This is a genomic window from Lysobacter sp. A421 (assembly GCF_054052145.1).
This window is the reverse complement of sequence record NZ_JBSVRL010000004.1, coordinates 229,807-280,246: the sequence shown is the minus strand read 5'-3', so window position 1 is coordinate 280,246 and position 50,440 is coordinate 229,807. Positions and strand designations below refer to the sequence as shown.

Annotated in this window: 39 protein-coding genes and 1 riboswitch (1 of these 40 cut by a window edge); of the genes, 23 read left to right on the top strand and 16 right to left on the bottom strand. The window is 65.7% G+C overall.

Going from position 1 to position 50,440, the window contains the following annotated elements; translation table 11 throughout:
- The first annotated feature begins 258 nt into the window (after positions 1-258).
- On the top strand, positions 259-717 hold the full coding sequence (locus ACW7G6_RS12630) for a DUF192 domain-containing protein (RefSeq protein ID WP_456979913.1): 459 nt from the start codon (positions 259-261) through the stop codon (positions 715-717).
- A gap of 103 nt (positions 718-820) precedes the next feature.
- On the opposite strand, the gene ACW7G6_RS12625 is transcribed toward ACW7G6_RS12630, so the two are convergent.
- Positions 821-1,012, bottom strand: coding sequence for a rubredoxin (locus ACW7G6_RS12625; protein WP_456963401.1), 192 nt, complete (start codon positions 1,010-1,012; stop codon positions 821-823).
- A 71-nt stretch (positions 1,013-1,083) separates the two neighbouring features.
- On the opposite strand from ACW7G6_RS12625, the gene thiE reads away from it, so the two are divergent.
- On the top strand, positions 1,084-1,728 hold the full coding sequence (gene thiE, locus ACW7G6_RS12620) for a thiamine phosphate synthase (protein WP_456979914.1): 645 nt from the start codon (positions 1,084-1,086) through the stop codon (positions 1,726-1,728).
- A complete protein-coding gene (hemL, locus tag ACW7G6_RS12615) occupies positions 1,725-3,014 on the top strand; it encodes a glutamate-1-semialdehyde 2,1-aminomutase (protein ID WP_456979915.1) in 1,290 nt (429 codons plus the stop codon). The genes thiE and hemL overlap by 4 nt, the downstream gene beginning before the upstream one ends.
- 83 nt (positions 3,015-3,097) lie before the next feature.
- On the opposite strand, the gene ACW7G6_RS12610 is transcribed toward hemL, so the two are convergent.
- The 3 genes from ACW7G6_RS12610 to ACW7G6_RS12600 form a co-directional block, all read right to left on the bottom strand.
- A complete protein-coding gene (locus tag ACW7G6_RS12610) occupies positions 3,098-3,520 on the bottom strand; it encodes a VOC family protein (RefSeq protein ID WP_456979916.1) in 423 nt (140 codons plus the stop codon).
- Positions 3,521-3,535: 15 nt separating this feature from the next.
- Entirely contained in the window at positions 3,536-4,351 is an 816-nt protein-coding gene (locus ACW7G6_RS12605; protein WP_456979917.1) for an SDR family oxidoreductase, read from the bottom strand.
- Between the two features lie 61 nt (positions 4,352-4,412).
- Entirely contained in the window at positions 4,413-5,084 is a 672-nt protein-coding gene (locus tag ACW7G6_RS12600) for a serine/threonine protein kinase (protein WP_456979918.1), read from the bottom strand.
- A gap of 145 nt (positions 5,085-5,229) precedes the next feature.
- Between ACW7G6_RS12600 and ACW7G6_RS12595 the strand changes: the two genes are divergently transcribed.
- Positions 5,230-7,221: a bifunctional DedA family/phosphatase PAP2 family protein gene (locus tag ACW7G6_RS12595; protein ID WP_456979919.1), complete on the top strand. Its 1,992-nt coding sequence runs from the start codon at positions 5,230-5,232 to the stop codon at positions 7,219-7,221.
- 2 nt (positions 7,222-7,223) lie between these two features.
- Here the strand turns inward: ACW7G6_RS12595 and ACW7G6_RS12590 are convergent, their stop codons facing one another.
- From ACW7G6_RS12590 to ACW7G6_RS12580, 3 genes are read right to left on the bottom strand one after another with little or no spacing between them, the layout of a single operon-like run.
- The gene (locus tag ACW7G6_RS12590) at positions 7,224-7,817 is read right to left on the bottom strand and encodes an LON peptidase substrate-binding domain-containing protein (protein WP_456980139.1); all 594 of its coding nucleotides are present in this window, start codon (positions 7,815-7,817) and stop codon (positions 7,224-7,226) included.
- Position 7,818: 1 nt separating this feature from the next.
- Positions 7,819-9,249, bottom strand: coding sequence for a UDP-N-acetylmuramate:L-alanyl-gamma-D-glutamyl-meso-diaminopimelate ligase (mpl, locus tag ACW7G6_RS12585; protein WP_456979920.1), 1,431 nt, complete (start codon positions 9,247-9,249; stop codon positions 7,819-7,821).
- A 21-nt stretch (positions 9,250-9,270) separates the two neighbouring features.
- Positions 9,271-9,849: an adenylate kinase gene (locus ACW7G6_RS12580; RefSeq protein ID WP_456979921.1), complete on the bottom strand. Its 579-nt coding sequence runs from the start codon at positions 9,847-9,849 to the stop codon at positions 9,271-9,273.
- A gap of 129 nt (positions 9,850-9,978) precedes the next feature.
- Here ACW7G6_RS12580 and ACW7G6_RS12575 point away from each other — a divergent pair, with 129 nt between their 5' ends.
- Entirely contained in the window at positions 9,979-11,244 is a 1,266-nt protein-coding gene (locus ACW7G6_RS12575; RefSeq protein WP_456979922.1) for a 6-phosphofructokinase, read from the top strand.
- A 21-nt stretch (positions 11,245-11,265) separates the two neighbouring features.
- On the opposite strand, the gene ACW7G6_RS12570 is transcribed toward ACW7G6_RS12575, so the two are convergent.
- Positions 11,266-11,772: a hypothetical protein gene (locus tag ACW7G6_RS12570; protein ID WP_456979923.1), complete on the bottom strand. Its 507-nt coding sequence runs from the start codon at positions 11,770-11,772 to the stop codon at positions 11,266-11,268.
- 145 nt (positions 11,773-11,917) lie between these two features.
- Between ACW7G6_RS12570 and ACW7G6_RS12565 the strand changes: the two genes are divergently transcribed.
- Complete coding sequence (locus tag ACW7G6_RS12565; RefSeq protein WP_456979924.1) at positions 11,918-13,993, top strand: sodium-translocating pyrophosphatase; 2,076 nt, start codon at positions 11,918-11,920, stop codon at positions 13,991-13,993.
- A 107-nt stretch (positions 13,994-14,100) separates the two neighbouring features.
- Here ACW7G6_RS12565 and ACW7G6_RS12560 read toward each other — a convergent pair whose 3' ends face one another.
- Positions 14,101-15,960, bottom strand: a complete 1,860-nt coding sequence (locus ACW7G6_RS12560; RefSeq protein WP_456979925.1) for a tetratricopeptide repeat protein — start codon at positions 15,958-15,960, stop codon at positions 14,101-14,103.
- A gap of 267 nt (positions 15,961-16,227) precedes the next feature.
- Between ACW7G6_RS12560 and ppa the strand changes: the two genes are divergently transcribed.
- Complete coding sequence (gene ppa / locus ACW7G6_RS12555) at positions 16,228-16,776, top strand: inorganic diphosphatase (protein WP_456979926.1); 549 nt, start codon at positions 16,228-16,230, stop codon at positions 16,774-16,776.
- A gap of 173 nt (positions 16,777-16,949) precedes the next feature.
- On the opposite strand, the gene ACW7G6_RS12550 is transcribed toward ppa, so the two are convergent.
- From ACW7G6_RS12550 to thiC, 5 genes are all read right to left on the bottom strand, one after another.
- The gene (locus tag ACW7G6_RS12550) at positions 16,950-19,814 is read right to left on the bottom strand and encodes a TonB-dependent receptor domain-containing protein (RefSeq protein ID WP_456979927.1); all 2,865 of its coding nucleotides are present in this window, start codon (positions 19,812-19,814) and stop codon (positions 16,950-16,952) included.
- Between the two features lie 114 nt (positions 19,815-19,928).
- Positions 19,929-20,804, bottom strand: coding sequence for a helix-turn-helix domain-containing protein (locus ACW7G6_RS12545; protein ID WP_456979928.1), 876 nt, complete (start codon positions 20,802-20,804; stop codon positions 19,929-19,931).
- Positions 20,805-20,933: 129 nt separating this feature from the next.
- A complete protein-coding gene (locus ACW7G6_RS12540) occupies positions 20,934-23,255 on the bottom strand; it encodes a winged helix-turn-helix domain-containing protein (RefSeq protein WP_456979929.1) in 2,322 nt (773 codons plus the stop codon).
- A 232-nt stretch (positions 23,256-23,487) separates the two neighbouring features.
- Positions 23,488-24,228 carry an ion channel gene (locus ACW7G6_RS12535; RefSeq protein WP_456998384.1) on the bottom strand — a complete coding sequence of 247 codons (741 nt, stop codon included), beginning with the start codon at positions 24,226-24,228 and terminating at the stop codon, positions 23,488-23,490.
- 79 nt (positions 24,229-24,307) lie between these two features.
- A complete protein-coding gene (thiC, locus tag ACW7G6_RS12530; protein WP_456979931.1) occupies positions 24,308-26,233 on the bottom strand; it encodes a phosphomethylpyrimidine synthase ThiC in 1,926 nt (641 codons plus the stop codon).
- 89 nt (positions 26,234-26,322) lie between these two features.
- Positions 26,323-26,429: riboswitch (TPP riboswitch) on the bottom strand.
- 479 nt (positions 26,430-26,908) lie between these two features.
- Between thiC and ilvD the strand changes: the two genes are divergently transcribed.
- The 13 genes from ilvD (at position 26,909) to ACW7G6_RS12465 (ending at position 43,178) form a co-directional block, all read left to right on the top strand.
- Positions 26,909-28,636, top strand: a complete 1,728-nt coding sequence (gene ilvD / locus ACW7G6_RS12525) for a dihydroxy-acid dehydratase (RefSeq protein ID WP_456979932.1) — start codon at positions 26,909-26,911, stop codon at positions 28,634-28,636.
- 120 nt (positions 28,637-28,756) lie between these two features.
- Positions 28,757-29,800: a ketol-acid reductoisomerase gene (gene ilvC, locus ACW7G6_RS12520; RefSeq protein ID WP_456998383.1), complete on the top strand. Its 1,044-nt coding sequence runs from the start codon at positions 28,757-28,759 to the stop codon at positions 29,798-29,800.
- Entirely contained in the window at positions 29,797-31,476 is a 1,680-nt protein-coding gene (gene ilvG / locus ACW7G6_RS12515) for an acetolactate synthase 2 catalytic subunit (protein ID WP_456979934.1), read from the top strand. Before ilvC ends, ilvG begins: the two co-directional genes overlap by 4 nt.
- Positions 31,455-31,694: an ACT domain-containing protein gene (locus ACW7G6_RS12510; RefSeq protein ID WP_456979935.1), complete on the top strand. Its 240-nt coding sequence runs from the start codon at positions 31,455-31,457 to the stop codon at positions 31,692-31,694. The genes ilvG and ACW7G6_RS12510 overlap by 22 nt, the downstream gene beginning before the upstream one ends.
- 45 nt (positions 31,695-31,739) lie before the next feature.
- Complete coding sequence (locus tag ACW7G6_RS12505) at positions 31,740-32,852, top strand: threonine dehydratase (protein WP_456979936.1); 1,113 nt, start codon at positions 31,740-31,742, stop codon at positions 32,850-32,852.
- Positions 32,849-34,474 (top strand): 2-isopropylmalate synthase, encoded by a 1,626-nt coding sequence (locus ACW7G6_RS12500; RefSeq protein WP_456979937.1) that lies wholly within the window; start codon positions 32,849-32,851, stop codon positions 34,472-34,474. Before ACW7G6_RS12505 ends, ACW7G6_RS12500 begins: the two co-directional genes overlap by 4 nt.
- A 76-nt stretch (positions 34,475-34,550) precedes the next feature.
- Positions 34,551-35,999 (top strand): 3-isopropylmalate dehydratase large subunit, encoded by a 1,449-nt coding sequence (leuC, locus tag ACW7G6_RS12495; RefSeq protein WP_456979938.1) that lies wholly within the window; start codon positions 34,551-34,553, stop codon positions 35,997-35,999.
- Complete coding sequence (gene leuD, locus ACW7G6_RS12490; RefSeq protein ID WP_456998382.1) at positions 35,999-36,580, top strand: 3-isopropylmalate dehydratase small subunit; 582 nt, start codon at positions 35,999-36,001, stop codon at positions 36,578-36,580. Before leuC ends, leuD begins: the two co-directional genes overlap by 1 nt.
- On the top strand, positions 36,570-37,658 hold the full coding sequence (gene leuB, locus ACW7G6_RS12485) for a 3-isopropylmalate dehydrogenase (RefSeq protein WP_456979940.1): 1,089 nt from the start codon (positions 36,570-36,572) through the stop codon (positions 37,656-37,658). Before leuD ends, leuB begins: the two co-directional genes overlap by 11 nt.
- Positions 37,659-37,661: 3 nt before the next feature.
- Positions 37,662-40,217: a bifunctional aspartate kinase/homoserine dehydrogenase I gene (gene thrA, locus ACW7G6_RS12480; RefSeq protein WP_456979941.1), complete on the top strand. Its 2,556-nt coding sequence runs from the start codon at positions 37,662-37,664 to the stop codon at positions 40,215-40,217.
- Positions 40,214-41,164, top strand: coding sequence for a homoserine kinase (locus ACW7G6_RS12475; RefSeq protein WP_456979942.1), 951 nt, complete (start codon positions 40,214-40,216; stop codon positions 41,162-41,164). The genes thrA and ACW7G6_RS12475 overlap by 4 nt, the downstream gene beginning before the upstream one ends.
- Positions 41,161-42,447 (top strand): threonine synthase, encoded by a 1,287-nt coding sequence (gene thrC / locus ACW7G6_RS12470; RefSeq protein ID WP_456979943.1) that lies wholly within the window; start codon positions 41,161-41,163, stop codon positions 42,445-42,447. The genes ACW7G6_RS12475 and thrC overlap by 4 nt, the downstream gene beginning before the upstream one ends.
- Before the next feature lie 83 nt (positions 42,448-42,530).
- Positions 42,531-43,178, top strand: a complete 648-nt coding sequence (locus ACW7G6_RS12465; protein WP_456979944.1) for a hypothetical protein — start codon at positions 42,531-42,533, stop codon at positions 43,176-43,178.
- Between the two features lie 120 nt (positions 43,179-43,298).
- On the opposite strand, the gene ACW7G6_RS12460 is transcribed toward ACW7G6_RS12465, so the two are convergent.
- Positions 43,299-46,484 (bottom strand): efflux RND transporter permease subunit, encoded by a 3,186-nt coding sequence (locus ACW7G6_RS12460; RefSeq protein WP_456998381.1) that lies wholly within the window; start codon positions 46,482-46,484, stop codon positions 43,299-43,301.
- A 35-nt stretch (positions 46,485-46,519) separates the two neighbouring features.
- Positions 46,520-47,650: an efflux RND transporter periplasmic adaptor subunit gene (locus ACW7G6_RS12455; RefSeq protein ID WP_456998380.1), complete on the bottom strand. Its 1,131-nt coding sequence runs from the start codon at positions 47,648-47,650 to the stop codon at positions 46,520-46,522.
- A 78-nt stretch (positions 47,651-47,728) separates the two neighbouring features.
- Here ACW7G6_RS12455 and ACW7G6_RS12450 point away from each other — a divergent pair, with 78 nt between their 5' ends.
- From ACW7G6_RS12450 to ACW7G6_RS12440, 3 genes are all read left to right on the top strand, one after another.
- Positions 47,729-48,448: a TetR/AcrR family transcriptional regulator gene (locus tag ACW7G6_RS12450; RefSeq protein ID WP_456979947.1), complete on the top strand. Its 720-nt coding sequence runs from the start codon at positions 47,729-47,731 to the stop codon at positions 48,446-48,448.
- Between the two features lie 154 nt (positions 48,449-48,602).
- Positions 48,603-49,253 (top strand): protein-L-isoaspartate O-methyltransferase family protein, encoded by a 651-nt coding sequence (locus ACW7G6_RS12445; protein ID WP_456980140.1) that lies wholly within the window; start codon positions 48,603-48,605, stop codon positions 49,251-49,253.
- Between the two features lie 15 nt (positions 49,254-49,268).
- On the top strand, positions 49,269-50,440 hold the 5' portion of the coding sequence (locus ACW7G6_RS12440; RefSeq protein ID WP_456979948.1) for a TolC family outer membrane protein. 256 nt of this gene lie beyond the right edge of the window; only the first 1,172 of its 1,428 coding nucleotides appear in the window; it begins with the start codon at positions 49,269-49,271; its stop codon lies beyond the right edge, outside the window.

Here is a 50,440-nt window from a genome sequence, read left to right as displayed (position 1 = left end):
TTTTCCCGCTGCCCCGACCCGGTGTTGCTGCGTCGAGCCGACCATCTTAACCGGTTTTCAGGGCACGTCAACACCTCGTGAACCCCGAAACCCATCAACCCGCTCCGCCGTCCTGCTCATCCGGGTCGGCGCGGCCGCGTAGTCTGCACCAGTGGGGATGAACAGGGAAGACCCGGCGCAGCATTTCGGCAACTTCCGGCTTGACGCATCTCCGGTGGTGCAGGAAGGTTTGCCGGGTAGGAATCAAAAGGACTGGCAATGACCCCGATACGAGACATTTCCGCCGGCGCGCTGCTGCTTTGTGCGCTGTTTTTGTCCGGAAGCGCCTTGGGCAATGGCTTGTGGGTTGAAGTGGGCGACGCCCGCTACGCGGTGGAGATTGCCGACGACGACGCCGAACGCGCCCGCGGACTGATGTTCCGGGACCATATGGCCGATGACCGCGGCATGCTGTTCATCCATGAGCGGCAGGGACCGCAAGCGTACTGGATGAAGAACACCAGGATCGCGTTGGACATCCTGTACTTCGACGACGACCGTCGCCTGGTGTCACAGCAACGTGATGTCCCGCCGTGTTCGGCGGGCAACGCCTGTCCGCCCTACCCCAGTGATGCTCCGGCGCGATACGTGCTGGAACTCAATGCTGGCCAGGCTGCTCGACTGGGACTGCAGAACGGTGCCGAACTCCGACTAGGCCCGGATATCCCGACACTCTGACGAAAAGCCGGCCTGTCGGTTGTGGGCGCGCCGTTCCCCAATGGAGCGGGCCTGCGACATCAACCAGTACAACTTCGATCGCGACGATCACCGGGCCTCGGTGTCACAGCTCCATCATCTCGAAGTCATCCTTGGTGACACCGCAATCAGGACAGGTCCAGGTCTCTGGAACGTCGTCCCAGCGGGTGCCCGGCGCGATGCCCTCTTCCGGAAGACCGGATGCTTCGTCGTAGATGAAGCCGCACACCACACACATCCAGGTGCGGAACTCCACAATGGAGGCGATCTCGGACATGGTCGGATAATGCTCAATTGAAGGGTGACGACCTCATTATCCCATCCCCCTACCTCAGGTGAAAGCTTCCCATGAACCCAGCTTGGCCGCGCAAGGGCCTTTACGCGATCACGCCCGACGAACCGGACACCGCACGACTGCTTGCCCGGATCGAACCGGTCCTGCGCGCCGGCGCGGGTTGGCTGCAATACCGCAACAAGTCCGCCGACGCCGTCTTGCGGAAGCAACAAGTGCTTGCACTGAAGCCGCTGTGCCGGCAATACGGTGTGCCACTGATCATCAACGACGATTGGCAGCTTGCGGTCGCGCTGGGGGCGGACGGCGCGCACCTGGGCCAAGGCGACGGCGACCTCGCGGCTGCTCGTGCGGCGCTGGGAGCGCATGCCATCCTGGGCGCCACCTGTCAGGACAGCCTGGAATGGGCCGTTGACGCCATAGCGCAGGGCGCCAGTTACGTCGCCTTTGGCGCCTTCTTCGTCTCGACCACCAAGCCGTTGGCTCGCCGTGCCCCGCCGGAACTGCTGCGTCGCGCGGCCCGGCTGGGAGTGCCCGTGGTGGCCATCGGCGGGATCACGCCGGACAATGGACGGGTACTGGTCGAGTCCGGCGCCGACCTGCTGGCGGTCGTGGGCGGGATATTCGATGCCCCCGACCCGGTCGCCGCGACCCGCGCCTACCTTTCCTGTTTCACTGTTGCTGGAGCACTTCCCGAATGAACCACGACCACTCGCATGCCTTGTTCGCCCGCGCGAGCCAATTGCTGCCCGGCGGCGTCAATTCACCGGTACGCGCGTTCAAGTCGGTGGGCGGGGAGCCGTTCTTCGCCCAGCGCGCGCAAGGACCCTATCTGTTCGATGTCGACGGTAACCGCTACATCGACTACGTCGGCTCCTGGGGGCCGATGATCGCCGGCCATGCGCATCCACAGGTGCTCGACGCGGTTGCGCGAACCATGCGCGACGGCCTCAGCTTCGGGGTACCCAACGAGCTGGAAGTGACGATGGCCGAGACCATCACCCGGCTCATGCCCAGCTGCGAGATGGTGCGGATGGTCAACTCCGGTACCGAGGCGACGCTGTCCGCCATCCGGGTTGCGCGCGGCGCTACCGGACGGTCGCGGATCGTCAAGTTCGAAGGCTGCTACCACGGCCACGGTGACAGCTTCCTGGTCAAGGCCGGCAGCGGCGCGCTGACCCTGGGCCTGCCGAACTCGCCCGGTGTGCCCAAGGCGCTCGCGGACCTGACCTCGACCTTGCCATACAACGACTTCGACGCCGCGACCGCGATGTTCGAGGAGATCGGCGACGAGATCGCCGGCCTGATCATCGAGCCGATCGTCGGCAACGCCAATTGCATCCTGCCGCGCGCTGGCTACCTGCAGCACCTGCGCGACCTGTGCACCCAGCACGGTGCGCTGTTGATCTTTGACGAGGTGATGACCGGCTTCCGGGTCGCACTGGGCGGCGCGCAACAGCGCTATCAGGTCAGTCCGGACCTGAGCACGTTCGGCAAGATCATCGGCGGCGGCATGCCGGTTGGGGCTTTTGGCGGCCGGCGCGAGCTGATGAGCCAGGTCGCGCCAAGCGGACCGATTTACCAGGCCGGCACACTGAGCGGCAACCCGGTCGCGATGGCCGCGGGACTGGCAACGCTAGGCCTGATCCAGGCGCCTGGTTTCCATGATGCGCTGGAAGCCAGCACCAACACGTTGTGCGATGGGCTGGAATCGGCCGCCCGTGACGCTGGCGTACCGTTCCACACCACCCGCGCGCCGGGGATGTTCGGCTTGTATTTCCGCGAAGGCCCGGTGGAATCGTTCGCGGATGCCACCGCATCCGATGCCGCCCGGTTTGGCCGGTTCTTCCATGCGATGCTCGAACGAGGCGTGTATTTCGCCCCGTCGGCCTTCGAAGCCGGTTTCATGTCCAGTGCACACGAGCAAGCCGATATCGCCGTCACCGTGAGCGCCGCGCGCGAGGCGTTTGCGGCATGCAAGGATTGAAACCGGCTGCCTGACGGCGCTGGCACCGAACTGCCAGAACGGTTCGAGTAAACGACCACTTGCATGCGGGCGGCCGCCGTCGGTCACCACTGCCCGGTGTTTGGCATCGAGGCCCACGGCTCGGCCACGGGCAGCGCCTCGCCCTTTTGCAGCAACTCGATCGAGATCAGGTCCGGAGAGAGCACGAAAGCCATCCGGCCGTCGCGCGGCGGCCGGTTGATCGCAATACCCCGCGATTGCAGGTGGGCACAGGTCGCGTAGATATCGTCGACCTGGAACGCAAGGTGGCCAAAGTTGCGCGCGTTCCCGTAGTCCTCCTGCGAACCCCAGTTGTGGGTCAGCTCGATCTCGGCTTCGGGGTTTTCCGGGGCGCCGAAATAGACCAGGGAGAACTTGCCTTCGGCATTATCCATCCGGCGTGTCTGCACCAGCCCCAACCCTTCGGTGAAGAATCGGCTGGTGGCGTCCAGGTCATGGACCCGAATCATGGCGTGCAGGTATTTCATCAAGCGCTCCTCAAATCACAAAAAAAGGTCCGGCAGCAACGGTTGCGCCGGATCCATCGCGTAGACGGAAAAGTCCTCGACGCCCGCCTCGACCAGCACCTGCTCATCGATCAGGAACTGGCCGTGGAAGCCGGCGGCCGGCCGCACCAGCACCGCGTGCGCGGCATCGGCGACGATCTCCGGCTTGCGACAGCCGGCTACATCGATACCCGGGATCATGTTGAGCGCATCGGTGGCAATGATCGTGCGTGGCCATAGCGCGTTGACCGCGACCCCTTGCGGCCCGAACTCCGCCGCAACTCCAAGCGTCACGAAGCTCATCCCCATCTTGGCCAGGGTGTAGCCGGTATGCGGTCCCCACCACTTTGGATCCAGGCTGGGCGGCGGCGCCAAGGTGAGGATATGCGGGTTGGATGCCTTCTGCAGGTGCGGCAGGCAAGCTTGCGCGCACAGGAAGCTACCGCGTGCATTCACCTGGTGCATCAGGTCGAATCGCTTCATCGGCGTATCCAACACCCCCTGTAGCCAGATCGCGCTGGCATTGTTGACCAGGATATCGATCCCGCCGAACGTCTCGACCGCGGCGGCGACGGCCGCATCGACCTGCGCCTCATCACGGATATCGCATTGGACCGCCAACGCTTTTCCACCTGACTCCTCGACTTCCGCGGCGACCGTGTGGATGGTGCCAGGCAACTTGGAATGGGCAGACGACGAGCGGGCCGCGATGACGATATTGGCGCCGTCGCGCGCCGCCCGCAATGCGATGGCACGACCGATGCCACGCGAAGCACCGGTGATGAACAAGGTCTTGCCTGACAAGGTGGGCATGAATGCTCCAGTCGTGGGGTCGGCCCATTGTAGGCAGTGACTCCGTGCCTGCACCGCGATCTCAGGGCTTCGGACCCATGCCCTCGTTATCCTCCCAATGCAGCAGCCGGCGGGTGATGAAGCGATATACCGGCTTTCCGGTGGCGAACCACGCTTGGCGCACCCAGGAATGGCGCTTCAACACGCGCAGCTCGACCGGGGTCAGCATTTCCGGGCAATAAGTGCGCTTGTGCTTGAGCAGATGGCGCAGGTCTTCGCGTGCAAGCAGGCGCATCCAGCGCGAGCGCGGATGGCCACGAACGGCCAGCTGGAAATCAATGATCGCCGGGCTCCCATCGACCAGCACCAACCAGTTGGCCTCCTTGGCCAGGTCGTTGTGGACCAGCCCGTGCCGGTGGAGCTGCTGCAACAAATGGCGGGCACCCTGGAAATACGCCAGGTCACCATGCGGCGGAGCCTGGTACATCGCCGCGCCCTCCATGTAGCTGCGCTCCAGGCGTCGGCCGTCCCAGCGTAACAAGCGCGGCGTGGCCGGCATTCCATCAATACATTGCAAGGCACGCGCTTCGCGTCGGGCCAGCCACCATGCCGGTAGCCGCAGGCATGCCGGCACATGGGCGAGGTCACGACGTATGAATAACCCGCTGTGGTCGCGCATCAGCGAAATCCGGCCAAAGCTGTCGGCTTTCAGCGCGGTGACTTCCAATGCGACAGCGGAATGCGAAGTGCTCATCACGCCACTTTACCGGCAGCCGCCTGGTTCGGCAGCTCCCGCCCGCCGTTGTTGGCACACAGGCGGGCGGTTGGTTCCTGAATCCCGTAGCCGCAGGCTTGCCCAACAGGCATCAAAACCAGCATGACACTGACATAATGAGCCGATGAATCCGGCTTGGATCGACAGCGTCACCGCGTGGATTGGCACGCACCCCGTAGCGGCCGGCGCCTTGATCTTCCTGATCGCCTTCTGCGACGCGCTGGTGGTGATCGGTATCGTGGTCCCGGCATTGCCGTTGCTGTTTGCCGCCGGCGCGCTGGTCGGTCTGGGGCATGTCAACGGTCCCTATGCAGTGATGTGCGCGGCCAGCGGTGCATTCCTCGGCGACGCACTCAGCTACTGGTTTGGACGCCACCTCGGGCCGCGCCGGCTGCGCCAGCACTGGCCATTCGTTCGCTACCCGCAATGGCTGGATCGCGGCGAGACCCTGTTTCGTCGCCACGGAATCAAAAGCATCCTGATTGCCCGATTCGTGGGCGCGGTGCGGCCGTTCGTACCGGTGATCGCGGGCATGCTGCAGATGCCGCTGCGGCGATACGCCCTACCCAGCGCATTCGCCAGTCTGGCCTGGGCGGCAGTATTCCTGGCCCCGGGTTGGGTGTTGGGAGCCTCTTACGATGCCGCAGCGGCGGTTGCTGATCGACTCGCATTGGCACTGGGTGGTCTGGCGGTAGCCATTGCCCTGGTCTGGGCCGCGGTGCTCTACACCTGGCGCTGGTTTGCCAACAACGCCGACCATCTGTTGGCGCGCTTGTTGCGCTGGATCCATGCCCATCCCCTGCTCGGTCGTTACGCCGGCGCGTTGGTCGATCCGAACCGGCCCGGTTCTGCGTCGTTGCTGATGCTCGCGGCGTGTTTGCTGGCGATCAGCTGGATCTGCTTCACCTTGTTGGCGTTGCTGCTGGCCAGCGGCGGTCCACTGGCGGTGGACCATCACCTGCAGGACCTGATGTGGCGCTTGCGCAACCCGTTGGCCGATCACCTGATGGCGGGCCTGGCAAGCCTGGGCGACATCCAGGTGTTGGGTGTGGCGGCAAGCGTGGCGCTGGCCTACCTGTTGTGGCGACGGCGCTGGATGGCGGCCGCCCACTGGATCGCGGCGCTCGCGTTTGGCCTGGCACTGACCAGTCTGCTTGAGGCGGTGATCGACATGCCGCGGCCGCCAACCGCCCCCCCGGGGTTTGGCTTCCCGTCCGTGGCGGTGACCATGACCACGATCATCTTCGGTTTTTTCGCGGTGTTGATTGCGCGCGAGCTGCCTGGGCGTAAACGTGTCTGGCCATACCTGCTGGCCGGCGTCATCACCACCGTGGTCGGGTTCGCCCGGCTCTACCTGGGCGCGCACTGGTTGAGCGACCTGGTCGGCGGCACATTGTTCGGCCTGATCTGGCTGTTGATCCTGGGCATTTCCTACCGCAGCCACGTGGCACGCTCGTTCTGGATGCATCCGCTGTCGGCGCTGTTTTACGGCAGCTTCGCGATCGCCGCGGCATGGCACGCCCCGCACGCGGCCGACGCGCTGCTGAGCCGCTTCCCAACCGCACCACCCAGCGTGCAGGTCAGCAACGACGACTGGTGGCACGACGGCTGGGCCGGACTGCCCGCGCAACGCAACGAGCATGATGCACGCCGACGCTGGCCGCTGGACATGCAGGTAGCCGGCCCACTGGCACCGCTGCAGACGGCGATGGAAGCCGCCGGGTGGCGGGTGCAACCGCAGGCCGACTGGACCGGCACGATTACACTGCTCGATGACGACACGCCGATAACGGACCAGGTCGTGCTCCCGGCAACGCTGGATGCGCACGCCGAGACCCTGTTGATGCTGCACCCCGGAGCCGAGCCGGGCGAGCAGTACGCGTTGCGCTTGTGGCCGGCGCCAGCCGCGCTGGACGACGCCACCCCCTTGTGGATCGGCACCACCCAGACCTTGCAGGCCAGCAAGCCACTCGGAGCGGCGGTGCTGTGGCTGCCCGCCCCCCACAACGGTGAGGCGCATGGGCGAGTAGCCGATGCACTGAAAGGGTTCGACTCGATCCAGGCGCAACACCCGCACAATGGCGTACCGGTGCTCCGGGTACGCATCAACCCTTAGGCTCAGCTGTCCGGAAGCAACGAGAGCATTTGGTCCAGTCGCTCGTGTGGATCATCGGTCTGGAGCAGTTGCTGGCGCTGCGGGTCGGACAACGGCAACATCTCGGCCAGTCGCCAACCGACCCACGCCGCGTCGTCCAGGTGCGCATCAGCCAGCTTCGCGTACTCGCCGCCGACCTGCTCGACCACCCCTTTCAGCAAGGTCGACAGCAAGCCGTGTTGCGGACGCAACGGCTCGACCGGATCGGGATCGCACCAGTCCACCTGGGCCACCTGCAGGCCGTTGGCACGGACGGCGACCTGACGCACGTGGAAACGCCGCGCGCCGCGTACCTGCAAGGTCAACAACCCATCGTCACCGGTGTCGAAATCCTCGATCAGCGCCTCGGTGCCGTAAGCCGCCGCGGAACCCATGGCGTCCTCTTCCAGGATCAGGCAAATACCAAAGCCGCAGCTGTTGCGGCCGCACTCCCGTACCAGGTCCAGGTAACGCGGCTCGAATACCCGCAGTCCCAGCGTGCCGCCCGGGAACAGGACAGCCGGCAACGGAAACAATGACAACGATGGGGGATCGGTCTGGTTCGACATTGTCACCAGCCTAGCGCAGTCCAGGTTGGCCCTGCAGCATCGCCATGAAACGCCGCGGCGCTCCGTCAAAACCACCGTTGGACATGAATACCACGTGGTCGCCGGACCGCGTCTGCTGGCCCAGTAACGCGAGCAAGGCGTCTGTATCGGCCGCGGCAATGCCCTCGCCGCGCAGGGCGGCAATCACCTTGCCGGCATCCCACGCCAACTCCGGCCGGTGCAGGAATACCACCACGTCGGCCTCGTCCAGCGACGGTGCCAGCGCGTCGGCGTGTGCACCCAGCCGCATCGAATTGCTGCGCGGCTCCATCGCCACGATGACACGCGCCTTGCCGACCTTGGCCCGCAACCCGGCCAGGGTGGTGGCGATCGCGGTGGGATGGTGGGCGAAGTCGTCGTAAACGGTGATGTCGGCGTCCTGGCCAATCAACTCCATTCGCCGCTTGACGCTGTGGAAGCTGGTCAATGCCGGCAACACGGCGGCGACATCGCCGCCGACCGCGTCCACGGCAGCGAGCGCCGCCAATGCGTTCATCACGTTATGCCGGCCCAACAGCGACCAATGCACTTCGCCCAGCTCGACGCCGTCGTGGATGACCATGAAAGCGCTGCCGTCCTGCGCCAGCAAACGGGCGGTCCAGTGGAATGGCTGGTCCGGGGTGACCGGACTCACGGCCAGCGAAGCATCCAGGCCGAAGCTCACCACCGGCGTCCAGCAGCCCATTGCAAGCATCTCCGCCAGATGCCGGTCCTCACCATTGACGACCAACCGGCCGCGGCGTGGCACCGTGCGCACCAAGTGGTGGAACTGGCGCTGGATCGCGGCCACGTCCGGAAAGATGTCGGCGTGGTCGAATTCCAGGTTGTTGAGGATCGCCACCAGCGGCCGGTAATGCACGAACTTGCTGCGCTTGTCGAAGAACGCGGTGTCGTACTCGTCGGCCTCGACCACGAACAAGGAGCCCGGCGCCGTGGATGAGGGCGCGCCGCCACCCACCCGCGCCGAGACCCCGAAATCCTCGGCCACGCCGCCGATCAGGAAGCCCGGCGCGCGGCCGGCCGCCTCCAGCAACCAGGCCAATATCGAGGTCGTGGTGGTCTTGCCGTGGGTACCGGCGACGGCAAGCACGTCGCGACCCGGCAATACATTCTCGGCCAACCACTGGGCACCGGAGATGTACTTCTGGTTATCGTCCAGCACCTGCTCCACGGCCGGGTTGCCACGCGAGAGCGCATTGCCGATCACGATCTGGTCGCAGTCGGCGGAGATGTTGGCCGGGTCGTAGCCTTGGCGCAGCTCGATGCCCAGTTCCTCCAGCAAGGTCGACATCGGCGGATATACCGCCTGGTCGCTGCCCTCCACCTGGTGGCCAAGCTCGCGCGCCAGCGCCGCGACGCCGCCCATGAAGGTGCCGGCGATGCCGAGGATATGGAGTTTCATGCGTTTACCGGTTCTGCCGGGCTAGCCGACCTGCGGGACCGGTGCCAGCGCCTCGATCAGCCGCGCGAACACCTCGTCCAGCGAGCCCACCCCATCCACCACGCTGAGCTTGCCGCGCTGACGGAAGAAATTGACCACCGGCGCGGTCTGGTCGACGTAGACCTGCAGACGGGTACGGACCGATTCGGGTGTGTCGTCGGCGCGACCTTCAGCCTGGGCCCGGCCGGCGATCCGTTCGACCAGCAACTCGGTCGGCACCTCCAGTTGCACCGCCGCATCCATCGGCTGGCCGATGCGCTCGAGCAACGTGTTCAGTGCGTCGGCCTGGGCCAGATTGCGCGGATAGCCATCGAGGATGAAACCGCCACGGGTGTCGGCCCGCGAGAAGCGATCCTCGAGCATGCCCAGCAGGATCGCGTCGCTCACCAGCTCACCACGAGCCATCACCTCTTTTGCCTCAAGGCCAAGCGGGGTGCCGGCGGCAACTTCCGCACGCAGCAAATCGCCGGTGGAGATGTGCGGTACCTGCAAATGATCCTTGAGGCGGGTGGCCTGTGTGCCCTTGCCGGAACCGGGCGGGCCGAGAAGTACCAATCGCATCACTGTCTCCTGAATCTGGGCCTCACGGGGCCGGCGCTACAATTGCAGCGACCTGTCAACCTGCCGGGGCAAACGGCGCCCAGCTTACCGCATCCTGGGGCTATCCCGGCACCTACCTCTGGAAGCCCCATGCCCTCGGGAACCCTGCTCTATGCCCAGTCCGGCGGTGTCACCGCCGTTATCAACGCCACCGCTTCGGCGGTGATCCAGACCGCTCGCGCCCACAAGGTCAAGGTACTGGCCGCGCGCAACGGGATCCTGGGTGCATTGCGCGAGGAGCTGATCGACACCTCGAAAGAGTCGATCGCCGCGATTCGCGCCCTCGCCCACACGCCCGGCGGCGCGTTCGGATCATGCCGGTTCAAGCTCAAGTCACTGGACGAGGACCGAGCCAGGTACGAGCGCCTGCTGGACGTGCTGCGTGCCCATGACGTGCGCTGGTTCCTCTACAACGGCGGCAATGATTCGGCCGACACCGCATTGAAGATGTCGAAGCTGGCGGCCGAGTTCGACTACCCGCTGACGTGCATCGGCGTGCCCAAGACCATCGACAATGACCTCGCGCTGACCGATTGCAGCCCCGGCTTCGGCTCGGCGGCGAAGTACACCGCGGTATCCGTGCGCGAAGCGGCGCTGGATGTGGCTGCCATGGCCGAGACGTCGACCAAGGTGTTCGTGTACGAGGCGATGGGCCGGCATGCCGGTTGGTTGGCTGCGTCGGCCGGACTGGCGGGCAACGGACCCGACGAGGCACCGCACATCATCCTGTTCCCGGAACGCGTGTTCGACGAGGCGGTTTTTCTCGCCAAGGTGGAATCGGTCGTCAAGCGCGTCGGCTATTGCGTGGTGGTCGCCAGCGAAGGCATCCGCAACGCCGATGGTGCGTTTGTCGCCGATGCCGGCGGCGGCAAGGACTCCTTTGGCCACGCCCAACTTGGCGGCGTGGCTTCCCATCTCGCCGGCCGGGTCCAGCGCATGCTGGACTACAAGGTCCACTATGCGCTGCCCGACTACCTGCAGCGCTCGGCGCGGCACCTGGCCTCCAGGACCGATCTGGACCACGCGCAGGCGGTGGGCAAGGCAGCGGTCGAGTTCGCCCTGAAGGGCATGAATTCGGTGATGCCGGTGATCGTGCGCACCGGCGACGCGCCCTATCGCTGGAAGATCGAGCCGGCACCGCTGTCGAAGATCGCCAACAAGGAAAAGAAGATGCCAGCGGGATTCCTGCGCCGCGACGGCTACGGCATCACCGAAAAAGCCCGCACCTATCTGGAGCCGCTGATCCGGGGCGAAGCACCGCCGCCATACGGACGCGACGGCTTGCCCAGGTACGTCACGCTGAAAAATATCGCGGTAAAGGCGCAACTGCCGCCGTGGGATGTCGAAACGGGTTGAAACTCGCCCGGATGAGGCAGCTCAGTCGTTGCAGGTCTTGCCTTCCACCTTCATCACCGCCGCAAACACACTGGCGGCCGCTGGCTTGTCGGCGCTGGATGCGGGCTTGGAGCCATCGAGGTACACCCGGACGCGACCCTGTGCGTCCAGCTCCGGCGTGGCGCCTTCGGCGGCATTGCGCCACACCTGCACGATGGCCTGTTGCGATGGACAGGCGGCGTTGGGCACGCTGATCAGGTCGTTGAGTATCCATCCGCCGGCAAGCGAAGGCTTCGCCTTGGCGGCGTCCACGAAACGCGCGCGTGGCTGGCAGTTCGGGCTGGTGCGAACGACCGCGAACCGGTACGGATCGGCGGTCTCACCGGTAAACACGCCTTCCAGGCGGGCACAGGCCTCCGGGATTGTGCGCAGGGTATGCGCCACCCCAACGGCCTGGGCAGTGGCAGCCGGGCGGTCAATCTCCGGCTTGGGGTCGGCGGCCATTGCGGGCAGTGCCGCAACGAGAAGTAACAAGGGCATCAGGCGCATGGGCGCGCTCCGGTCAGCTACAGGTTGAAGCGCAGGCTGCCACGACGCGCCTGAACGGCCGCCGGAATGTGCCATAGTCGTGGCGTTGTAAGGCGCGTAATCCGAAATTCCATGTTGTTGTCCACTTTCTATTGGGGAGGGGTCCATGCTGGAGCAGTACGGTTTGACCTTGGCGCTCGTGTGCGCCGTTATCGCGATCCTGTACGGGATCATCTCGGCGCGCTGGATCAGCGCGCAGCCCGCCGGCAATGAACGCATGCAGGAGATCGCCGGCGCGATCCAGGAAGGCGCTCGCGCCTATCTCAATCGGCAGTACCTGACGATCTCGGTCGCCGGGGTGGTGTTATTCGTCGTCATCGGCATCTTCCTGGGTTGGCCGACCGCGATCGGGTTTGCACTCGGCGCGGTGTTGTCGGGTGCCGCCGGTTATATCGGCATGAATGTCTCGGTGCGCGCCAACGTGCGTACCGCCGAGGCGGCGCGGCGCGGCATCGGGCCGGCGATGGATGTTGCCTTCAGGGGCGGCGCGATCACCGGGATGCTGGTGGTCGGACTGGGCCTGCTGGGGGTCGCCGGTTACTGGTTGGTACTGGAGAAGATCGGCATCGTTGGCGAGCCTGCACTGCATGCATTGCTCGGACTGGCGTTCGGCAGCTCGCTGATTTCGATCTTCGCCCGTCTTGGCGGCGGTATCTTCACCAAGGGCGCCGACGTCGGTGCCGACCTGGTCGGCAAGGTCGAGGCCGGGATCCCCGAGGACGACCCGCGCAACCCGGCGGTGATTGCCGACAACGTCGGCGACAACGTCGGTGACTGTGCCGGCATGGCCGCGGACCTGTTCGAGACCTACGCGGTGACGATCATCGCCACCATGTTGCTGGGCGGGTTGATGTTCGCCGCCGACACCAACGCGGTGTTGTATCCGCTGATGCTGGGCGCAGTGTCGATCATCGCCTCGATCATCGGCGCGTTCTTCGTCAAGGTGAAGGCCGGTGGCTCGATCATGGGCGCGCTGTACAAGGGCGTGATCGTGTCTGCCGTGTTGTCGGCGGTGGCGTTCTGGTTCGTTACCGCCGACATGTTCCCGGACGGGCTGACCTCGCTGGATGGCACGCTGTCGGTGTCCTCGACCAACATCTTCTACTGCGGCCTGATCGGCCTGGTGCTGACGGGCTTGATCGTGTGGATCACCGAGTACTACACCGGCACGCAATTCAAGCCGGTGCAGCACATCGCCGCGGCGTCCACCACCGGGCATGGCACCAACATCATTGCGGGCCTGGGCATCTCGATGAAGTCGACCGCCTGGCCGGTGCTGGTGGTCTGTGCGGCAATCTGGGGCGCGCACGCGCTTGGAGGCCTGTACGGCATCGCCATCGCCGCAACCGCCATGTTGTCGATGGCCGGCATGATCGTCGCCCTTGATGCCTACGGCCCGATCACCGACAACGCCGGTGGCATCGCGGAGATGGCCGACCTGCCGCCGGAGGTGCGCGATATCACCGACCCGCTGGATGCAGTCGGCAACACCACCAAGGCCGTGACCAAGGGCTATGCGATCGGTTCGGCGGCACTGGCGGCACTGGTGCTGTTTGCCGATTACACCCACAACCTCAACACCGCCGGTGAAGCCAAGGCGGCCCTCACCGGCGTCGCCTACGAGGCCATGCGTTTCGATCTTTCCGACCACATGGTGATCATCGGCCTGTTGATCGGCGGATTGATTCCCTACCTGTTCGGCGCGATGGCGATGGAGGCGGTCGGCCGGGCTGCGGGCGCGGTGGTGGAGGAAGTACGCCGACAGTTCCGCGAGATCCCCGGGATCATGGAAGGCACCGGCAAGCCGGATTATTCGCGCGCGGTCGACATGCTGACCAAGTCGGCGATCAAGGAGATGATCCTGCCTTCACTGTTGCCGGTGGCCGTGCCGATCGTGGTCGGTCTGTTGCTGGGACCGAAGGCGCTGGGCGGATTGCTGATCGGCACGATCGTGACCGGGATTTTCGTGGCGATCTCGATGACGACCGGTGGCGGCGCGTGGGATAACGCGAAAAAGTACATCGAAGACGGTCATCACGGCGGCAAGGGCAGCGACGCGCACATGGCGGCGGTAACCGGCGATACCGTCGGCGATCCGTACAAGGACACCGCCGGCCCGGCAATCAACCCGCTGATCAAGATCATCAATATCGTCGCGCTGCTGATGGTGCCGCTGCTGTAGCCACACCGGCATCACGGATATCCAGGGCGGCCTTCGGGCCGCCCTTTTTTACAGGTGGGCCATGGATTCCGTGGCGCCGGCACCACCCCCGACGTGATGTTCACCTTTCAGTGCCCGGACCCCATTGATGCCGAAGTGGCGCCTGGCGTCGGCAATCCAATCTTGCGGGCAAACGCAGAAAAACGCGGGTCATCCCGGTAACGCAGGATGAAGGGATCGTAGAGCAGGTAGGCGACTCCCGGGTCGCGGTTGACCCACGCGCGATCCAGCCATTCAAAGACCTTGTCCGCGTCATTGCGCAGGGCATACACGTCGGCGATCTGATACGCGGCAACATCGGCCTGGGCGTCAACCAGGGCCTGCAATGCGGCATCGGCGGCCTCACGGTCATCACCGATCTGCAGTGCCAGCGCGAGTGCAATGTCGTGCCAGACCCCTGCCGGCTCCTGTCGCGCTGAGATCAGCGCGGCCTTGGCGTTGCCGCGCAGGATTTCGATGACGGCCAGTTGCTCGTAATAGACCGCCGCCTCGGGTTGCAGCTCGATTGCCTTGCGGATCGCCTGCTCCGCCTCGTCGAGACGCCCGACCGGCGCAAGATAGGTGGCGAGCCAGTAGTACCAGCTCGCATGCAACGGGTCGGCTGCCAACGCTTGCCGGGTCAGATCGACCGCCTGCCCGGGATTACCCAGGGTTGCCAGCAACACACCGAGTGAAAACTTGACGTCGCCATCGTTGGGGGCCAGCTGTACCGCGCGGCGGTACTCGGTTTCTGCCTGCGCCCAGTTGAAGTCCGCGGTGGACAGCAGGCGGCCGCGCGCCACATGCACCGCCGCCAGATCCGGATTCAGCGCCAACGCACTGGTAGCCGCCGCGCGCGCTTGTGCATACGCCTGCTGGGCCGGCGCACCGCCGAGAAACTGCGTCGCAAGATCCGTCCACGCGTGGGAAATCATGGCGTAGGCCTGTGCGTAGCGCGGATCGATCCGGGTCGCGGTGGTGTAGGCATCAATCGCCTTGCGCAGGTCGGCCTGGGTGCCGCGTGTACGGTAGAACTTGCCCTGCAGGTACGCGGTGTACGCATCCATATTGCCGCTGGGTGGGTGATCACTTTGCATCGCGGCGTCGGGCCCGGTCAGCAGTTGGGCCTTGAGTGCACTGGCGACCGCACTGGTGATCTCATCCTGCAGTGCAAACAGGTCCTTGAATGGCCGGTCAAAATGTTGCGACCACAGGGTGCTGCCATCGGCCGCCTCGACCAGCTGCGCGGTGATGCGCACGGTATCGCCAGCCCGGCGCACGCTGCCTTCCAGTAAATGGGCGACGCCAAGCTTGGCGCCGATCACCTTGCTGCTGTCCTTGCTGTTGCGGAACTGGAACGCGGAGTTCCGGCCGATGACCTTCAACCCATCAAACTGCGACAACGCCGTGATCAGGTCTTCGGAAAGACCGTCGGAAAAGTACTGCTGATCCTTGTCCCCACTGCCGTTCACCAACGGCAGTACCGCGATGGATTTGGCGGGGATGGCGGCGACGGCTTTCCCCGCGACCCGCTCGGTGGCACGCGCCGCGCCCTGCTTCTCGGCTTCCAGTTGCAGCGTTGCTTCGCGTTGCGGGGAAAACACGAACTTGTCGACCCCGAAATACGTGAGCGCGAGCAACAGCACGGCGACAATGGCCAGATTCATGCGTTGAGCCGTGCGTGACCCGATCGAGTCCGCCGCAGCAACCACAGCATCCAGCTTGAAACCATCCGGCGTGAATGCAAACACCCAGGCAAACACCAGTGCGGGTACAAACCCGATCGCGAGCACGATGACGATGCTCCGCATCAGCCAGTCCGGAGCACCGAACATCGGGAAGATGGTGTCCACCACCTGGGTGATCAACCAGGCTCCCACCAGATACAGGCCCGCCATGCGGATGACATTGCGGCGTTTGAGTTCGGCGAACAGGTTGCTTCCGCTCATCACGATCCCTTGGCTGGACGGCCCTGTGTCGAGGCACAGTGGTGCGGGTGTGCCGGCTGAACGGCCGGCATTCGCCGTCCTACCGACGCAGGCACCTTGATTGGCCCAACGCCAGTTGCTGGAAATACAGGACGCCCGCCCCGTCCGCGCGAGTTTGCCCAGGTGCGCGACCACGCCGATGGTGCGACGCAGCAGCCTACGAGGTAAAATCGTCGGCTTCACCCGGCCGCCGGTTGGCGCGCCCCTCACACCGCTTCGGAGCAAACCATGGGTCTGGATCATGTCACCACCGGCAAGAACCCGCCGGACGAGATCAACGTCATCATCGAGATCCCCAAGGATGCCGAGCCAGTAAAGTACGAGGTGGACAAGGAATCGGGCGCGATCTTCGTCGACCGCATCCTGTCCACCCCGATGCGCTATCCGTGCAACTACGGCTATGTTCCGCGCACCCTGTGCGGCGATGGCGACCCGGCCGATGTCATGGTGATCCTGCCGTTGCCGCTCATTCCCGGCTCAGTGATCCGTTGCCGTCCGGTCGGCGTACTCAGGATGAGTGACGAGGCCGGCAGCGACGAGAAGATCCTGGCCGTACCGTCCACCGATGTATTCAGCGGTTATGCCCATATCAACGACCTAGACCAGGTCAGCCCCCACTGGTGCGAGCGGATCGGGCATTTCTTCCAGCACTACAAGGATCTGGAAAAAGGCAAATGGGTCAAGCTCGACGGTTGGGGCGGCGCCGACGAGGCGAAGGCCTTGCTGGTCGATGCAATGAAGCGTCATGACGCTGAGGGGCATCAACCCGGGGCCTGATTGCCAGCCGGGCTGCTACGCAGAGAAAGAAGGCCGCCCTCGGGTGGCCTTCTTCATGTGTGCCTCCCAGTGGAATAAACCCAGCTGCCATGACCACACGGGCGCATCAAAAAAGCGGCCCCGTTCCCGGGGCCGCTTTGATGTTACTCAGTGCAATTTGATCGACGGATCGATCAGAAGCGCTGCTGGTACTTCATGTACATGAAGCGACCGATGTCGAAACCACCGTAGTACGAGTAGTTCGAGTTCGGCTGGCTGAACATCGCCTGGCCCTGGTGGTCGAACACGTTGTTCGCACCCACCGAGACGGTGGCATTCCACGGCGCATCCCAGCTTACTTGCAGGTCGTGGAAGGTGTTCGAACCGACCTTGTTCATCGGTGTGATCTCGCCATAGGTGTCAGGCGCGGCATAGTCGGGAAGGTTGCAGCGATCGTCGAAGTAGCACTGCTCCTTCATCGACGAGTAGTAGCGCATGCCCCAGTTGACGGCGAAATCAGCATAGGACCAGTTGAGGTTCATGTTGGAACGGATCCGGAAGTTGCCGCCGAAGCCGACCGACGGGGATTCCGGCGTGTCTGCATCGTTGGTGGTCTTCAGGTTGTTCTTGCTGACGTAGGTGGAGTCCCAGTTGATGCCGAACTGGCCCAGGCTCGCGGTATCGAACCGGTACGCCACGCCGAAGTCGAAGCCTTCGGTCTCGACGTAACCCGCATTGCGCAGACCGTAGGTCAACTCGTTGACGATGCCGGTGACCGGATCACGCGAGAAGCCCTGGCAACGTGCTTCGATGCCTCGGACGTAGCAATCTTCCAACATCAGGTTCGGGCTGTCCGAGACCATGGTGTTGTCGATCTGGATGCTCCACCAGTCGAGGGTCATGCTGAGGTTGTCGACGTAGCTTGGGCTGTACACCAGGCCCAGCGACTTGGACTCGGAGGTTTCCGGGGTCAGCAGCGGGTTGGAGCCCGAGTTGAACGGAACCGGGGTCTGGGCCGCGACACTGTCGGTCGGAACGAAGCCCTGCTGCAGCTGACGGTAATTCTGGCCGACATCCGCCACGCAAGCCGCGCTGCCGCCAACGACACCATAGACGCTGTCACACACGTCCCGGAAACCGGTGTAGAAGGTCTCGGAACTGCCACCGTACAGATCGTCGATGGTCGGAGCACGGAAACCGTCGGCGAGGGTACCGCGAACCATCAAGTCATCGAACGGCTTCCACTTGAAGCCAAACTTGTTGTTGGTGGTATCACCGAAGGTGGTGTAGTCCGAGTAACGGCTGGCGACGTTGAAGGTCAGCTCCTGCGCGAACGGCAGGTCGGCCAGGACCGGAATGTTCAACTCCAGGTAGAACTCGTCCACGGCGTACTGGCCCTGGGTCGGACCGGATGCCAGGTTGGTGGAATCGCCGGTCTGGGCAATGGCATCGGGGCTGAAGCGCCCCGATTCCTTGCGGTACTCGTAACCGGCCGCGAACGCCAGGTCACCGGCAGGCAACGCAAACAGGTTGCCGGCAACGTTGGCGAAGTAGCTGGTGGTCTCGGTCTCGCCCAGCGCGTGCTCGGTCTTGTACAGGTAGTCCTGCACGGCCTTGTCGCCCAGCGAGTGCGCTGCGTCGCCGGTGCCGAAGCCCGCAAACGGGTTCCACGGCACGCAACCGGCAATCTCGTTGCCCGGAGTACCGCAAACGATCTGGCCCTGGTCATTCTGGAACGACGGACCCACTGCGTTGCGCACATTCGGCTTGTAGAGGTTGCCGGTGGAGACCGCCTGCAGGTTGTTCTGGTTGAACAGATAGCCGGCATCCCAGTCCAGGTAACGGCTGCCGTAGTCGATCGAGCCTTCCAGCGCGGCGGTGATGCGCCAGGTGGTCAGGTCGCTCTGGGTGGTACGCGGCAATTCCCAGCCACGACGACGCCAGTCGATCTCGGTGCCGGCCAGCGGATTGAAGTAGCTGTCGCCCGACATCGCCGCATCAATCGCACTTGATTGCACCGGGTAGCCGGCAATCTGGCGCTCGGACATGCGCTTGTTGTACGACATGTCCGCCACCAGGCGAATGTTGTCGGTGATGTCGTGGTTGGCATTGACGAACAACGTGCGGCTTTCGGTCGGGTTGATCAAGTGCATCTGATCGGAACCCTTGCTGGTGTCGTCGGCGTTCTGCGGGTGGAAGTTGCCCAGGCCGATGGCGTTGCCGTCACGGTCCGGTGCGTACCACTCGGGATCCAGCGGCTTGCCATCCGGACCTTTCTTGCCGCTGTTGATGTTGAAGTTTCCCCACTGGCCGACCACCGTGGTGCTGTGCTGCGGGTAACCGGGGTAGGTGTCATCGCTGAACCAGCGATCCTTTGCCCAGACCGCTTCTTCCTTGTGCTGCGCCGCACCGATGGTGACAGAGCCGCGGTCACCGGCGAAGCCGACTACGAAATCGTAGTTCTGCTTGACGCCGTCACCTTCGCCGTACTGGCCGATATAGGCGTTGATTTCCGCGCCTTCGAAGTTCTTGCGGGTGATGATGTTGACCACGCCGGCAATGGCGTCGGAGCCGTACAGCGACGACGCGCCATCTTTCAGCACTTCGACGCGCTCAACCATGGCAGTCGGGATCTGCGAGATGTCCTGCAGGCCGCTGGTGGTGATACCAAGGCGCTTGCCATTGACCAGCACCAGGGTGCGCGATGCACCGAGGTTACGCAGGTCGATGTAGGAACCGCCCACGTTCTCGCCGGAGGACAGCGGCTCGGAGCGGCTGATCGGCGGGGTGCCGGCGGCAGTGATGTTCTGCAGGATGTCGGCAACGGAGCTGAAGCCCTGCTTCTGGATGTCTTCGCGGCTGATGGTCAACACCGGCTGCGAGGTTTCCAGATCGACCTGGCGGATACGCGAACCGGTGACTTCGATCCGGTCCAGGGTGGTTGCCTGCTCAGCGGGAGCGGCTTCCTGCGCGCCGGCAAAGGCCGGCACAAGTGCCATCGCGATACCAGCCGGCAGCAAGCCGAGCCGCATCGCGGGGCGCAAATTGCGGTAATTCATGGATCTCTCTCCAATAACGTTATGAGCGTGTTAAACGCGTCGTCAACGCTACGTCCCGAGAGCTTTTACTGCTTTGCCGCACCCGCCGCCTGACTTTGCCGAATCCGGCCTGAGTCACGCCGCCATCTTTTTCCGGTAGCTGGTCGCAGACATCTGGTAGCGAGCGCGAAACGCCCGTGCGAAGCTGCAGCAGTTTTCGAAACCACTGGCGGCGGCGATCTCGCCAATCATCATCTGGCTGCTGCCCAGTAACTCGGCCGCATGCTCGATCCGCATCCGTGCAGACGCGGACTGCGGGCTTTCGCCATATAGCGCGTGGTAGGTCTTGGAGAAGTACCAGCTGGAGTAGCTGGTCAACTCGGCCAGTTCGCTGATGCGCACGATCCGGTCGCGGTTGCCGTCCAGATACATATGGGCGCGCTGCAGCCGCCCGAACACCTGGCGCTTGCGCGCCCGGGAGCGGCCGGGGCAGCGCGGTATGCCGGCCGTCATTTCACTCTGGATCAGCGTCAACTGCAGCAGAAGCGGACGCAGTGCGGCCATCAAGGCGGTAGCGTCGTCACCATCGACTGTGGCCAGACGCCGGCTGGAGGCGCGCCATAACCGCAACGCCATCCGCGCATCGTGCAACTCGATATGCCCACGGCCGGCGTACAAGCCCGGTTGTGCCAGCGCACCGGCGGCGCGCAATGCGTCATCCCCCAGGCTCAAGCCAACACAAACGCCGTGCCGGTCTGCCTGGATCAGCGGTTTGGAGTCGCGGTCCAAGGCAATCCAGTCCCCCCGACGTACCCGGAACCGGCCTTCGCGCCCCTCCACCCAGGAGCTGCCGCGAAGCTGCAGCCAGATCGTCAGTGTGCCGGCCGGCATTTGCATGCTGCCCAGTCGCGAAACGCCGATACAACTCGCCTGGGAGCTGACCACCGGCGTATCAATCCGCAGCTGCTGGCCCCGATCGGCCCACGATGTGTTGTCCAAGGTCTTGCCCATGTGCCTGTAGAGGTCCACAGGTTTGCCGAATCTGCCCACGAACTCCTGAAGGTTTGCGGAAACCTGGCCGAAATTGTGCCGACTCTGGCGGCGAAAGATTTACGAAAGGCTGTTTCCCTTTCAAATCAACTACTTGATAACGCCGGGCCACATCGTCTCCGGCGGCGTCTCGAAGGTCGCGAAGCCGATGTTGCCGCCGTCGGATTCGGCAAGGGTGATATACAGCCGGCGGCCACTCCCATCAATGCTGAACCCGTGGGTCGCCGCGCGGCGGTCCCGGTCCAGGCAGCGCGACTGGACGATTGCGCCACCCGACTGCGGACCGTCTTGTTGTGTCGCTTGACCAAGCAAAAGCGCGGGACACCGCGCCGTGCGGCGACGAACATAGACCCCGCGATCGCCGGCCAGGGCCCAGGAGCGGTCGGATACGGCAAGCGAGCGTAGCGAGTCAACCGCCCTGACGCTATCCGCATCAAGGCGGAGATCAGCCTGCCATAAGCCTCTCTCGCCCGGCCGCGAAAACACCACCCGTTTATTCGCATTGTCGACCTGGACACTGGACACGCCATCCAGAAACGCCGTCAGCCGCCATGGCTGCTCGTCCCGGTCATACAGGTACAAGCCCAGATGGCCTTCACCACCATTGGCCAGCACCAATAACCGCTCGTCGTTATTCCCGCCCGACGCCGGCAGATATACGGCCTGCACTGGATGGGCCACAGGAACCGGGAGTCGTGTGACGGTGCCCCGTTTCGGAATTACCTCATACACCCCGTTTTCCTGGGGACGCTGGTCGTCGGAACGTCCGACTACCAGCACTCGCCGGTTGTCTGCATTCCATGATGGCAAATAGCGGGATTCCGGTTGCAAGCCTTCGATCAGGCGCAGGGAGTCAGGTTTATCCAACTCCGCCCACCACAGGCCGAACTTTCCGGATCGGTCAGAAGTAAACACCAATTGCCGCCCGTCCGGTGCGATCGCGGGCAACCGGTCACGACCGGAAGACGCGAACAAACGCTTGCCCGGGCTGCCTGCATCCAGGTCAAATTGGTAGATGCCAAAGTAGCTGCGTCGCACAACATAGGCCAATGACGACACGTTGGCCGCGGTCACTGGCTGCTCGCCATCCTCGACTCCCAGGCTGGTATGCGTTCCGGTGTCCAGGCCATAACGGTAGAGTCCGCTGCTGCTGTGATCGCGTCGCCCATAGATCAGTGCCCGACCGGTTGAGCTCCAGTCCCAACCGCGAATCTCGGCATTGATCCGGGTCAGTCGCTCGGCAATACCGCCGGTTGCCGACAAGCGCCAGAAATCACCCAACGGCGAATTGCGCACGAAGATGATCCAGCGTCCGTCAGGCGAGTAACGCGGGGCAAAGTCCTGATGGTCCGGGTCAGCATCGTATTCCAGCGCCTGAACCTCACCACTGGCGAGGTTCAGGACCTGCAATCCGGCTCCCCCATTGACCAGGCCCCGGCCACCGAAGATCAGGCCACGACCATCCGGGGTCCAGTCGAAACCGGGAGGATCGGACGGGTCGCACGTGCCCACGACGCGTTCCACACCGCCAGTGGCTGGCACCACGAGCACGTGACAGCTCTGTCCGGGCACGATTCGCAAAAACGCGATCTCGCGACCGCTGGGCGACCATTCTGGGCTGTGGTCGTCGGCCACGCCAACGGGATGGGTCAATTGGGTCGGCACCGTAGGCGCAGTGGGCTGGACCATGATCGCAATGTTGCGCTGCCCGGCAGGCACCGCGATATAGGCCACCATCCCTCCGTCCGGGCTGAGCGTAGGCGAGAACTCGAAGCCCGGCGCCGAGGTGATCAGTCGGGTGTCCAATTGGTACCGGGATGGTGATGGCTGCGTCGCGACAGAAGTCGCCACGTCACCGGAAGGCCAGGTCCACCACACCAGCGCCGTAACCAGGCTTGCCACCAGTATCAACACGCCAAGAATCACGCCCGGATTGCCGCGCACGGCCACAGGAGTACCGTCGGCGCGATCCCGCCGTGGCTCCCCGGCCGTGACCGCCACCGGCACAAGCAGACTGGGCACGGCAGGCGTCTTCGCCGCATCAACCTGGGAGAACTCCCGGGTGCTCGCGGCGTCCGGCGCCAGCCCAGGGGCTGGGACTGTGGCGGTTTCCACGCCGTCGTCCAGCCACTCCACTTCTGCCAGCAGCCGGTAACCGCTTTTTGCGATCGTCTCGATGTACTGGGGGCTTTCCCGAAGCTCGTTGAACGCCTTCCGCAGCAGGGTTATTGCCTGGGTGACCACGTCGTCACCGGGCAAGGTGTCCGGCCAGACCTGGGCCAGCAGGGCATCGCGGCTGACTACCTTGCCGGCGTTGGCAACCAGCACCAGCAGTACGCTCAGAGACTTGGGCGTGATCCTGCGTGGCCGGCGTGCTCCCGGCGCCGTCACCTCGCGCAGGGAGATATCCACCGTACATTGGCCTACGCGCAGTCGTTCAGACAAGGGTGCTGCCACAAGAAAAACATCAGAGCAGGCAAGTCTGACCTGCCGCGCCCCAACTGTCCCATGTCGAAAGTCGAATACCTGCCCGCTTGCGCAAAGCCATTCGCCCGTTAGCACCAAGCAACGCGGGTTGCAGCGTCCGTCGGCCCAGAAACCGATCCGCTTCGCGCTCAGGGATGGTTCAGTCCGGGGGCTCGGTTTAGTCCTCGGGGAACTCCTTGGCGACTGCGGCCATGTCTTCCCTGTGTCGCCTTACGGTCAGCGCGATCAACCGCGACACTACCACCGCGATATAAGCCAGTCCGACGAACTGCTCCAGCATCACCAGTACCCGCGCCCATGAACTGACCGGGGCGACGTCGCCCAGCCCGGTAGCGGTCAGGTTGGTGAAGCTCAGGAACAGCAGCTCGATCCATGGCCGCGACTGCGCCGGGTTGATGGAACTGCTGAAAGACCCCGGCGATACCGCTTGGCAGACCATGTAGGCGAAGGCGAAACCCCACGCGAGCAGGGTGAAAGTCGCCCCCGCGGCAAACAGCTCGTCGGCGCTGACCAGGTGATCGTTCATCATGTAGACGATCAGGCTGCCTGCGGTATAGAAATACAACACCGATTCCAGCGCCGATGAGATCACCAGCAAGTCGCTGCTGCCCAGCACGATCGAGGCCATCGAGATCCCAATCGCCGGCACCGCAACCAGCCACGCCACCCACTTGATGGCCGGACTGCGCCACACCACCCAGACCGCCAGCAGCGGCACCAGCACGCCGAACGCACCAAACAGCACCCGTTGGCTGTGGCGGCCGTCGAACACCGGATACAGCAACAGGCTGAGCAACTGGGCCGCCAGCAGGAATGCCGAAGGGTGGCGTTTGGCGATCAACTGCCAACGCCGATACAGATAGCCGTAATTTCCCATTGCGCGAGTGTGCCGCACCATCGACTCACCGCCAATCCCTGGCGTCTGGCAAGGTGCCCGGGCGATCGCGTATTCCGCGCGACCGTCCGGGCAGCGGTGATCAGCTCTTGCGGTAGACCTCGGCGCCGGCGGCCCGGAACTGGGCTGCCTTCTGCGCCATGCCGTCTTCGATTACCTGGTCCTGACCCGGCCCGGGTTCGGCGGTGCTACCGTCCCCGAACGTCGTGCGCACGTCGTGGCTGATTTTCATCGAACAGAACTGCGGGCCGCACATCGAGCAGAAATGCGCCGACTTGTGCGCGTCCTTGGGCATGGTTTCGTCGTGGTATTCGGTCGCACGTTCAGGGTCCAGGCCAAGGTTGAACTGGTCTTCCCAGCGGAACTCGAAGCGCGCCTTGCTCAGTGCGTTGTCGCGCGCCTGTGCACCGGGGTGGCCTTTGGCGAGGTCGGCGGCGTGGGCGGCGATCTTGTACGCCATCAGGCCTTCGCGCACATCGTTCTTGTTCGGCAGCCCGAGGTGTTCCTTGGGAGTCACGTAGCAGAGCATCGCGCAGCCGTACCAGCCGATCAGCGCCGCACCGATCGCGCTGGTGATGTGGTCGTAGCCCGGCGCGATGTCGGTGGTCAGCGGGCCCAGGGTGTAGAACGGCGCCTCGCCGCAGACTTCCAGCTGCTTGTCCATGTTCTCCCTGATCAGGTGCATCGGCACGTGGCCGGGGCCTTCGACCATGGTCTGGACGTCGTGCTTCCACGCGATCTTCGTCAGCTCACCCAAGGTTTCCAGCTCGGCGAACTGGGCGGCGTCGTTGGCGTCGGCAATGCTGCCCGGACGCAGGCCGTCGCCCAGCGAGAACGCCACGTCGTAGGCCTTCATGATGTCGCAGATGTCTTCGAAGTGCTCGTAAAGGAAGCTCTCCTTGTGATGCGCCAGGCACCACTTGGCCATGATCGACCCGCCGCGGCTGACGATGCCGGTCACGCGATTCGCGGTCAGCGGCACGTAGCGCAGCAACACCCCGGCGTGGATGGTGAAGTAGTCCACGCCCTGCTCGGCCTGCTCGATCAGCGTGTCGCGGAAGATCTCCCAGGTCAGCTCCTCGGCGCGGCCGTCGACCTTCTCCAGCGCCTGGTAGATCGGCACCGTGCCGATCGGGACCGGGCTGTTGCGGATGATCCACTCGCGGGTCTCGTGGATGTGCTTGCCGGTCGACAGGTCCATGACGTTGTCGGCGCCCCAGCGGATCGCCCAGACCAGCTTCTCGACTTCCTCGGCGATACCCGACGACACCGCCGAGTTGCCGATGTTGGCGTTGACCTTGGTCAGGAAATTGCGGCCGATGATCATCGGCTCGCTTTCGGGGTGGTTGATGTTGCACGGGATGATCGCGCGGCCGCGGGCAACCTCATCGCGCACGAACTCCGGTGTGATGAGCTTCTGGATGTTGGCGCCGAAGCCCTGCCCCGGATGCTGCTTGAGCAGGTGCGTCTCGGTGATTGCTTGCAGCCGCTGGTTCTCGCGGATCGCGATGTATTCCATCTCCGGAGTGATGATGCCGCGCCGCGCGTAATGCATCTGGGTGACGTTGGCGCCGGCGACAGCACGACGCGGCAACGGACGGGTGCCGAAGCGCACCGCGTCGAGCTTCGCGTCGCCTTCGCGTCCACGACCGAACTGCGATGACAGGCCATCCAGCGCTTCGGTATCGCCGCGCTCGGCGATCCAGGCGGCACGCAACGGTGCCAGCCCACGCGACAGGTCGATGGTGGCCGACGGATCGGTGTACGGCCCGGAGGTGTCGTAGACGGCGAGTGGCGCGTTGTCCTCGCCGCCAAACAGGGTCGGTGTGGCGGCGAGCACGACCTCGCGCATCGCGACCTGCAGGTCGGGGCGCGAACCGGGCATGTGGATCTTGCGCGAGCCCGGCATCGGCCGGGTCACGTCCGCTGACAACTTGTCGGTTTGCTGCACCAGCTCGCGCTGGTCGACAGCCTGGCCAGAGGGGCCAGTTCGGGGAAATGCATTCATGGGCTTCGTCCGCTTCATGTGGACAGCCCGCGCTGGGCGGACTGCTGCGAGGATTCGCTTTGGCGCACGAAGCGGCGGCGCACGGACGCAACACGTCCGGCGAAGCTTCCCTACGGCGGTATCAACCGCGTCAGGTTCGAAGGGACTATCTCAACCGTGCTCTGTCTTACGACACACGGTACCCCCGCTTCAGTCGCACATTGAAGCACGGACGCCGCGTCGCAACCACCGGTGGAGCTGCGAATCGGCGCACTCGGGACCAGTCAGGCTGTCCGGACAAAGGCGATGACCTCGGCGCCGGCCATGCGCATCAGGCAGTTACCGAGCCATGACAAAAATATAGTTGACGCCGCAATAGCGACTGTGCTTATGTCGGTCCATGACGCAGCGCACCATCACTTCGCCGTTCCAGCCGGAACTCCAGCCGGAATTCCAGCCGACCATTCCTACCGGATCGGTTGCCGGCCAGGCCGCGCTCGCAACCACCGTACTCGTACTTATTACCCTCCTTATTACCGTCCTTACAGGCGCGGGGTTCGGGTACGTGTAGACCAACACAAACCCAGGTAACAAGAACCGGACCCCGCGCCCCAAAAAGGCGCGGGGTTTTTCGTTCTTGCGACCCGGGTTTCCCTGATCAAGCCGGATTTTTCCGGATCCACAAGGAAGCCACTCGTGAGAAGCAACGCCATCAAGTCAGGTCCTGCCCACGCTCCCGCACGCGCCATGCTGCGGGCGACGGGAATGGACGATGCCGCTATCGCCAAGCCTCTGGTCGCGATCGTCCACACCTGGACCGACGTCTCACCTTGCAACATCAACTTGCGCGAGCTCGCCCAGCATGTGCGCGAAGGCATACGCAGCGGCGGCGGTACGCCGGTGGAGTTCAACACCATCGCCGTCACCGACGGCATTGCGATGGGCAGCGACGGGATGCGCGCGTCGCTGGCATCGCGCGAGACGATCGCCGACTCGATCGAACTGGCGGTCACCGGCCATTGCCTGGACGCGATGGTGCTGCTGGTGGGTTGCGACAAGACCATTCCCGCAGCGGCAATGGCGGCGGCACGGCTGGATATCCCGACCGTGATTCTTTACGGCGGCACGATCATGCCTGGCCACTGCCCCAGCGAGGACGGCAATGACCACCCGCTGACGGTGCAGGACGTGTTCGAGGCGGTGGGCGCGCATGCCGCTGGCCATATCGATGACGCGGCACTGTACGAGGTCGAGCGCCACGCCTGTCCCGGCGCCGGTGCCTGCGGTGGCCAGTACACCGCCAATACCATGGCGATGGTGCTGACGGTGCTGGGCCTGTCACCACTGCAACTCAACGACATTCCGGCAATCCACCCCGACAAGGCCGCCGCCGCGCGCACCTGTGGTGAGTTGGTGATGCGGCAGTTCCACGCTGGCGGTCCCACCCCACGCCAGATCCTGTCGGCGGTCGGGTTGCGCAATGCCGCACGTGCGGTATCGGCCACCGCCGGCTCGACCAACTGCGCGATGCACCTGTTGGCGATCGCGCATGAAGCCGGCATCCCGTTCACCCTGGAGGAGTTCCAACAAGCCTCGAGCACGCCGGTCATCGCCGACCTGAAACCCGGCGGTCGCTATACCGCAGCGGAGATGTTCACCGTCGGTGGCGTCGCGCTGGTGGCGCACGAGCTGCGCACCGCCGGCCTGATCGACGACATCCCGACGGTTACCGGCCGCAGCCTGTTCGAAGAGCTCGACGCACTGCCGGCACCCGGCCCGCAGGACGTGGTCCGGCCGGTGACGAACCCGATCAAGCCGGTGGGCGGGTTCTCGATCCTGTACGGGGATCTCGCCCCGGAAGGCTGCATCGTCAAGCTCGCTGGCCACGGCCACGCCCATTTCGAAGGCCCGGCGCGGGTATTCAATTCCGAACAGGCCTGCTTCGCGGCCGTGCAGGCGCGACAGATCAACGCCGGCGAAGTGATCGTGATCCGCTTCGAGGGACCGGCCGGCGGTCCCGGCATGCGCGAGATGCTGGCCGTCACCGCCGCGCTGGTCGGCCAGGGTCTGGGCGATGACGTGGCATTGATCACCGACGGTCGCTTCAGCGGCGCCACCCGTGGATTCATGGTCGGCCACGTCTGCCCCGAAGCCGCACGCGGCGGACCGATCGCGAAGCTGCGCGACGGCGATTTCGTTCGCATCGACGTGGCGACCCGCCGCATCGACGTGGACGCCGACCTGGCATCGCGGCCGGTGACGCGGATCGCACCGCGGGTAACCACCGGGGTGCTGGCCAAGTACGCGCGCGATGTCGGTTCGGCGTCGAAGGGCGCGGTGACGGCACCCGGCCCGCTGGATGCCGTGCCGGCACGCGCGATCGCCGCGACCCTGGTCGATGCACGCACGGCGGAACCCGCCTGACGCCACTGCCCCACCCACCTCATGGAAACGACGCAAGTCGCGACCTGCCACCACCAGGTCGCGACTTGCGTCGCCCCCCCCTGCAAACACCCCCTTCGATCACTCACAGGAACCATCGCAATGACCAGCTCCGATACCTCCACCCACCGCCCCCACGTCGCCGTCATCGGTTACGGCAGCCAGGGGCGCGCGCATGCACTGAACCTGCGCGACTCCGGCTTCGATGTGACCGTCGGCCTGCGTCCGGGCGGCCCTACTTCGATCAAGGCGACCGCTGACGGCTTCCACGTCAGCACTCCGGCCGAAGCGGTCGCGGGCGCCGAGATCGTCGCGGTCCTCACCCCGGACATGGTGCAACCGCAGCTGTATACGGAGGTCATCGAACCGAACATCACCCACGGCGCGTGCCTGCTGTTCGCACACGGCTTCAACGTGCATTACGGCCAGATCACCCCGCGCGCGGACCTCGATGTGGTGCTGGTCGCGCCGAAGGGGCCGGGTGCGCTGGTGCGCCGCGAATACGAGATCGGCCGTGGCGTGCCGGCGGTGTATGCCGTCCACCAGGACCGGAGCGGCAAGGCCGAAAAGTTCGCACTGACCTATTGCGCCGGCATCGGTGGTGCGCGCCAGAACGCGATCAGGACCACGTTCAAGGAAGAGACCGAAACCGACCTGTTCGGCGAGCAGGCGATTTTGTGCGGCGGCGCCACCAAGCTGGTGCAGGCCGGTTGGGAGACGCTGGTGGAGGCCGGTTACCAGCCCGAGGTCGCCTACTACGAATGCCTGCATGAGCTGAAATTGATCGTCGACCTGTTCTACGAGGGCGGCATCACCCGGATGCACGAATTCATCAGCGAGACGGCCCAATACGGCGCGTTGACCCGCGGCTCCTACGTGGTGGACGACAGCACCCGCACGCAGATGCGCAAGGTGCTGGCGGAGATCCAGGACGGTACGTTCGCGCGGCAGTGGATCGCCGAGTACCAGTCGGGCAATGCCAACTACCTGGCACTGAAGCAGGCCGATCTGGACCATCCGATCGAAGCCACCGGCCGCAAGCTGCGCGCCGCGATGCCGTGGCTGTCCACCGCCCCGCAGGCTGCCGCCGAGCCCGTCCCCCATCGCCCGGCCACCACCGCCAAGGCCGAGACGGCCGCGGCATGAACGCAGCCCGCTGGCTGGTGCAAGCCTTGGCGGCGGAAGGCGTGGACACGCTGTTCGGGTATCCCGGTGGCGCGATCATGCCGTTCTACGACGCCTTGTATGGCAGCGGACTCAAGCACGTGCTGGTCCGCCACGAGCAGGGTGCCGCATTCGCCGCCAATGGCTATGCACGTTCCAGCGGACGGGTCGGCGTATGCGTCGCGACCTCCGGTCCGGGCGCCACCAACCTGGTGACCGGCATCGCCGACGCGATGCTTGACTCGGTGCCGATGGTGGTGATCACCGGCCAGGTGGCCACCACGTTGATGGGCACCGACGCGTTCCAGGAACTCGATGTGTTCGGCATGACCTTGCCGGTGGTCAAACACAGTTTCATCCCGCGCGATGTCGACCAGTTGCCGGAGATGGTGCGCGAGGCGTTCCGGCTGGCGCGCAGCGGACGTCCCGGGCCGGTGCTGATCGACCTGCCCAAGGACGTCCAGTTGGCCGACGCGATGCACCTGCCTGCGCATGTTCCTGCGCCGGTGGATGTCTTGCCGGTTGCCGGCACCGTCGCCCTGGTCGCTGCGCTGGAACTGTTGTCGAAGGCACGCAAACCGGTGGTCTATGGCGGCGGCGGGATCGCGCTGGGCGACGCGGTGGCCGAGTTCCGTACCTTCGTCGAGTCGATCCAGGCACCCACTGTGCTGACCCTGCGTGGCCTGGGCGCGCTGCCGGACGGGCATCCGCTGAACCTGGGAATGCTGGGCATGCATGGCACCTTGGCTGCCAATCTGGCGGTGCAGGAGGCCGACCTGCTGGTGGTGGTGGGCGCACGTTTCGATGACCGCGCGACCGGTCGGCTGGACCAGTTCGCGCCCTTGGCCAAGGTAATCCATCTCGACCTGGACCCGGTGGAGTTCAACAAGCTGCGTCACGCCGAAGCGGTCCTGCATGGCGACCTGCACCACAGCCTCAACCACCTGGCCACGGCAATGCCGGAATGCTCCGCGTGGCGGGTCACCTGCCTGGCACGCAGGCAATCGCACGCGGCGCGTTACGACGCTCCCGGCCCAAACGTTTACGCCCCGGCGTTGCTGAGGCGATTGTCCGAACTCGCGCCGGCGGCGGTGGTCGCCTGCGATGTGGGCCAGCACCAGATGTGGGTGGCCCAGCACTGGGGTTTCAACGATCCACGCAAGCACCTGACCAGCGGCGGACTGGGCGCGATGGGGTTTGGCCTGCCGGCCGCGATCGGTGCGCAAATGGCCGACCCGCACGGACAGGTGATCTGCGTCAGCGGCGACGGCTCGTTCCTGATGAACGTGCAGGAGTTGGCAACGGTGGCGCGCTATCGCCTGCCGGTGAAGATCGTGCTGCTCGACAACCAGCGCCTGGGCATGGTCCGGCAGTGGCAGGAACTGTTCTTCGAGAACCGCTATTCGGAAACCGACCTGTCCGACAACCCGGACTTCGTCGCCGTCGCCACCGCCTTTGGAATCCCCGGCTTCCACCTGGACCGCGCCGACAACTGCGAAGACGCCCTGCGACGCCTGCTGGCAATGCCCGGCCCCGCGCTGCTGCACGTCTCCATCGACGCCCACGCCAACGTGTGGCCGCTGGTTCCGCCCAACCACAACAACGCCCAGATGCTCCATCCCGAGGAACGCCCGCAATGCGCCACGAATTTGAGCTGACCCTGCGCCAGGCCGAAGGCGCGCTGGCGCGTGTGATCGGCACGGCGGAGCGCCGCGGCTTCCGGCCGGTGAGCTTCAACGGCCACGCCACCGCCAACGGCGACCACTGGCGGATGCGCCTGGCGGTGGAAGGTGAGCGGCCGGCGGAGTCGCTGCGCGCACAGCTGGAGAAGCTGTACGACTGCCTGGCCGTGGAGGTATCGCCATGCCGGCAATAAACCTCCACTGGCGCGCGCCTGACTACCAACATGGGCGCGCACGCCATGCATGAATCCGCTCACGTGGATGCCAGCGCGGTGCTGGCAGCGCAGGCGCGCTTGCGTCCCTACCTGGCGGCGACGCCGCTGCATTACGCCGAACGTTTCGGTTGCTGGTTGAAGCTGGAGAACCTGCAGCGCACCGGTTCCTACAAGGTGCGCGGCGCAATGAACGCCCTACTGGCCGGACGCGAACGCGGCGACCTGCGCCCGGTGATCGCCGCCTCTGCCGGCAACCACGCGCAGGGCCTGGCCTGGGCCGGCTATCGCCTGCGGACGCCGGTCATAGCAGTGATGCCACGCAACGCGCCGCAGACCAAAATTGCCGGCGTTGCCCATTGGAGCGCGACGGTGCGTCTGCATGGCGACACCTACGACGAAGCCAAGGCATTCGCCAGCGAGCTGGCCGAGCAGAACGACTACCGGCTGCTGTCGGCCTTCGACGATCCCGACGTGATCGCCGGCCAGGGCACGGTCGGTCTGGAGATGGCCGCGCTGGCGCCCGACGTGGTGTTGGTGCCGATTGGCGGCGGCGGGCTGGCGTCCGGGGTCGCACTGGCGTTGAAGTCGGCGCGTTTGTCCGGGATGAAATCATCCCGGCGCGTGCGCATTGTCGGTGCGCAGGTCGAAGGCGTGGACTCGATGGCGCGCGCCTTGCGCGGCGACCTGGAACTGCGCGACACCGCCGCCACCCTGGCCGATGGCGTGCGGGTCAAGGAACCCGGAACGCTGACCCGTAAGCTGCTGGCCGAACTGCTCGACGACATCGTGATCGTGCGCGAGGCCGAGCTGCGCGAGACCCTGGTGCGGCTCGCGCTGGAAGAGCACGTGATCGCCGAAGGTGCCGGTGCGCTGGCCCTTGCGGCCGGTCGACGCGTGGCTGGACGCCGCAAGTGCGCGGTGGTCTCGGGCGGCAACATCGACGCGGCCGTCCTGGCGCAACTGCTGTCGGACGTGCGCCCACGCGCGCCGCGACGTCCCCGCCGACGCAGCCGTGAACTGGTGGTTCCCGTCGCCGACATCCACCCCCTTTCCAGCCCCGCCAATACGGCCGCCGCGCCGTCAACCCGCGTGGTCGCTTCCACATCCGCATCCATCAACGAGGACTTCCACCCATGAGTACTGTCGAACCCGAGGTAACCCCTGCAAGCACCGCTGACACCGGCGACCCGGCGCACGTGCGCATCTTCGATACCAGCCTGCGCGACGGCGAACAGTCCCCCGGCTGCAGCATGAGTGCGCCACAGAAGCTGCGCTTCGCCCACGCCTTGGCCGAACTTGGGGTCGATGTGATTGAAGTGGGCTTCCCGGCCAGCTCCGACGCTGAAGTCGAAGCCACCCGCGCGATCGTGCGGGAGGTGCGGGGCTCCACCCTGGCAGCCCTCGCTCGCTGCCACGTCGGCGATATCGAGGCCTGTGCACGGGCGCTGGAGCACGCTGACGACGCACGCCTGCACGTGTTCCTGTCCACCAGTCCATTGCACCGCGAGCACAAACTCGGCCTGAGCCGCGAGCAGGTGGTCGAGCGCGCGGTAATGGGTGTGGAGTTGGCGCGCCGCCACTTCGATGACGTTGAGTTCTCCGCCGAGGATGCGCTGCGCACCGAGCCCGAATTCCTGGTCGAGATCTGCAGCGCCGCGATCGCCGCGGGCGCGACCACGCTCAACATCCCCGACACCGTCGGCTACACCACTCCGGCGGAGATCCGCGCGCTGTTCGAGTACCTGCGTACCAACGTGCGCGACGCGGGGCGGGCGGTATTCAGCGCCCACTGCCACAACGACCTCGGCCTGGCCGTGGCCAACAGCCTGGCCGCCATCGAGGGCGGCGCGCGCCAGGTCGAATGCACCGTCAACGGCATCGGTGAGCGCGCGGGCAACTGCGCGCTGGAAGAGCTTGTCATGGCCCTGAACGTGCGCCGCAGCTACTTCAATGCCCGCACCCGCATCGACACCCGCCGGCTGGTGCCGACCTCGCGCCTGCTGTCGCGCATCACCGGCATGCAGGTGCAACGCAACAAGGCGATCGTCGGCCAGAACGCGTTCGCCCACGAATCCGGGATCCACCAGCACGGGATGCTCAAGCACCGCGGCACCTACGAGATCATGCATCCGCAGGATGTGGGCTGGGAGCAGTCGCAGATGGTGATGGGTCGCCACAGCGGCCGCGCCGCGCTGAGGGACCGTTTGCAGACGCTGGGACTGGCGGTGGACGAGGCCCGCTTGAACCAGGTCTTCGCCACCTTCAAGGCACTGGCGGAAAAGAAGCGCGAGGTGTTCGACGCCGACCTGGAGGCGCTGGTGCTGGGCGCGGATGCGCAGGCATCGCGCGGCTACCGGCTGGCGCATATCCACGCCAGCACCGGCGGTGGCGATGCCAACCTGCCGACCGCCAGCGTGCGGGTGATCGATCCCGACGGCGACGTGGTCGAGGAAGCCGCGGTCGGCGATGGCCCGGTGCACGCGTTGTTTGCCGCCTTGTCGCGTGCCACCGGCATCGCGCTGGCCATCGACAGCTACCAGGTCTCCAGTGTCACTACCGGCGACGACGCACAGGGACAAGCCAGCGTGATCGCACACGTGGACGGGGTCGAACACACCGGCTCGGGCACCAGCACCGACATCCTGGAAGCCAGCGCGCAGGCCTGGCTGGAAATCGCCAACCGGCTCTACCGCGCGCGAACAGCTACCGGGTCGGCGCGGCTTGCTTGCCGGCCGCTTGCCGCAGCCGCAGTGGGCTGACTTCATTTCAGCCTCCGTGTTTCCGCCCTTATCCGGCGCTCCCTTTACCGAGTGCCACGCATCCAGAGTCCGCGCCATGCCTGCCCCAACCACCCTGCTCGACAAGCTGTGGGATGCCCACCGGGTCACCGCCGAAAGCGATACCTCGCCGGCCGTGCTCTACATCGACCTGCACCTGATCCACGAGGTCACCACGCCGCAGGCCTTCGCCGAACTCGACGCGCGCGGGCTGAAGGTGCGTTGCCCCGAGCGCACCAAGGGCACCCTGGACCACGCTACCCCGACCCTGCCGCGCCATGCCGATGGCACGCTTGCCTATGCCAACCCCGAGGCCGAGGCGCAGGTGGCATGCTTGCGCAGGAACGCCGCACGCCACGGAATCGAACTGTTTGATTTCGACAGTCCACACCGCGGCATCGTCCACGTGATCGGCCCGGAGCTGGGCCTGACCCAGCCGGGCATGACCATCGTTTGCGGCGACAGCCACACCGCGACCCACGGCGCATTCGGCGCCCTCGCGTTTGGCATCGGCACCAGCGAGGTCGGTCACGTGCTGGCCACCCAATGCCTGCTGCAACGCAAGCCACGGACGCTGGCGATCACCATCGACGGCGAACTCGGCGCCGGCGTCACTGCCAAGGATCTGATCCTGCATGTGATCGGCGTGATCGGCGTCAACGGCGGCACCGGCTACGTGATCGAGTACCGCGGCTCGACCATCCGGGCACTGTCGATGGATGAGCGCATGACGGTCTGCAACATGTCGATCGAGGCGGGTGCGCGCGCCGGCTTGATCGCCCCGGACGAGGTCACTTTCGCCTTCCTGCGCGACAAGCCGCGCGTACCACGCGGCCCGGCATTTGAGCAGGCGGTCGGGCGCTGGAAGCAGTTCCGCAGCGACGACGATGCGCGCTTCGACCACGAGGTCCGCATCGATGCGCGCGACATCCCGCCGACCGTCACCTGGGGCACCCACCCCGGGCAGGTCACCGCCATCGATACCGTCCTGCCTCCGGCCGGCAACGATGACGACGCGAAGGCGCTGGCCTACATGGGCTTTGCCGGTGGCCACCCGCTGGCCGGACAGCCGGTGGACGTGGTGTTTATCGGCAGCTGCACCAACTCGCGGCTGGACGATCTGCGTCAAGCGGCCGGCGTGTTGCGCGGGCGCCAGGTGCATCCACGCGTGCGGATGCTGGTGGTACCCGGCTCGATGCAGGTCAAACGCGACGCGGAAGCAGAAGGGATCGACGCGGTCGTGCGTGCGGCCGGCGCGGAATGGCGTGAGCCGGGCTGCTCGATGTGCATCGCAATGAACGGCGACCTGGTCGCTCCCGGTCAGCTGGCGGTATCCACCAGCAACCGCAACTTCGAGGGCCGCCAGGGACGGGGCGCGCGCACCGTACTTGCCTCGCCACTCACTGCCGCGGCATGCGCCATCCAGGGCGAGATCACCGACCCTCGCGCGTTCCTGCGGACGGTGGCCCATCCCACCCAGCAGGCAGCGGCAACGGAGAGCGCGTAATGACGGCCATCACCGAACTGCACTCGCGCACCGTGGTGTTGCGTGATCGCAACATCGATACCGACCAGATCATCCCCGCACGCTTCCTCACCACCACCCAACGCGAGGGATTGGGCCGCTACGCCTTCCACGATTGGCGCGCGGGACCGGACGGCCAGCCAGACCCGGGCTTCCCCTTCAACGACCCGGCCAACGCCGGCGCACAGATCCTCGTCACCGGTCGCAACTTCGGCTGCGGCTCCTCGCGCGAGCACGCGCCCTGGGCACTGCTCGAGCTTGGCCTGCGTGCGGTGGTCAGCGCCCAGATCGCCGATATTTTCCGCAGCAATGCGCTCAAGAACGGCCTGCTGCCGATCGTGCTGCCCGAGGCGGTCGTGGATGAACTGCTGGACCAGCCCGGCATCGCGCTGCACATCGATGTCGTCAGTTGCCAGGTGACGTTGCCTGACAACCGGCGGATCGACTTCCCGCTGGATGCGTTCGCCCGGACCTGCCTGCTGGAAGGCGTCGACCAGTTGGGCTACCTGCTCAAACAACAACCCGCCATCACCCGTTACGAGGAGTTGAACCATGCACGCTGACATCGTTGTCCTGCCCGGTGACGGGATCGGCCCGGAAGTAACCCGCGCTGCCGTGCGCGTACTACGCGCGGTGGAGCACAGCTACGGCCACCGTTTCGACATCCAGCAACACCTGCTTGGCGGCGCAGCCATCGACACCACCGGTCAGGCGCTGCCCGACGAAACCCTGGCGGCATGCCGCCATGCCGATGCCGTGCTGCTGGGCGCGGTCGGCGGGCCGAAGTGGTCCGACCCCAAGGCCGCCGTACGCCCGGAGCAGGGCTTGCTCGCACTGCGAAAAGCGTTGGGGCTGTACGCCAACCTGCGACCGGTAAAGCCGCACCCGGCCGCACTGGGCGCATCGCCAATCAAACCGCACCTGCTCAATGGCGTCGATCTGGTGGTCGTCCGCGAACTCACCGGCGGCATCTATTTCGGCGAAAAGCAGCGTCATGCCGATTGCGCCAGCGACCTGTGCGAATACAGCGTCAGCGAGATCGAGCGCGTCGTCCGGCGCGCCGCGACACTGGCGCGCCAACGCCGCGGCCACCTGGTATCGGTCGACAAGGCCAACGTGCTGGAAACGTCCCGGTTGTGGCGCGAGGTCACCAGCCGGGTCGTCGCCGACGAGTTCCCCGACATCACCCTGGAGCACCAGCTGGTCGACTCGATGGCGATGCACCTGTTGGCACGCCCGCGCGAGTACGACGTGATCGTCACCGAGAACATGTTCGGCGACATTCTCACCGACGAGGCCTCGATGCTGGCCGGCTCGCTCGGCCTGCTGCCGTCGGCCTCGCTGGGCGATGACGGCGCGGGCTTGTACGAGCCGATCCACGGCTCGGCGCCTGACATCGCCGGACGCGGCATCGCCAATCCTTACGCCGCGATCCTCAGTGTCGCCCTGCTGCTGCGCCACTCATTGGGGCTGGAGGGCGAGGCGACCTGCATCGAGCTGGCGGTATCGCATGCGTTGGACTCCGGTGCGTTCACCGCCGACATCGCCGGCCCGGGGGCAGCCTTCAGTACCGACGCGGCGACCGCTGCCGTGCTGGAGCACCTGCAGGTCCGGTGTTACGCCGTGACCATGCGCGACTGATCCATGTCATCCACCCTCGTCCTGCCTCGCGCGGAATCGGCCCACCTCGATGCTGCGTCGCTCAAGCCCGCCAGACTGCACAAGTTCGGCGGCAGCAGCCTCGCCGATGCGGCGCACTACCGCCATGTCGCCCAACTGCTGACGCAGCAACATGTCGCCATGCAGGGCATCCAGTACGTGGTTGTCTCGGCGATGCACGGCGTCACCGATGCCCTGATCGCGCTGGGCAATACCGCCGTGACCGGTGGAGACTGGCGAGCGGCGCTGGCCGCGCTGCGTGAGCGCCACCTCGTTGCCGCTGCCGGTCTGGACCTGGACCTGGGCTTGGACCAGGACGATCTGCACCACGACTTGTCCGCTTGGCTGGGCATGCAACTGGATGCCGTGCACACCCTGCTGGCGTCACTGGCGACGGACGGAACATCCGCCGATGTCGAACTCGCGGGCCTGCACGGGCTGGGCGAGGTGTGGTCGGCGCGGTTGCTGCAAGTCGCACTCGGTGGCGAGGCCGCCGGCTGGGGCCGGATCGATGCGCGCGACGTGCTGGTCGCCAACCCCGGCGAACTGGGGGTCGCGATCGACTGGGACGCCAGCCAGACGCTGCTGGCGGTCTGGCAAGCCAGGCAGCCTTCGTGCGCACGTGGACGCGTCATCACCGGCTTCGTGGCGCGCGACGCGCAGGGCCGTGCGACCACCCTGGGACGCAACGGCAGCGACTATTCCGCCGCCGCATTCGCGCGCCTGCTCGATGCCCGCGAGTTGACGATCTGGACCGATGTGGATGGCGTACTCAGCGCCGATCCGCGGCTGGTACCGGACGCGGTGTGCCTGGCGTCGATGTCCTACGCCGAGGCCAACGAACTGTCGTACTTTGGTGCCAGCGTGCTGCACCCACGCACCATCGCGCCGGCGATGCAGGCCGGATTGGCAATACGCATCCGCAACACCCACAAACCCGATGCACCCGGCACCGTGATCAGCGTGCGCTCCTCACCCGCCGCCTCGCCGGTCAAAGGCCTGAGCCTGGTGGACGGGATGGTTTTGCTGGAGCTCAGTGGCGCCGGCCTGATCGGTGTACCCGGCACCGCCGAGCGGATGTTTGCCGCACTGCACACCGCCGGGGTGTCGGTGACGATGATCTCGCAGGGCTCCAGTGAACATTCGATCTGCTGCGTGGTGCCCGAAGAACAGGCCCGGCCTGCACGCACCGCCGTCGCGGCCGCATTCGCCAATGCCATTGCGGACGGTCAAGTGGCCGGCGTGGAAATCACGTCCGGCATCGCGGTGCTCGCGGCGGTCGGCGATGGCATGGTCGGCGCACCGGGCGTCGCGGCGCGGTTGTTCAACGGACTCGCGAAGGCACGCGTCAACATCCGCGCGATCGCCCAGGGCGCCAGTGAGCGCAACATCTCCGTGGCGCTGGCCGCTCAGGACGCCGTCCGGGGCTTGCGCGCGGTGCACGCCGCGTTCTGGCTCTCACCGCAAACCCTGTCGGTCGGGTTGATTGGCCCAGGCAAGGTCGGTCGCGCCTTGCTCGCCCAGCTGTCCGACGCGCTGCCACGACTGGCAGGTGAAGCCAACCTCGGCCTGGACCTGCGCTTGCGTGCAGTTGCCGACAGCCGCCGGATGCGGCTGGTGCCACGCAGTCTGGACCCCGACACCGCGGTTGCCGCGCTGGAAGGCGCCGAAGTCCTCGATCTGGAGCAGTTCGCCGACCACGTCCGCGCCAGCCACCTGCCCCATGCGCTGATCGTGGATTGCAGTGGCAGTGATGCAGTGGCCGATCACTACGCCGACTGGCTCGCCGCCGGCATCCATGTGGTCACGCCGAGCAAGCATGCCGGCAGTGGCGATCTGGTTCGCTACCGCGCGATCCGCGCCGCGACCCGGCATGGTGGCCACTTCCGTTACGAAGCCAGCGTCGGTGCCGGGCTGCCGGTGATCCAGACCTTGCGCAACCAGCTCGACACCGGCGACGAGCTGACCGGTTTTGAAGGCGTGCTGTCGGGCACGCTGGCCTGGCTGTTCAACCGTTACGACGGCAGCGTGCCGTTCTCGGCCCTGGTACGCGAGGCGCTGGCACTGGGTTACACCGAGCCAGACCCGCGCGATGACCTGTCCGGCATCGATGTCGCCCGCAAGCTGGTGATCCTTGCCCGCGAAGCCGGACGTGCGCTGTCGCTGGATGACGTGGAGATCGAGAACCTGGTGCCGCCGGCGTTGCGCGGGATCAGTCGCGATGATTTCCTCACCCGCCTCGAGGAGCTGGATGCACCGCTGCAGGCACGGTTGGATGCCGCACGGCGCGAGGGCGGTGCGCTGCGCTATCTGGCCCACCTCGACCGCGACGGTCGTGCAAGCGTTGCGCTGGTCGTTCCGCCTCCCGGCCATGCCAGCTTGTACAGCCGGTTGACCGACAACCTGATCCAGTTCCACACCCGTCGGTACGCGGATAATCCGCTGGTGGTACAAGGTCCCGGAGCAGGCCCTGAGGTCACCGCCGCAGGCGTGTTCGGCGATCTGCTCGGCATCGCACAGGCTTTGGGAGCGCGGTTATGAGTCACGGCACGGCAGGCGCAACGCGCGAGGCGACCGCGTTTGCACCCGCCAGCGTGGGCAATATCGGAGTCGGTTTCGACCTGCTCGGCCACAGCATCGAAGGGCCGGGTGATCGCGCCACCGTGCGCAGGATCGAACCGCCCGTAGTGCGCATCAGCGCGATCGTCGGCAACGTCGCGGGAGTCGCGCAGCTGCCGATGGATGCGGTGCGCAACACAGCCGGACGCGCCTTGATCGAGCTGCGTGAGCAGTACGGCATCGCCCACGGTTTTGAGTTGCAGCTGCACAAAGGCATCGCGCTGGGCTCCGGGCTCGGCGGTTCGGCCGCGTCCTGCGTAGCCGCCCTCATCGCCGCCAATGCCCTGCTCGACGTCCCGCTCAGCCGCGACCAGTTGTATCCGCTGGCCCTGCTTGGCGAGTCCGTCGCCAGCGGCAGCGTGCATGGCGACAACGTCGCGCCGATGCTTTTTGGCGGTGTGGTCCTGGCCACCCCGACGCGCGCGATCCCGCTGTCGGCGCCGCCCCTGCATTGTGCGGTGGTGCACCCGCATTACATGGTCGAAACCCGGTACGCACGCGAAGCACTCGCAGCGCCTTACCGGATCAGCGAGTTCGTGCAGCACAGCGAATACCTCGCGCTGTTCCTGACCGGCCTGGCGCGCGGTGACAGCGAACTGATCGCCGCCGGACTGCACGATGTGCTGGTCGAGCCGCGCCGCGCGGTACTGGTTCCCGGTTTCGCCCAGGTCAAGGCGGCGGCGTTGGCCCACGGCGCGCTGGGCGCGAGCATTTCCGGCGCTGGGCCCAGCGTGTTTGGCTGGTTCCACCACGCCGCACAGGCGCAGGTTGCCGCGACCGCCATGCAGGCTGCGTTTGCCGAAGCCGGTTATGAGAGCGACGCGTACCTCTCACCCATCAACGGCCCGCGCGCAGAGTTGATTGCATGAATTTCGTCAGCACCCGTGGCCACTCTCCAGCGGTCGATATCGACACCGCACTGGCGTCCGGCCTGGCACCCGATGGCGGTCTGTATGTGCCCAGCGAGATACCCGGCCTCGCCATGGATCGCGCCGGTGAAACCCTCGCGATAACCGCGCACGCCCTGCTTGCGCCGGACTTCGCCGGCTCCCACCTGGCGCAACAACTGGGTGATATCTGCGCCGCCGCGTTCGACTTCCCGGCGCCGCTGCGTGGGCTTTCCAGCCCCAACGATCACCTGCTGGAGCTGTTCCACGGGCCAACCGCGGCATTCAAGGACTTTGGTGCGCGCTTCCTTGCCGAATCCCTGGCGCGCTTACGCACGCCCGAATCATCGGTAACCACCATCCTGGTAGCGACGTCCGGCGACACCGGTGCCGCGGTGGGCGCCGCCTTCCACCACCGGCCTGGATTCCGGGTAGTGATTCTGTACCCCGATGGTCGCGTGTCGCCGCGCCAGGCGCATGGGCTGGGTTGCCTGGGCGACAACGTGCAGGCCCTACGCGTGGCTGGCAGCTTCGATGACTGCCAGCAGCTGGTGAAGCAAGCCTTGTCGGATGCCGCGCTGCGCGAACGGCTACCGCTGAGTTCGGCCAACAGCATCAGCCTGGGCCGGCTGCTGCCACAGATGGCGTACTACGCCCATGCCTCGCTGGGCTACCGCGCCGAGCATGGCGAGAATCTCAACTTCATCATCCCCACCGGCAATCTGGGCAACGCGCTGGCTGCCTGGCTGGCACGCCGGATGGGGCTGCCTGTGGGCGATCTCGTGTTGGCGAGCAATGCCAACGACGTGTTGCCGCGCTACTTCGCCGGCGCCGACTATGCCCCGCAGCCGGGCATCGCCACCTTGGCCAACGCGATGGATGTCGGCGCGCCCAGCAACTTCGAGCGCCTGCGCTGGTGGCATCACGACGATGCCCAGCTACGTGCGGCGATGAGTGCCTGCAGCGTGGACGATGCGCAGATCCGGCAGGCCATCCGCGCGGCACCGGCCCGCCACGGCATCGTGCCGTGCCCACATACCGCGGTGGGCCTGCATGCATTGGCGCAGTTGCGTCAGCGAGGCGACGCCCGCGCGTGGGCGGTGGTGGCGACGGCACATCCAGCCAAGTTCGAGACCGTAGTCGAACCGCTGGTGGGCCACGTGGTGGAGCCGCCACCAGCCCTTGCCGCCGCCTTGGCAAGACCCGCATCCGCAACACCTTTGGCGGCCGACTACGACGTGTTCCGCGACTGGTTGCTGGCATAAGCGCGAAGAGGATGCATGCCCGTAGACCGGACGTTCCGATCACCGGCTTGGCAACCCGCGTCGATAACGGCTAGCTTCACCGAATGAAAATTAATCCAATAGCCTTCGCCGCGACCCTCGCTGTCGCCCTGTCCGCCTGCAACCCCGCACCGCCGGACGCTCCCGCCAGCGCTGCCGAGCCCGCCCCGGCAGCGCCAGCCGCCAACGCACAAGACGCGTTCTTCGAGCGCATCAGCGCGTTGTGCGGCCAATCGTTCGCCGGCACCATCACTGCAGAAGAACCCGCCCCCACCGGTCCCGACGCTTTCAGCGGCCAGCCACTGGTGATGCATGTGCGCGACTGCAACGAGCAGGAAATCCGCATCCCGTTCCATGTTGGCGATGATCGTTCGCGGACCTGGATCGTGACCCGTACCGACGATGGCCTGCGCTTGAAGCACGACCACCGCCTGGCCGACGGCAGCGAGGACCCGGTCACCATGTACGGCGGCGACACCGCCAGCGAAGGCACCGCCAGCCGGCAGGAATTCCCGGTGGACACGTTCTCGCAGGAGATGTTCACCCGCGAGGGCATGCAGGTATCCAACAGCAACGTCTGGGCGATCGAGATCGAGCCGGGCGCGCACTACACCTACGAGTTGGCGCGCCCCGACACCGACCGCCTGTTCCGGGTGCGCTTCGACCTCACCAACCCCATCGACACGCCCCCGGCACCCTGGGGCGCCGAGTAACCGCAGCCGTTCGTTCCCGTAGGGCGCAATAAGCAAAGCGCGTTGCGCCGGAATGCGAACGCCGCGGCGACCTCGACATCCGGCGCAATACGCCTTCGGCTATTGCGCCCTACGTTGGTTTCATTGGAGTTTTTGCGGCACCTTGACCCGGAACCACGCCGCGTACAGCGCGGGCAGGAACAGCAGGGTCAGCACCGTGGCCACCAGCAGGCCGCCCATGATCGCGGTTGCCATCGGCCCGAAGAATGCGCTGCGCGACAGCGGAATCATCGCCAGGATCGCCGCCAGCGCGGTCAGCACGATCGGCCGGAAGCGGCGCACCGTCGCCTCCACGATCGCATCCCAGGTTTCATGCCCGTCGCGACGATCCTGCTCGATCTGGTCGACCAGGATCACCGAGTTGCGCATGATCATGCCCGACAGTGCGATCGTGCCCAGCATCGCCACAAAGCCGAACGGGACCCGGAACACCAGCAGGAACAGGGTCACCCCGATCAACCCCAGTGGCGCGGTCAGCAGCACCATAACGCTCCGCGAAAAACTCCGCAGCTGCAGCATCAGCAGGGTGAACACGACGAACAGGAACAGCGGCACGCCGGCGGTGATCGAATCCTGGCCGCGGGTAGAGTCTTCCACGCTACCGCCGATATCCACCGAATAGCCATACGCCAGACCGGCACGGATCTCGTCCAGGGTCGGGGAGATCTGCGCCATTACCGTCGCCGGCTGGGTGCCGTCGTAGATGTCGGCGCGCACGGTCATCGTCGGCTTGCGGTCGCGGTGCCAGATGATGCCTTCCTCGAGCCCGTATTCCAGGGTCGCGATCTGGCTCAGCGGCACGCTCTGCCCGCTGGCGGTCGGCACCATCAGGCTGCCCAGTTGCGACAGATCGACCTGCTCGGCATCGCCACCGCGCAGGATCACCCCGATCAGCTCGTTGCCTTCTCGATAGGTGCTGACCTGGATTCCCGACAATGATCCGCTCAGTACCTGCGCCAGTTGCGCCGAGGTGATGCCCTGTGCCCGCGCGCGGGCCTGGTCGACCTGCAGGCGCACCACCTTGCCCGGTTCATCCCAGTCCAGGTTGACGTTGGCCACATGCGGGTTGTCGCGGATCTTCGCACGCACCGCGTAGGCGATCTTCCGCACCTGGTCGATATGCTCGCCCGAGACCCGGAACTGCACCGGGTAGCCCACCGGTGGGCCGTTCTCCAGGCGGGTCACGCGCATCTGCAGCTCGGGGAAACGCGGCACCACTTCCTCGATCATCCAGCGGCGGACCTCCTCGCGCGCGGCCAGGCTTTCCGGCATCAGCACGAACTGGGTGAAGTTGGCGGCGGGCAGTTGCTGGTCCAACGGCAGGTAGAACCGTGGCGACCCGGTGCCAACGTACGCGGTGTAATTGACCAGGTCGTCGCGGCTGGCAAGCATCTGCTCAAGCCGCTCGGCCTGCGCCTGGGTCGCGCGTAGCGAACTGCCTTCGGCCAGCTCCATGTCGACCATCAGTTCCGGCCGTACCGAATCGGGAAAAAACTGCTGGGGCACGAAGCGGAACATCATCAGCGAGACCACGAACGCCGCTGCGGTGGCCCCGATCACCAGCCAGCGATGGCGCACGCACCAGACCACCCAACTGCGGAAGCGCTGGTAGAAGCGGGTCGCGTAGGGATCATGCTCGCCGGCGTCCGGATTGTCGGATGGCAACGGGGCGATCCAGTCGGCAAATGCGGGATGTCGGTCCGCCCAGCGCTGGCGTCGAATTTGCCAGCGCGCCGCCAGCGAGCCGGGCTTGGACGCACTGCCGCGCCCGCCTTCATCGCGCTCGATGTGCGGCAGCAGCTTGTCGCCCAGGTAGGGGACAAACAACACCGCTGCGACCCACGACACCAGCAACGCGATGGTGACCACCTCGAACAGCGACCGGGTGTACTCACCGGTGCTGGAGGCGGCCATCGCGATGGGCAGGAACCCGGCGGCGGTGATCAGGGTGCCGGTCAGCATCGGGAACGCGGTCGACTCCCACGCAAACGCCGCCGCACGCAGGCGATCGAAACCCTGCTCCATCTTGATCGCCATCATCTCCACCGCAATGATCGCGTCGTCGACCATCAGTCCCAGCGCGAGCACCAACGCGCCCAGCGATATCTTGTGCAGGCCGATGCCGAACACGTCCATGACGGTGAAGGTCATCGCCAGCACCAGCGGGATCGACAACGCCACCACCAGACCAGTGCGAAAGCCCAGCGACAGGAAGCTCACCAGCAACACGATCGCGACCGCCTCGGCGAGCACGCGCACGAACTCGCCCACCGAGTCCTCCACCGCCGCCGGCTGGTCGGACACCTGGTGCAATTCCATCCCGGCCGGCAGGGTTTGTTGCAGCTGCCCGAACTCGGCTTCCAGCGTCTCGCCCAGGGCGAGGATGTCGCCACCGTCGCGCATGGCCACGCCGATGCCGATCGCGTCCTTGCCCATGAAACGCATGCCCGGTTGGGGCGGGTCGGAGAAGCCGCGATGGACCTCGGCTACGTCGTCCAGCCGGAACGTGCGATCACCAACCCGGACCGGGAAGCGGCGGATCTGTTCGACCGATTCAAACTGCCCGCTCACCCGCAGCGGCACCCGGGTACTGGCGGTCTCGAAGAAGCCCGCCGGCACCACCGCATTCTGCTGTTGCAAGGCCTCGCGCACCGCCGCGGCCGACACTCCCAGCGTGGCCAGCTTGGTGTTGGACAGCTCGATCCAGATCTTCTCGTCCTGGACCCCGAACAGCTGGATCTTGCCCACGTCCGGCACGTCCTGCAGCGCGAGCTGGACGCGGTCGGCGTAATCCTTCAGTACCGCGTAATCAAATCCTTCCCCGGTCAATGCATAGATGTTGCCGAACGTATCGCCAAACTCATCGTTGAAGAACGGCCCGACGATGTCCTCCGGCAGCTCCGGGCGCAGGTCGCCGATCTTCTTGCGAACCTGGTAGAAAAGCTCGGGCACTTCGGCCGAGCGCATCGAGTCGCGCGCCGCGAAGATCACCTGCGACTCGCCGGCGCGCGAGTACGACCGGATGAAGTCGTATTCACCGGTTTCCATCAGCTTGCGCTCGATCCGCTCGGTGACCTGCGATGCGATCTGGTCGGCGGTCGCACCCGGCCATACGGTGTGGATCACCATCACCTTGAAGGTAAACGCCGGGTCCTCGCTGCGCCCGAGATTCAGGTAAGAGAACGCACCGGCGATGGCGAGCACCAGCATCGCGTAGACCACCAGGCTGCGATGCCGCAAACCCCACTCGGAAAGATTGAAACGCATGGTCTGGGAGATCCTCGGTTCGGTATCGCGTGCGGTCAGTGGCGCGCGTCGGCCGTCGCCACGTCGCGGTTATCGCGATCCACCGGGCGCACCGTCTGGCCTTCACGCAACAGATGACCACCGGCGGCGACGACCCAGGCGTCCGGGGCCAGCCCGTCCAGCACCGGAACGGTCTGACTACCGTAGGCGCCGACGCTGACCGGCAGCAGTTTCAAGGTCGAGGTCTGCGGATCAACCACGAATACCGCAACCTCGCCGTCGCCCCCCGGTTGCAGCGCGGTGAGCGGAATGCTGAGCGCGTCGGTTTCCTGGCCCGGGAGGAATACGCGTGCGCTCTGGCCCAGCGCGAGCACCCCGGTGGGTGCATCCACGGTCGCGCGTACGGCAAAGGTACGCGAAGCGGGGTCGGCCACCGGTGCGATCTCGCGCACCACACCAGGCCAGCGCTCGCCCGGCCTGGACCAGACCTCGACCTGCACCGCTTGTCCCGGCTTGATGGCCGCCACCTGCCCTTCGGAGACCGCGAAAGCCACCTCGCGGCCACCATCGGCAGCCATGGTAAATACCGCTTGTCCGGCAGCCACTACCTGCCCCGTTTCGGCCTGTCGCTCGGCGATCACCCCGTCGGCGGGTGCCCGCAGCTGACTGTATTGGGCCTGATTGCTGGCGACCTCGAGCTCGGCCCGCGCCGCATCCACCTGGCCCTGCGCGGCGGTGGCGGCGGCATTTTGTGCATCCATGCTGGACCGGCTGACCAACTGGTCGTTGGCCAGTGCGGCGTAGCGCGCCTGATCCGCGCGCGCACGCCCCAGCTCGGCCTGGGCGGCGGCCAGTTGTGCCTGGGCTGCATTCGCCCGCGCCTTCAAATCATCGGGGTCGAGCGTTGCCAGCACATCGCCACGGCTGACGTGATCGCCCACGTCCGCCTTGCGTTCGATCATTTGGCCGCCGACCCGGAACGACAGCTGGCTCTCCTCGCGGGCACGGATCGCCCCCGCCAGCGAGTCGTGCACCGCGTCGGCGGCAACCGGTTGGGTCACCAGCACCGGCCGCGCCGACACGTCGGCCGTTTCGCTGGGACCGCACCCTGCAAGCAGGCCAGCCAGAAGCGCACCGGCCACCAGTGAACGGGCACCGATCCCCTGGATCGCAAAGCGGCTGCGCATGGGAAGCACCTCTTTGGGGAATTATTGGACCGAATGGTATTGTATAAATACAACACTCCTTAGTCTAATATTTAATTCATGCCTGAGCGCAAGCCCATTGACGATCACCGTGCGCCGCCAGGCACCAAGGCCGGCAGCCACGACGGCGCCCCGCTGCCTGCAAAGCCGGCCGGACCGGGCCGGCCGAAGGACATGGCCAAGCGCACGGCCATCCTCGACGCCGCCAAGCGGATGTTCGTCGAACACGGCTACGCCGGCACCAGCATGGACCAGATCGCCTCCGGTGCCGGCGTCTCCAAGCTCACGGTATACAGTCACTTTGGCGACAAGGAATCGTTGTTTTCGGCGGCCGTGGTGTCGTACTGCGACCAACAGCTCCCGCCTGCACTGTTCATGCCCTCACCACAGACGCCCCTGCGCGAGCGGTTGCTGGACATCGCCCACGCGTTTCATGCCCTGATCAGCAGCCCGCAGGCCATTGCTGCTCACCGCATGCTGTGCACCCCCCAGATGGCCGACGCGGCGCTGGCGCGCAAATTCTGGGAGGCCGGGCCACAACGCATCCACGACGCGGTGGCCGAGCTGTTGCGACGTCGCGTCACTACCGGCGAGCTGGTGATCGACACGGCCGATGCCGACCCGGTCAATCACGCGGCGAGCCAGTTGATCTCGCTGCTCAAGGGCGAACCGCACGCACGGTTGCTGCTGGGTTGCAAGGACGTCGATCCGGCGTTGACACACGCCCACCTGGTCGCCGCGGTGGATGTATTCCTGCGCGCCTATGCCGCCCGCCCATGACTTGCGTCGCGGTGACTTCCGGCACTCAAAACCGGCCCCCGGGAGGGCGATCCTGTGTTTGGTCGCACCGATGCTTCAACCGATCCTGATTTGTTCGCCGCGCACGCCGCTACAATAGTCAGTTGACACCAGCAATCCTTGAGACCCCATGAGCATGATTGATTACGCCAAGGCCCGCGAACTGATGGTAGAACAGCAGGTCCGGCCCTGGAACGTGCTGGATGCACGCGTACTCGACGTATTGGTGAAGATTCCGCGCGAGGACTTCGTACCGGACATCCACCGCAACCTGGCCTATTCCGATATCACCCTGCCGCTGGCCCATGGCGAGGTCATCATGAAGCCGGTCGTGCAGAGCCGCACGCTGCAGGAGCTGCTGGTAACGGCGGGCGAAGACGTGCTGGAGATCGGCACCGGCAGCGGCTACCTGACCGCGTGCCTGTCGCGGCTTGGCCGTGAGGTGCTCAGCCTGGAACGGCATGCCGACCTGGCCGATGCCGCGCGCGCGCGGCTCGAGGCCCGTGGCCTGGCCAACATCCAGGTACTGCATGCCGACGCATTTGAATACCGGACCGAGCGCCGCTTCGACACCGTTTGCGTCACCGGCGCGGTCGACACCATTCCCGATGCCTTCCTGCAGTGGCTGAAACCCGGCGGCCGCATGTTCATCGTGCGCGGCCGGGCACCGGCAATGGAGGCCGTGCTGGTATACAACGAGGCCAACGGACCACGGATTGAATCGTTGTTCGAGACCGACCTTCCCTATCTTGCAGGCGCAGCTCCGGTGCCCGCCTTCGAATTCTGATTGAAAGGACTCCGCATGATCCACCGCCCACTCGTTCTCGCCCTCGCCTTCGCCCTGTTGCCGGCCACCGCCGCCGCGGAGGATCTGTTGCAGACCTACGAGCTGGCGCGTGCCGGCGACCCGCAGTTCTCCGCGGCTGAGTCGAACCGCCTGTTCACCCGGGAAGGCTCGGTCCAGGCACGTGCGGCGATGCTGCCGCAGATCGACGGCAGCGCCAGCATCCGGCGCTCGCGCAGCGAAGGTCCGGCGACCCAGAACCAATTCAATGACCAGGGCGAGCCGGTCCAGTTCAGTGGTGACATCGAAAGCGAGACCACCACCCGCAGCGTCGGCATCAACGGCACCCAGATGCTGTTTGACATGTCCCGCTTCAGCACGCTGCGCAGCCAGAACGCATTGAGCCGGGCCAGCGACTTCCAGCTCGAGGCCGCCGGTGACAATCTGATCACCCGCACCTCGGCCGCCTATTTCAACGTGCTGGTCGAGTTGGAGACCCTGGCCGCCGCAGAAGCCGCCGAGACAGCGCTTCAGAAGCAGTTCGACTTCGCCTCCAAACGACTGGAAGTCGGTCTGGCACCGATCACCGACGTCCATGAGGCCCGCGCCCAGTACGACAGCGCGCGTGCCAACACCATCCTGGCGCGCACCCGCGTGGCCGATGCCTACCAGGCCCTGGCCGAGATCACCGGCACGCCGGTCAACAACGTCAAGGGCCTGCCCGCGGACTTCCAGCCACAGTTGCCGGTCAGCGAGGGCGTCGATTCCTGGGTGCAGACCGCGTTCGAGACCAACCCGGCTCTGCAGGCCAAGCAACTCCAGGTCGAATCGGCCGAGGCCAACGTCCGCACGGCGCAGTCCGCCCACCTGCCGACCCTGTACCTCAGCGGCGGCTACAGCAAGGGCAAGACCACCGGCGACCGCACCTTCAGCAGCAGCGACCTGCCCGACTCGGTCAACAGCCCGATCGAGAGCGAAAGCCGGGGCCCGGAAATCGGCATCACCCTCAACGTGCCGATTTTCTCCGGCGGCGCTACCCAGTCACGGGTTCGCCAGGCCATCAGCCAGCGCGACATCGCCACCGACGAGCTGGAGCAGCAGAAGCGCGCGCTTGAGCGCAATACCCGCAATGCCTACCAGACCCTGGTTGCCGGCATCAGCGAGGTCGAGGCACGTCGCCTGGCGCTGGT

What these genes read in the sequence shown, in the direction of transcription:
- ACW7G6_RS12630 (WP_456979913.1), top strand. Translation starts at nt 259, where the DNA reads ATGACCCCGATACGAGACATTTCCGCCGGCGCGCTGCTGCTTTGTGCG.
- ACW7G6_RS12625 (WP_456963401.1), bottom strand. Translation starts at nt 1,012, where the DNA reads ATGTCCGAGATCGCCTCCATTGTGGAGTTCCGCACCTGGATGTGTGTG.
- thiE (WP_456979914.1), top strand. Translation starts at nt 1,084, where the DNA reads ATGAACCCAGCTTGGCCGCGCAAGGGCCTTTACGCGATCACGCCCGAC.
- hemL (WP_456979915.1), top strand. Translation starts at nt 1,725, where the DNA reads ATGAACCACGACCACTCGCATGCCTTGTTCGCCCGCGCGAGCCAATTG.
- ACW7G6_RS12610 (WP_456979916.1), bottom strand. Translation starts at nt 3,520, where the DNA reads ATGAAATACCTGCACGCCATGATTCGGGTCCATGACCTGGACGCCACC.
- ACW7G6_RS12605 (WP_456979917.1), bottom strand. Translation starts at nt 4,351, where the DNA reads ATGCCCACCTTGTCAGGCAAGACCTTGTTCATCACCGGTGCTTCGCGT.
- ACW7G6_RS12600 (WP_456979918.1), bottom strand. Translation starts at nt 5,084, where the DNA reads ATGAGCACTTCGCATTCCGCTGTCGCATTGGAAGTCACCGCGCTGAAA.
- ACW7G6_RS12595 (WP_456979919.1), top strand. Translation starts at nt 5,230, where the DNA reads ATGAATCCGGCTTGGATCGACAGCGTCACCGCGTGGATTGGCACGCAC.
- mpl (WP_456979920.1), bottom strand. Translation starts at nt 9,249, where the DNA reads ATGAAACTCCATATCCTCGGCATCGCCGGCACCTTCATGGGCGGCGTC.
- ACW7G6_RS12580 (WP_456979921.1), bottom strand. Translation starts at nt 9,849, where the DNA reads ATGCGATTGGTACTTCTCGGCCCGCCCGGTTCCGGCAAGGGCACACAG.
- ACW7G6_RS12575 (WP_456979922.1), top strand. Translation starts at nt 9,979, where the DNA reads ATGCCCTCGGGAACCCTGCTCTATGCCCAGTCCGGCGGTGTCACCGCC.
- ACW7G6_RS12570 (WP_456979923.1), bottom strand. Translation starts at nt 11,772, where the DNA reads ATGCGCCTGATGCCCTTGTTACTTCTCGTTGCGGCACTGCCCGCAATG.
- ACW7G6_RS12565 (WP_456979924.1), top strand. Translation starts at nt 11,918, where the DNA reads ATGCTGGAGCAGTACGGTTTGACCTTGGCGCTCGTGTGCGCCGTTATC.
- ACW7G6_RS12560 (WP_456979925.1), bottom strand. Translation starts at nt 15,960, where the DNA reads ATGAGCGGAAGCAACCTGTTCGCCGAACTCAAACGCCGCAATGTCATC.
- ppa (WP_456979926.1), top strand. Translation starts at nt 16,228, where the DNA reads ATGGGTCTGGATCATGTCACCACCGGCAAGAACCCGCCGGACGAGATC.
- ACW7G6_RS12550 (WP_456979927.1), bottom strand. Translation starts at nt 19,814, where the DNA reads ATGAATTACCGCAATTTGCGCCCCGCGATGCGGCTCGGCTTGCTGCCG.
- ACW7G6_RS12545 (WP_456979928.1), bottom strand. Translation starts at nt 20,804, where the DNA reads ATGGGCAAGACCTTGGACAACACATCGTGGGCCGATCGGGGCCAGCAG.
- ACW7G6_RS12535 (WP_456998384.1), bottom strand. Translation starts at nt 24,228, where the DNA reads ATGGTGCGGCACACTCGCGCAATGGGAAATTACGGCTATCTGTATCGG.
- thiC (WP_456979931.1), bottom strand. Translation starts at nt 26,233, where the DNA reads ATGAATGCATTTCCCCGAACTGGCCCCTCTGGCCAGGCTGTCGACCAG.
- ilvC (WP_456998383.1), top strand. Translation starts at nt 28,757, where the DNA reads ATGACCAGCTCCGATACCTCCACCCACCGCCCCCACGTCGCCGTCATC.
- ilvG (WP_456979934.1), top strand. Translation starts at nt 29,797, where the DNA reads ATGAACGCAGCCCGCTGGCTGGTGCAAGCCTTGGCGGCGGAAGGCGTG.
- ACW7G6_RS12510 (WP_456979935.1), top strand. Translation starts at nt 31,455, where the DNA reads ATGCGCCACGAATTTGAGCTGACCCTGCGCCAGGCCGAAGGCGCGCTG.
- ACW7G6_RS12505 (WP_456979936.1), top strand. Translation starts at nt 31,740, where the DNA reads ATGCATGAATCCGCTCACGTGGATGCCAGCGCGGTGCTGGCAGCGCAG.
- ACW7G6_RS12500 (WP_456979937.1), top strand. Translation starts at nt 32,849, where the DNA reads ATGAGTACTGTCGAACCCGAGGTAACCCCTGCAAGCACCGCTGACACC.
- leuC (WP_456979938.1), top strand. Translation starts at nt 34,551, where the DNA reads ATGCCTGCCCCAACCACCCTGCTCGACAAGCTGTGGGATGCCCACCGG.
- leuD (WP_456998382.1), top strand. Translation starts at nt 35,999, where the DNA reads ATGACGGCCATCACCGAACTGCACTCGCGCACCGTGGTGTTGCGTGAT.
- leuB (WP_456979940.1), top strand. Translation starts at nt 36,570, where the DNA reads ATGCACGCTGACATCGTTGTCCTGCCCGGTGACGGGATCGGCCCGGAA.
- thrA (WP_456979941.1), top strand. Translation starts at nt 37,662, where the DNA reads ATGTCATCCACCCTCGTCCTGCCTCGCGCGGAATCGGCCCACCTCGAT.
- ACW7G6_RS12475 (WP_456979942.1), top strand. Translation starts at nt 40,214, where the DNA reads ATGAGTCACGGCACGGCAGGCGCAACGCGCGAGGCGACCGCGTTTGCA.
- thrC (WP_456979943.1), top strand. Translation starts at nt 41,161, where the DNA reads ATGAATTTCGTCAGCACCCGTGGCCACTCTCCAGCGGTCGATATCGAC.
- ACW7G6_RS12465 (WP_456979944.1), top strand. Translation starts at nt 42,531, where the DNA reads ATGAAAATTAATCCAATAGCCTTCGCCGCGACCCTCGCTGTCGCCCTG.
- ACW7G6_RS12460 (WP_456998381.1), bottom strand. Translation starts at nt 46,484, where the DNA reads ATGCGTTTCAATCTTTCCGAGTGGGGTTTGCGGCATCGCAGCCTGGTG.
- ACW7G6_RS12455 (WP_456998380.1), bottom strand. Translation starts at nt 47,650, where the DNA reads ATGCGCAGCCGCTTTGCGATCCAGGGGATCGGTGCCCGTTCACTGGTG.
- ACW7G6_RS12450 (WP_456979947.1), top strand. Translation starts at nt 47,729, where the DNA reads ATGCCTGAGCGCAAGCCCATTGACGATCACCGTGCGCCGCCAGGCACC.
- ACW7G6_RS12445 (WP_456980140.1), top strand. Translation starts at nt 48,603, where the DNA reads ATGATTGATTACGCCAAGGCCCGCGAACTGATGGTAGAACAGCAGGTC.